This window comes from Paenibacillus xerothermodurans, from assembly GCF_002220865.2.
Classification (GTDB): domain Bacteria; phylum Bacillota; class Bacilli; order Paenibacillales; family NBRC-103111; genus Paenibacillus_S; species Paenibacillus_S xerothermodurans.
Genome location: NZ_NHRJ02000007.1, coordinates 115343 through 173013, shown reverse-complemented (window position 1 = coordinate 173013; position 57671 = coordinate 115343). Strand labels below are relative to the sequence as shown.

Genomic DNA, 57671 nt, shown 5'->3' with positions numbered 1-57671 from the left:
CGATAGGAGATAATACAGTGCTATTCTCCGGCTGTGTGGTTGTCGGCCCGATTAAAATTGGCAACAATGCCGTGGTAGGCGCGAACGCAGTGGTAGTATCGGATGTTCCCAACGATTCTATCGCCTTAGGTATACCTGCGGTCGTAAAAAATAAATAATTGCGCGGGGGTTATTTGACGCATGGGCCTGAGTTTGAGGCGAGGCATCTCATGGACTGTCCTAGGTAATGTGTTGTATTCAATCACTCAATGGATTACCATCGCTGCCATAGCAAGGCTTGGAAGTGCGGGAATGGTTGGGCAGTTTACTCTAGGATTAGCCATCAGTGCGCCGATATTTATATTTAGCAACCTATCATTACGCTTGATACAGGCGACGGACACAGAAAGAAAATATTCTTTCAATGATTTTTTAGGATTACGGCTTGTCTCTACTGCCGTAGCAGTGCTGGCTCTCGTGTGGATAGGCAAAACTGGTGACTTTTCGGCAAGCACATTTGAAATTATATTTTGGGTTTCCATCGGCAAAGCCGTAGAAAGCGTGACCGACGTGTATTACGGTCTCTTCCAACAGCAGGAGCGCATGGACCTGATCTCGAAGTCGCTAATTCAAAAAGGGTTATTTTCTACGCTTGCCCTTATTATCACAATGTGGGTTACTAAATCGTTATTGGTGGGTGTTATTGCTATAGCAATAACAAGGCTGATTCTATTGGCGCTGTATGATGCGAAAAATGGAAGAGTTATATATCAACTGCTAAATAGCTTAGCCACCCGTGTAAAACCTACTTTCCGCTTGAAGACATTGTATCAGCTAGTAATGCTGGCACTGCCCATGGGACTAACTACGTTGCTCATTTCACTGAACGCCAATATTCCCAGGTATTTTTTAGAAGATCATGCAGGCATACAACAGTTGGGCTTTTTCGGGGCAATCTCTTACTACATGATTGTCAATAGCACATTAATTAATGCTTTAGGGCAATCAGCTAGTGCCAGGCTGTCGAAGAGCTACAGAACTGATATTACAGCATACGAAAATTTGCTGATGAAATTATTATTAATCGGCGGAAGTTTAGGTGTATGTGTTCTATTGATGGTTATGTTTTGTGGTCCGGTCATTCTCACTTTGTCTTACGGTGAAGAATACGCGCAATATCAAGACACCTTTCTCCACTTGATGATTGCCTCTGCGATTAGTAATCTGGCCGCCGTTTTCAACTATGGAATTGCCGCGGCTAGATACTTTAAAACACAAGTTCCCATCTATGTTTTAATGGTCTGCCTGACCATACTGCTCAGTCATCAATTAATTCCACAGCGTGGTCTAGACGGCGCTGCTCTAGTGCTGATGTCAGTGTACGGCATTCAGGCTGCATTGACTGGCTTGGTGAACTTATATGCTATTTATCGGAGAAAGATGGAACGATCGAGTGCCGACATTGGTGCGACATAGACCGGCTAAAATTCGAGATATTCACGGAAAGGAATCGCTGCCGGATGCTGCTGAGATACTATTTTGCTTTTATGATACTGGTTCTAATCCTATTGCTACAAGCCGCAACCAATGATGAATTTGTGCATTGGTTTATTATCCCTGTGTTTTTGTGTGGCATGACTGCAGCTATTGACGTTGTAAACTGGCTGAGTGGCAAGTTTCTGCTATTCGATCCGGCTGGATTGCTAGGAATTTTCTCACTGCACTTTTTCTTTCTGGCCCCTATTATGCACGTAAACGCTGGTTATTGGTTACCTTATGTTTTCACCACCGTGGACGATTGGAGACCCTGGGTGGGTGGTATGGCGTTTTTGAATTTTGTCGGTTTAATCATCTATAGAATCTTCCGCAACGGTAATTTTACTCAAAAAAACGCGACACTCTGGGAACTGAACAAAAAACAGTTTTTAATGTTAGCCGGAATTGCTCTTTTCGTTAGCGGCCTATTACAAGCGTATGTGTACTTCATCAGCGGCGGGATTCTCGGCTACATCCGGTTGTACACAGAATCCAGGGAAAGCTTTAACGGTATGGGATGGATTTTTATGCTATCTGAGAGTTTTCCAATACTGGCACTTATGGCGTACGTGATATGGGCACAAGACAAGAAATGGGTCAAGAAATGGGCAGTGATTTTTTTGGTGTTGGTTGTATTCTTTCTGTTAAAACTTCTGTTTGGTGGTTTACGCGGCAGCAGATCCAATACAATATGGGGGTTAATCTGGGCCGTTGGCATTATTCACATCTGGATAAGACCGTTTACCAAAAAAATACTCATCCTGGCCTTAATTCCGCTGGTGTTGTTTATGTACATTTATGGATTTTATAAGGCAGCTGGACTTGACGGGCTTTCTGCTTTCTTACAAGGAGGCACTGCCAGACAGGCCGTGGAGAGCCAGAACAACCGGGGATTGGAAACTACGCTACTGGGAGATCTGGGTAGGACAGACGTACAAGCTTATCTCTTGTATCAAGCGTTTCATAACACTAGTTATGAATATGCCTTAGGGAGGACCTATGTAGGCACTTTGTGTTTATTAATCCCCTCGTTCATCTGGCAGGACCGCCCGCAGACTAAGGTGAAAGAAGGCACTCAGATATTATATGAAATAGAATCTAGCAGTTACACCGGAAGCATCACTTCTAGCCGGATTTATGGCTTAGCGGGTGAAACCCTCTTGAACTATGGCTGGGCGGCGATACCGTTCTCGTTCATACTGCTAGGCATTTACGTACGACGCATCAGGTGTTTATTACTGAAATTGAAGCAGTGTGACGCGAGATTGCTCGTGTACCCGTTTTTAATGACCACCTGTCTACTGTTACTGGGGAGCGATTCAGACAATATGCTTTTTATTTTTATTAAAAATGGCTTTCTGCCCTTCCTAGTTATTTTTTTAAGCTCCAACCGTTATAAAATTTCAAATAGAATGTGACAGGATGTTGGCTTGAAGTCTCCACCATTGGAAAGACGTGGTTCAATCTTACTCACGCAGTGAAAACGCGTGAGTTAAGTGGGCCATTTTTCGCATGGTGGACATAAAAAACTCAAAGAAGAAGGATGAGGCAAACAACAATGGAGAAGCAAATCGGAATTGTAGGCTTAGGTTACGTAGGTTTACCCGTCGCAGTCGCATTTGGAAAAATACGAAAAGTAATTGGCTTTGATATTAATCAGAAGCGTATCGCATCGTTACGGCAAAACATTGATTATACCAATGAAGTCGATGCGGCAGATCTGGCCCAAGCTGACATCGAGTTCACCAGCGACCCAACCCGATTAAGGGAATGTGACTTCATCATCGTAGCAGTACCAACTCCCATTAATGAGAACAAACACCCCGACTTGACGCCTTTAATTAAAGCATCCGAGACGGTAGGCTCCAATCTTACTACCAGCTCAATTGTCGTATATGAATCTACCGTGTATCCAGGATGTACGGAGGAGGTATGTTTGCCGATACTTGAAGAACGGTCAGGCTTGAAATCAGGAGTAGACTTCTTCATTGGCTATTCTCCCGAGCGGATTAATCCTGGGGATAAAGAGCATACTTTTAAATCCATCGTTAAGGTAGTGTCCGGCCAAACTGAGGAAGTATGCGAAACGGTTGCTGGGGTGTATGGTGCAGTAGTAGAGGCCGGGGTGTATCGCGCTAGTTCGATCAAAGTGGCAGAGGCCGCAAAGGTAATTGAAAACACCCAAAGGGATTTGAATATCGCTCTAATTAATGAATTAGCACTGATATTTGACCGACTTCAGATTGATACTGCTGAAGTTTTGAAAGCATCATCCACAAAATGGAATTTTCTCAAATTTACGCCCGGATTAGTTGGCGGACATTGTATCGGCGTGGACCCTTATTACCTGACTTACAAGGCGGAGAGCGTAGGTTACCATCCGCAGGTGATCCTAGCGGGCAGAAGAATCAATGATAACATGGGTTCCTTTATAGCAACTTCTCTCGTAAAGCAGATGATTAACAGAAACATGCCCATCCAAGGTGCTAGAGTGATCATGTTGGGAGTTACTTTCAAGGAAAATGTACCGGACATCCGAAACAGTAGAGTTATTGATATAGTACGCGAATTGGAGGAGTTCGGCGTTGAGGTTCAGGTGACGGACGATTTGGCGAATCCGGATGAAGCGGTGCACGAATTTGGTGTGGAAATAATTCCGTATGATAAATTAAGGCCGGCTGATGCCGTAGTGCTCGCGGTTCCGCATCAAAAATATATTCACGCTGGATGGGCTCAGTTCAATCAACTGTTGAAGCATGGTAGGGGCATTGTTGTAGATATTAAAAGCGCGCTACAACGAGAAGAGGCACCGGAAACAATCACTGTGTGGCGCTTGTAGCCCTCTGCTGCAGTAAAAAATACCGACAGAGTAGGAGAGTAAATAGTGAAGATGCTCTTTGCGCATGACCACAAATTCTTTTACCACCCAAATGGGAACATATATTCACAGGTTGAATTTGGCTACCCTATGTGGGACAGATATTTGCATCACTTCGATACCGTGAAAGTATGTGCCCGAGTGAGCGCAGTGCAAGAAAATCAACACATTCAGAAAATGAATGTGTCTAGTGGCAGGCGAGTCAGCTTTGTGGCAATCCCCGATACCAACAGTCCGTTAAAAAGGCTGATGAACGGAAGGGATGCGGCAGCCAAATTAATGACTGCGATACATGACTCCGACGCCATCGTTGCGCGTTTACCAAGCACGATCGGTTCAATGGCTATAGATTTGGCGATAAAATATGACAAGCCTTGGGCTGTAGAACTAGTGGGAGATCCGTGGCATTCGCTATGGAACTATGGTTCTTGGAAAGTGAAGCTATATGCTCCGGCACTTACATATCGAACCAAAAAACAACTCTCAAAATCTAAATTTTCTCTTTACGTGACACAGCGATACTTGCAAAGCAAGTACCCTTCTCTGGGAGAGACAGTAGCATGTTCGAATGTAAACATTCCGGAGGTGGACGTTCGGTTCCTCACCAGCAGGTTGCAGAGAATTCAGCAGCGGAGGAGCAAAATTATATTCGGCGTGATTGGCTCCCTCTCTGTGAAGTATAAAGGCGTGGACACAATTTTAAGTGCTTTCGAAAAAATTCGGAATGATCTGCCGTCGTTTGAGATTCGGATTTTGGGTAATGGTGATTTGAAGCCTTGGCGACAGTTGGCGGCTGCTAGAGGTTTAGAAAAAGAGGCAATATTCTGTGGAACTCTGCCGGGTGGAGAACCGGTCCAGCGTTGGTTGGATGATATTGACATTTATTTGCAACCAAGTAAAACTGAGGGTTTACCCAGGTCCTTAATCGAAGCGATGAGCAGGGGGTGCCCTGCGATCGCTTCAACGGCCGGCGGAATTCCTGAGCTGCTGGACGAGGAATATCTCATCCAACCAGGCGATGATGATGCTTTGGCCAAGCTCATTCTGCGGTTATGCGATAGTGCCGATGCACAACTACAACAAGCAGAAAGCAATTTCCACAAAGCCACAGAGTACACAAGTAGAATATTGGACGAGAAGCGATATGGCCATTATAGAAGTTTTCTCAGGTATGCAAAAAGCTACGCTGTGAACAAGTCAGGTATACCTGGCGTGCTGTGAAAACTGGCGAGGTGCATAATCACGCTCAACAAATATCTCACGGGATGCCTTTGAGCGACTCGCGCTACGTTGCTTGCTGGTGTGTTGTAGGCCTTCATCTATCTGGTTCACCAACCACACCGATATAGCTCAGCGGTTGAACTAGATCACACGGTTGGCTCGTTGGAATTGTCAACAAACACGGGACGGAGCAAATTCTCACACGGGCAACATTGAAAGGCAAAGGAGCATATTGGAGGAATATACTTGAGCGTTAGAGCACATATCATACATGCTGTGACCACATCGGTTAGCGTAAAACTTATGCGGGGGCAGTTAGCATATCTACGTTCGAAGGGAGTTGATCTCACCGTATTATCCTCCCCTGGTGAGGAGTTGGTAGCGGTTGCAACTCAGGAGGGCGTAAGTTATAAGGAAATTGCCATGCAAAGGGAGATCTCTCCTATACGAGATCTTATCTCTTTATGCAGGTTGATCGTCTTTTTTGCCCAAAAAAAACCGCTTCTGACAAACGTGGGAACTCCCAAAGCAGGATTTCTATGCGGTATAGCCGCGTGGATGACGAGAGTTCCTAACCGTATATATACACTCCGCGGACTTAGATTAGAAACGTCGACTGGACTAAAAAGAGCCATCCTTCTGTTAACCGAAAAAATCGCCTGTGCAGTAGCTCATAAGGTGATTTGTGTCAGTCCAAGCCTGCAGGCAAGGGCAGTTAGCGAAGGTCTAGTGCCACTACAGAAAACCATCGTCTTAGCCGGGGGCAGTAGCAATGGGGTTGATACCAGCCGCTTTGCCACCGCGAACATAGAAAAACATACAGACCTACTTCAACGGCATAACATACCACCAGACGCACAAGTCATAGGTTTCGTTGGCAGACTCACCAAGGACAAGGGAATAGTTGAGTTAGTAGAGGCTTATCAGGCATTAAAAAACGAGTTTCCGCACGTGTACCTGCTGTTGGTCGGTAACTACGAAAACGGCGATCCCATTCCGGACGAAGTAAAAACCGTTATAAAACGTGACACAGGTATTATTCTATCGGGGTTCGTCCGGGATGTTGTTCCATACTATACAATCATGGATGTGTTTGTCATACCGTCTTATCGAGAGGGATTCTGCAATGTTGCTATTGAGGCTGCAGCTGCTGGGAAGCCAGTTATCACCACAAATGCTACCGGCGCGGTGGACACCGTGTTAGACGGTGTGACAGGCTACATTGTTCCAGTTAAATCATCGGAGGAGACGCGCAAAGCCATACGAACACTGCTGTGCAATCCTGAGCTAGGAAAGGAGATGGGGCAAGCGGGCAGAAGGCGGGCCCTAAATGAGTTTGCATCTCCAGTCATATGGGATGCGCTCTACCAGCTATACGGCGAGCTTATCAACCGGAGGTGACACAGAGTGCAAAATGAGGAATGATCAAATGAAGAGGACCTTAGATTTCATTGCGGCGTGCTGTTTAATTATAATTCTGTCGCCGGTGCTGCTATTAACTGCGATTTTGGTACGGGCGAAGCTTGGTTCACCTGTTTTATTTAAGCAGGAGCGTCCCGGCTTACACGCTAAACCGTTCTATATCCTCAAGTTTCGTACTATGACCACCGAAACTGATACCGCTGGAAGCCCTTTGTCGGATGAACAGAGACTTACTAATTTCGGTAAGATAATGCGAAAACTCAGTATCGACGAACTGCCTCAACTGATGAATGTGCTGAAAGGTGAGTTAAGTCTAGTCGGCCCCAGACCTCTACTAATGGATTACCTTCCATTGTATACCGCTGAGCAAAATAGACGGCATCAGGTGAGACCGGGCATTACGGGCTGGGCGCAAGTGAATGGTCGCAACGCTATATCTTGGCAGCAAAAATTTGAGCTAGACGTGTGGTATGTAGATAATCAATCTTTTTGGCTAGATCTAAAAATACTGTGGCTGACTGCGAAAAAGGTCATTAAAACCGAGAACATTAATCAACAGGGGCAGGCTACTGTCGAACCCTTCACAAGGAAGACACTATGAGCAAACTACTAATCATTGGCGCAGGCGGACATGGTAAGGTCGTGGCCGACTGTGCGAAAGAATCTGGTCGCTGGGACACAATTGCATTTTTGGACAACAAACAACCTCGCCCCCAGCGCGTACTTGACTGGGATGTGTTGGATAGACTTGAGAACGCACATTATTATCTGCAAGAGTACCCGGACGTTATCGTCGCGATAGGAGATAATGCGCTGAGATTGAAGTTAATGGAAACATATAAACAAATGGGTTTCTGTTTGGCCACTGTAATTCACCCAAGCGCATGTGTAAGCCGTTACGCGGCGCTTGGGGAAGGAACTGTGATCCTCCCTAAGGCAGCCGTGAACGCGGGTGCCGTTCTCGGCGCAGGATGTATCATAAACACGGGCGCTAGTGTGGACCACGACGGGGTTATCGGAAAAGGTGTACACATCTCTCCAGGAGCACATCTCGCCGGTAACGTAAGAGTTGGCGATTTAACATGGATAGGCATTGGTGCATCTGTTATTCAGCAAGTGCAGATAGGCGCTAATGTTATTGTGGGCGCAGGGACAGTGGTGATACGGAGCGTCACTAGTAACACGACTGTGGTTGGGATACCCGGGAGAGCTATTTCAAGAGATGAAGGGAAGAATGGTTGGATATGACTCACGAACCCAGAATATATTTATCACCTCCGCATATGGGTGGGCGAGAACAAGTGTTTGTTCAGGATGCGTTTGAATCGAACTGGATCGCCCCTGTCGGGCCGAACGTAGACGCATTCGAGAACGAACTGTCAGAGTACGTTGGATCACGAGGAGCGGTAGCCCTGCATTCAGGGACATCCGCCATTCATCTGGCTTTACGTTTACTCGGTGTGTCCGCTGGAGACACCGTTTTTTGTTCCTCATTAACTTTTGTTGCCAGTGCTAATCCCATTCTCTATCTGGGGGCCGCGCCTGTGTTTATTGACTCGGAACCTCATTCATGGAATATGTCGCCTGAGGCTTTGGAAGCAGCTTTTTTGGACTCAATGAAGATGGGGCAGCTACCCAAGGCGGTTGTGGTTGTAAATCTGTACGGGCAGAGCGCGGACTATGATGCGATTTTGCAGATTTGTGACCGGTATGGCGTGCCCGTGATAGAGGACGCGGCGGAATCTTTAGGAGCAAGCTATCGGGGGAAGAAAAGTGGATCAATGGGTAAATTTGGGATATTTTCTTTTAATGGAAACAAAATCATCACCACGTCTGGCGGAGGGATGCTAGTTTCCAACGACTTGGACGCGTTAGACAAAGCGAGATTCTGGTCAACACAAGCGCGTGACCAAGCGCTGCATTATCAGCACAGTGAGATAGGATACAATTATCGCTTGAGCAATCTTCTTGCGGGAGTTGGTAGAGCACAATTACAAGAGTTAGATGCACGCGTAGCCGCTCGTCGTAACATCTTCGAACGCTACTACGCAGAATTGTCGCACATCGCAGGCGTCAGTTTTATGCCGGAACATCAGCTTGGCAAATGTAATAGATGGCTAACCGCACTGACGGTGGATCCGGACGTGTGTGGAATCACTGCGACAGAGATAGTCACCAAGCTCGCAGAGAGAAATATTGAAGCTAGACCAGTTTGGAAACCTCTGCATTTACAGCCGTTGTTCACTGGTAGAAGATATTATGCTCACGGGAGCGGTATATCTGAGACACTTTTTTCGCAAGGTCTTTGTTTACCCTCTGGGTCTAATTTAACCGAATATGATCAAACGAGAGTCATTCAAGCTATTCTCGGCATCATGTCAGCACCCACAGTCTTATACCAGTAGAGGAGGCACAAACGTATGGGCTACACAGACATTTCATTTCCATCAGGAACAACATTTTTAATTAGTGGCGGTGCCGGTTTTATTGGCTCCAATTTGGCTGAGGCGATTCTTGAGATGGGGCACAAAGTTAGGATTATTGACGATCTTTCAAATGGTAAGTATGAGCACATACTTGAGCTTAAAGAAAAATATGATGTTGAGTTCATAGAAAATTCCATTGCAGAATACGACGCTTGCCAAAAAGCGTGCGAAGGGATTGATTACGTACTACATCAGGCAGCCTGGGGTTCGGTTCCCCGTTCCATTAAAATACCCTTAGTTTACGACACAAATAACGTTCACGGCACCCTTAATATGATGCAGGCAGCGGTCGAAGCTGGGGTGAAGAAGTTCGTGTATGCATCTTCGTCCTCTGTCTATGGGGATGAACCCGTCTTGCCAAAAGTGGAAGGGAAAATCGGAAAGCCATTGTCTCCCTACGCTATTACAAAACTAGTTAATGAATTGTATGCACGAAATTTTTACGAATTGTATGGACTTAAAACCGTAGGACTACGCTACTTTAATGTATTTGGCAGACGGCAGGACCCGCTTTCCACTTACGCCGCGGTAATACCAGTTTTTGTTAAGGCTTTATTAAATGATATTTCCCCTACTATCAATGGCGACGGCAGCCAAACCAGGGATTTTACGTACATAGAGAATGTAATTGAAGCTAATCTCAAGGCGTGCGTGGCAGGCGATGAAGCAAATGGCGAGAGCTTTAACATAGCATTCGGTCGTAGCACCTCTCTGAATGATTTATATGAGCAGTTGTGTATGCTGCTCGGGAAAAATATTCCTCCTACTTACGGTCCCGCTCGTGCGGGTGATATACCGCATTCACTCGCGGATATCTCTAAGGCACGGAAATTACTTAATTACAATCCAGACTACGATATTAATGCTGGCCTTGAGAAGACCATAGATTGGTATAAGCAACATCTAAGCGTGGTGTAGAAGTCAGCGCTGCTTACGATGATCCCGCTTACAAGCCACCCTACTCGTTCTACGCGGCGTCTCCGTCACGCCTCACAAGATTTTCCACAATCGTTCAATTATAAACTGCAATACAGGGAGCCAAACCAAAATGAAAAAATACCTACTCGGAGGAGCCATAGCAATGGCTCCTCTTTTAGCTCTTGCCTCACCTACACTCGCGGCAACAGCGAAACAATACATTCTATCCCTGGCCAGTTACAAAATCACCGTCGACGGCAAGGAGTACAAGAACAACGAGCTGCCGGTGTTGAATTACGACGGGAACACGTACGTTCCGCTGAAATCGATCGGCAGCCTGACGGGCACAGATGTGAAATGGAACGTCACAACGAATGTGGTTGAAATTACGAGCAAAAAAGCGGCACCACCTGCAGCACCTGCGACTGCCAAGGAAGCCGCCGCTGACAAATACAACGATTTAGCTGGATTCAACACGGTGTTCAAAGTCGGCGGGCGGCTGTATCAAACGGTACAATCACCTGCGCTGATCCAGAGCAAAGAAGATAACAAACTGTACATGAAGCTGGAGGAAGCTAAAATCAACTACTTGCTAGCCATAGCATCCGGCAACTATACGATCAATCACACGGAGGAGAGGCTGGATGCGCTCAGAGGGCAAGCCTATAGTGAATTTATTAAGAAAAAGCTCGACGTGGACAGAGACTACCATACCATCTACGAAGTGTACAAAAATCCCGCATCCGACCAAGAATCATTTTTCATTGGCTTGACCGACGAAGGCGGGACGAATGTGGTGAAACACAAGAATCAATATTATGTTCCACTTGATGATTTATTTAGCTCCTTGCAATTTAAACAGAAGATCGAAGTAGACACGGATAATAAACTGCTTGTCATCGAGTTCACTCAATAGCAATCAAATAAATCACTATGTTTGTGATTAGGAAGAGGGGAAAATAAACTTGTCTACTACCAGGCGCCTCCGAAAGATCATATGTTCCACGTTATTGCTAGCGTTTCTTTTACCGGCTGTGTCCTCTATGGCTATGCAGCAGTCGAAGCCGATTGATGCGTACTTCGTCCCGCTGCATTATATGGTTAATGAGAAGGAGTTCGCTCCGACGGACGGAGAGGCCGGCTTGATCTATAACGGTACCACGTACGTGCCGCTTAGATTTGTCAGCTACATTTTGAATAAATCTGTGGGATGGGATGGAGCCACGTATAAAGTGACCGTGGGAGAGCCCAAACAGGAAGAATTGGCTGCCGTAGAAGATTATAAGCAGAAGTCCGAGGTCAAGCACGGCAGGCGGGAAAAGATCGATGCCGCATGGTTACAGCCAACGCCCATTGATGTGTATTTTGAGAAAATGATTTATCAGTTCGGTGATGTTGTGAAAGAGCCGGCCGCGGATCAGCAAGGATTCATCTATGATGACAAGCTTTTTGTCTCAATGAGATTTATTGCCGAGTCGCTGGGATTGACAATAGCATGGGATCCGGAGACATACACTGTTTCGATAACGACCGGGCAGCCGCACGAGAGTGAGCAGCCAACATCGGGGCAGCCTGCCGCACCAGCAGGTACCAATACTGAACAAACCACAAACACTAGCGCACCAAACACAGCACCTGTCACAGGCGGCAGCGGCGGTGGTGGTGGAGGCGGCGGAGGCAAATCAAGACCGTCCTACCAATCGCTGAAAAATGATGCCGATGCGCAATTGGAGAGTCTGAGGAACAAATACGCAGCGCAATTCCTCGATCTGGCAGCCAAGTATTTTGCCGCGCCAACTACGGAAGAGCAGGATCGCTTGAAAAACGAAGGACGCAAGCTGCTCGCCGAATCTGACCGTCAATTTGAAGCAACATTAAGCTCTTTTGAATCTCGGTTAAAAGATAATGGTTATGACACAAGCATCGTAGCCCAGTATAGACAGCAGTATGCAGATGAGAAGCAGACGCAAATAGATAATTTGAAGAACAGCCAGTGAATGGAGGGGGATTGGTTATGAACGCAAGTCCCAAAATCAAGGATGTTCTAGCAGGGCAGGAGCACAGGCCGAAGTACGAGCACAGGCGTTGGGGATACTACCGGGTGCTCGATCATACGCAAGCAGATACAGGACAAGAGGTGCTGACGCGGAAAATATGTGTGAAAGCCGGCAGCAGCTTAAGCTACCATATGCATACGAACCGAGCCGAGTATTGCACGATCGTGTCTGGTAAGGGTGAGTTTGTTTTGAATAATGAGTTTTTGTTCGTGCAGGAGGGGGATCTGCTGCAGATTCCCGCCGGGTCGATTCACAGCATGCGGGCAATCACGGATATGGAGTGGATCGAGGTACAAAGGGGAACGGAACTTGGCGAGGACGACACGGTGAGGTTATTTGTCGATTGGGATGATATTGAGAAGTATTGCCGTTCTGCCGTCTAGCCGGTGGACACATTGAGAGGAAAAAGACGGCGCAAGCGCGGCAACGCCTTTTGGACCCATTGGCTGCCGCTCCTTGTTTGGCTGGGCGTGATTTTCTACATGTCATCGCAGCCGTATGAGACGCAGGACCTTAAGCCCTGGCTGAAAAGAAACGTGCCTACGTATGCGCTGGAAAAACATCTTTCCGGAGTACAGTTCACATATGCTGGCAGAGAGATCAGTGTAGACAGCGCGGGAGCCACTGAAGTAATAGAGTTTTTCATGCGCAAAGCCGCCCACTTGTTTGAGTATATGGTACTGGGCCTATTTCTGTTTCGGCTGCTGGCGAGGCTTGCCGCGGTGCCCGTGGCGTTGCAAATCTCATTGGCGCTCACGCTCAGCTGCTCTTATGCTGCTTTGGACGAGTATCATCAGAGCTTTACCGTTAACCGGACGCCGCTTGCTGCGGATGTAATTCTGGATACCTGTGGAGCGGGACTCGGTATCATGACTTTTTATTTGTTGCGGCACCGGACGAGAAAAGGTGGTGACACAGCTTGAACAGAGAATTTAACAGATCACGGCCATGGTTCAAATGGCTTTTGCTCAGCGGATTGTCGGTCGTTGCTTTAGCGGTTGGCGGCTACGCATATTGGCAGATGGAATCTCCACCCGATACCGGTAAAACACAGGAAACTCAGCACCGCGAGCTTGTGGCGGAGCCCGACCGTAAGCAGCCGTCAGATGCAGCAGATGCCTCGGCAGAGAATGGCCCGACCCAGTCCACCCACGGTGCCCCATCGGTACCAGCCCAGCAGGACGTGAACGCACAACAGCCCCATGCTGCGGAGGGCGGCCCAAATGGCGGCGCTGCTCTGCCGCAGAACACGGGAACTGCCCGCAGCATAACCGCGGAGGCGGTTGAGGATAACCGGTCTAGTGCGCAAGCCTCTCGCGGTTCCAAGGAACCTGCGCAGGCATCGACCACAGCACCGGCTGAGGGGGCTGATCCAACATCCTCTCAGAGCTCAGCCGAAGCGACCACTCAGGGTTCCGCAGACGCAGCTGCTCCGAACAGCGGCAAGGAAACTCCACGCACTCCTCCCCACACGACAGCACCTGCTCCTAGCGAGACACCCCCATCCGACCAAACTTCACCGTCCCTCAAAAGCATCGAAAGTAAATATTTCGCCCAAATGCAAGCGTTAAAGGCTCGCTGCCAAGGAGAGGTCAACGCGATTGTCAGCGAAATTGCCGGTGCAACAGGAGGAGGCACGGCGAACGAGGACTTTTTCAAGCAATTGCAGTCCAAATATTTGACAAGAATTGCCGACGCAGAGGCAGGGTGCAGAAGTGAAGCATCCGCCATCATACAGAAAGCCAAAAGCGAGCTGACACAGGCGGGTCTGGATGACTCCGGTCCCGATAGCTGGCGGCAGGAGTACGAGTCAGCCAAGAACGAAGCCCAATCCAGGGCGATCGGTCAATTACAGCAGCAGCTAAACAAAAAATAATCGTAAAAGACAAGGTGAGAGTCGTGATTGGCGAGTACATTCAAAAATTAAGACAGCACAAGCGTTTATCGCTGACAGAATTGGCCAACCGGGCGGGAGTGGCTAAGTCTTATTTGAGTTCCATAGAGCGTAATATGCAAACAAACCCGTCTATCGAATTCTTGAAAAAAATAGCCCCGGTCCTTGACGCGGACATTCACTCCCTTATAGGTCAGGTGGCCGGCTATCCTTCGTTCGTTTTGGACAAGGAATGGATCCAGCTTGCTCGAGAAGTTGAAGACGCGGGCATCAGCGTTGAGGTGGTTAGAAATTACTTAAAACAGCTGCCGCCGCATGTCCGTCAACCTAATCCCGGTACTCAATAGCGCAGCGTAAGAGGGCAGTAGGCGCCGTATGGCTTATTGCACTCAAGAACGTTGTGAGTATTTTCTTTTCCGTTCTGTTATTTGTAATTGGGTATACGCACTCGGCGCATAGTTCTAATTGCATAGGGGATAAATTTTAATAGTTCCTATTGACTAGATACAATATGTAGCATAATATTCTCTTAGTAAAAAGCGGTATCCATCCATTGCCAGCAGGTACCCTGCATTCTGTTGACATGCAGTGGGCATGGAGGAGCGATTTTTACTAAGGGAGTGGACTGTTTGTATGAACATGGAAATGATGGGCCGCTCACCACGGGTAAAGAAAAGAAGCCGACTCCGCTCGAAAACGGCGGCTGGAGTACTTGCCTTGAGTATACTGCTTGGCGCCGGAGCGATATTCGCGGGCACGGATGCCGGGCAGCAGCTGAGAGCTTGGTTTGAGAAGTTGGGCAAAATGTCGGAGGACGAGATCGTTAGAGCGCTAAACGAGCACGTTCGCCAATAAGCCGGCAGTGTCTGGGATGAGATCGCGGGACAAAAAAATGCGGCCACAGTCCAAATTACCGAAGACCGCGTGGACGTGCAGGGCGCAACGATTGCCGATATCGAGGTAGCGAAAGACGCGTACGTAGGACAGATTGATGCACAGAAAGGCGTGTTAGACGGAGAAATTGACCAGCACTTCGATGAGATCGAGGCGCGCGTGAATGCGATGATGGAGGGCTATCTCCAGCAGGCTTACAATGGGGTGGAAGAGCACATCACCGGGGAGTTGAACACGCACGGTGCCGCGCAGCAGGGAGAATTGAAGTCTAATCTGGATGAAGCATCAGCCGAGGCCCAGGAAGAATTGCGTAATCGCATTAAGCAAGCGAAACAGGAATTGGCGGCGCTGCTGGCCGCGAGGGAACAAGCGGCGGTTGACAATGTGAAAGCTCATTTTGACGCGCAGATTGAAGAGAAGAAAGTGCTGCTGCAACAATTGATCGCGCGATTGGTAACTCAACCCGCAGCGGGTGGCGGCCCAGGTGTATCGGTACCATAAGAGGGGCAGCATGGACCGGGCAGCGCGGGTTTTTCGCAGGCATACAAAACAAGCAAGCCGGGGAGCACAATCCCCGGCTATTGATACGACCATAGCACACGCCAATGGTCGTTTTCATCTACTACATACACGTCCTGCACGAGCCGGAAGGTGCCAAAAATACCCGTGAACACCTGTGTAACTTGCATCTTGTAGGCACGGCTAAACATGGCATTATTTTCGGACATTCGCCAGGAAGATACTTTCGTCGGACGATTAATGGTAAAGTCGAAAGATTTAGCCCCTAGATCCTGCATGAATACATGGGGCCGCCTTTGGATATACGTCTCTTTCTTGATCTTGAACTTCATTTCGTCGGCGAATAGCTCCCAGGAGCTGCCAAAATCGCCCGCCTGCTCATACCGATAGAAGCGTTCAACCACATCGCGTATCTGCTCGTCGCGTACATTGGGAATGAGCCACAGGCAAAGCATCAGAGCACATAACAGTCCAACCAGTGCGTAAAGCAGTGTTTTCTTATTTTTTCGTGTCCTGGGTAACCTCAGCATGGGCCAGGCCTCCTTTCATCGTAAATGGATATGTACAACGTCTTTCCTTTATGTTAGGACGATCTATCTCCCCGACAGTCAGGCTGCTCGTGCTAGGAGCCCGCCCCCGCCCCCGCCCCCCGAGTCGCTTACCCGCCGATTTTCGCCAAAAAACTGCCTGAGCCTTCGTCATAAGAATCCGGCATAACAAAAAATAGGACATCTTGACTATACAACGGCATTATCTGTATAATTGATACAATATGTATCATTATTTGCAGCGATCACAGGGGTACGACTTTAGGAGGAGTATTTATGAAGGTATTGATAACCGGGGGTGCCGGCTTCATCGGGTCCCATGCGGCGGATTATGCGTTAAGCCTGGGGATGGAAGTCGTGGTCATAGATAACTTGAGTACGGGTAACGAGGCGTTCGTCGATCCCAGGTGTAAGCTGTACCGCGTGGATGTGGGCGATAAGGAGGTTGCAGACATTTTTCAACTGGAGCAGCCGGACGCCTGTATCCACTTGGCCGAGCAAACGGATCTGGATGAGACCATTGTCGCACGCGGGCTTAATCCTAATCTGCGCAACCTGATCTCTCTGTTGGATGTGTGCAAGGAATATGGCATCAAAAAATTTATATACGGCTCCTCAGCCGACGTGTACGGAGACCACGAGCTGATCCCGGCAGATGAAACATTTCATTGTTCGCCGCTTGCCGCCGGCGGCTTGTCCAAATTAGCACCGGAAGAATATATCAAAGTATACGGCGCACTCTATCAGCTGAACTACACGATTCTAAGGTACACGGATGTTTTTGGTTTAAGGCAAAAAAGGCATGGCGCCGGCGGATTCATCTCGGAGATCATAGAAACTTACATAAACGGCAAGCGCCCGCTCATTCACGGCAAAGGACTTCAGGCAAAAGATTTTATTTATGTCACGGACGCGGCGGCAGCTGCCATTCAGTGTCTGAACCGGGGTAAGCGGGAAATTTACAACATAGGGACCGGCCGGTCGACCCGTATTATTGAGCTGTTTGAGATGATGAATTCCATGCTGAATCAGAAAATCAAACCGCATTTTGTCTCTGCGCGTCCGGAAGATAAGGCACATCAAATCGTTTCCTGTGAGAAAGCCCGGGAGCAGTTGGGCTGGACGGCCAAAATCAATCTGCACGAAGGATTGACTCAGCTTTTGGGGGACTTTATTTACCAACAGTTTATGGAAAAGATGTCGCAGCGGCCGACGAGAAAATCACGCACTGCGCGAACGCCCGATAAGAGAAGAAAGGCAAAAGTGCCATTCACTATTTCCAAAATGAAATCGCTTGGCACCATGGGCGCCAAACGGATTCGCCGTTCGGGGAATCACTCTAACCGTTCGAATTGCATTTGAGCGGCTCAATACGAAATAACCCTTTATTTTTTCAATTTCGACAAAAGTTTTTACCAGCTTTATGATTTTTCCTTCCAGCAAGTGACACCTTTTTTTAGGCGCGGTCATTATAATATTAACTGTCACAGAGAAACACTGTTGGTAAATTTAATTGGTGGAAAGTAGGAAATTCACTATGCAATCGCAAAGAACAACCTTAAACATCTTTGAAATCTTGAGTCAGCTCAACATCCCCGTGGAAAAATTTGCAGCATGGAGCCCGGTGTCAAATGATAATAGCCATATCCACCTTCAATTAGAACATAATAACGAATGCTGCGCCGAATTGGTTAACGGCTGATCAATCGGCAGCAGGCACGCTATCACTCACGCAAATCCAAAAAGTATGTCCCCCTCACCGTACCGCCCATCTCCGAATCCCTGCATATCCAGGACCAAGGATGCATAGTTATGAAGTATTAGTAACTAGGGGAGTTTGGGGGCGGTATTTTGGATGTTGAGAGGACATACAGTTCCGCTGCTGACAAATTGGGGACAAGCTCAACCCCTTTTGGCGGCGATCTGAAGAAAAATCTCGTCAGGATAGATACATATTTCGACCTGAATCCGACTGACCCGTTTTATTACCAGAAACTGATACGTTATTCAAAAGGAAAGTCCCCCGAAGCGCGCTATCGTCTCGCCCTAAGACTGGAACAATCCGGCTGGAAGGACGAAGCGGTGCTCCTGTACCGGCAGACCGCTGCCTCCGCTTCAGCTTCTCTCCGTGGGCGGGCAGCTAACGCGGTACGTCGCCTTCAATCTAACCCAACTGCCGCCGGATTCCTAGCACCTCGTGCGCACAGCAGCAATTCCTCCCACCCCGGCAAAATGGACCGCATCATCAAATCAGTGCTTATATGCCTCTTTTTATTCGGTACATTACTGCTGTTGTTATACTTCTACCAAGATATTCTGAACGCAGCCGTAACGTCGGCCAGAGCGGTCGGGACAGGCCTCGACCTATCAGCAAGCAATCCGCCTCTCGCCGTGCAAGCCATGGCTGCTTATCATGAACCACCCGGCACCGATGATAATCATCAAGAGGCAACCCCGCGCAGCGAACCCTCGGCTCAATTGAACGCACTACTTTTAGCAAACGGCACGATCCACGCAGCATCGCACAATCACAATGGACAAGAGCGGCGCATGCAAAACGCACGGACGCCCGGCATGAATCTGGATGCGGTCGGGCAGGGCGGAAGCGCAGCTTTACCTCTCACTCAGGCGGCGGCTAATTTAGTGCGCACGGCTTTGTGCAATTACATAGAAGAAACGGGGAATCCACCCGCAAATGTAGAGCAGCTAACCGCGGATCATCCGCATAATTATTTAAGTTTTATTACGGTGGAACCGCAGTCGGGAAGCAATCGAGTTGTAAGCCGATTCGACGGCGCTGGGGGGTGGGTATATCAGCCCAATGCGCAGTCGATACGGAGATGTTTGCACCCAACCAGTCATACGGCCGCACTGGCGTAAGAACAGCGGTTGCAAGCACCGCGTATAACGGACAAACCTCGAAGGACAGGCGGTTCGAGCGCAGCGCGTTAGACATACAAGCCGCTAAGGAGCTCCCGTTCCAGCCGATCAATGTGATTGTGTCAAAACACGATCATATGCTCCGCGTAATGAGCGGCTCCTACGTGCTTGCCACCAAAAGGGTGGGCTTAGGCAGAGAAGACCGTACGCCGGAAGGAACGTTCACGGTGCAGCAAAGAGTAATCCATCCGCGCGGCAGCCGTGCCGGGGCGTATGGCGCTGCCGGGCTCGGCATGGGCAGATATGCTGTGCATGGTACTTTCGACGCAGCATCCATCGGCGCCAATCAGTCGTTGGGCTGCATACGGCTCAGCGATTCCGACATGTTGGATATTTTTCCGCTGATCCCGCGCGGAGCCGAGGTTCATATTGCTGCAAATGCAGATCACGTAACAACCCCACACCATGATCTGCCCAGCGCAGGAGTGGCTGATTTCATTCCGACTAACTTACCGCCCGTGAATGAAACCGCAGGGCGCCGTGTTTTTCATTGGCTCGGATAGAGCTGGTGGCACGCTTTTGGAACATTGTCAGGACAACAGAACTGCAGCAGATTTTTTTCTCGCCACACCCATTTTTCCTACGAGTAACAAAAATGGTCGTATGGACAAAGTTTCCTGCAGGGTGATATGATGACAAATGACAATTGAATATCGTTGGAAACAGGTGCGGCATGAGCGTAAGGCTCGTTCCGCTTAATAGGGAAGCCGGTGAGAAACCGGCACGGACCCGCCACTGTAATGAACACCGATAACGTACGTATCGGTACGTCCCGGCTAGATGTAACGCCACTGGAGCTTTGGCCAAAGCTTTGGGAAGGCTGTCGGGATGCTGTTCTAAGTCAGGAGACCTGCCTGTTTTAGCAACACTGTTATCCTACGCGGATTTGGGACGGTGTTAGAGATCAGCTTTACGTTGAAGCCAGGGCATTGTGCTGCTGTTTGCCCGCTTGATCATACGTATTGTCGCTGCTGAGGCATTTCTAACACTTCTTGTTAGAAATGCTTTTTTTGTTGCATGAATGTATGTATTTTTTTCTGAATGGTATTTTGCATGTTCAATCAATCTAGTTCGAGGAGGGACTTACATATGGAATGGCTTTTGTTTCCTATGGCATTTATATTTATGGGTTTTCGTCACGGTTTGGATTCGGATCATGTAGCCGCCATCGCAGATATGGTTGGTGTTGAATCCGGACGGAGGAGGCAGCTGGCGATGGGGATTATGTATGCGTTGGGCCACGGTATGATAGTACTGGTGATCGGAACGATCGCTGTGCTGGTTGGAGCGCACCTGCCGGAGACGATGCTGCAAAGCATGGAGCTGCTGGTCGGCGTCAGCTTGCTGCTGCTAGGGGGCACGATTTTGTTCTCCATCGTAAAACAGCGCAAGGATTACAAATACGTGGGCAGAACTGAGCTCGTGTACCGCTCTGTCAGGGCGTTGTTCCGAAAGGGCGGCGCTGAAAAGGCCAGTGCGATGAAAATCAGTCTTATCGGAGCTGTCATCGTGGGGATCGTGCACGGCATCGGGGCGGAAACGCCCACTCAGGTCGCGCTGATTTCGACCGCTGTAGGCCTGAACAATGTATTGGCGTCTGTACTGCAGATTGTGTTATTTACGCTGGGACTGTTTGCCGCAACTGTAGGTATCACGTTTATAGCGTCTTGGGGCTTTATGAAGGCACGTTTTACCCGTGTGGCTTATATTTTGCTGGGCTGCCTGACCGGTGGCTACAGTGTCGTTCTCGGTTGGACCATTATTCAGGGCGTCTAGACCCTTACTCATGGCAGGCAGATGTGTGGAGCGTCGATTTGTTCGAGCAGTTAGTTAGAGAAGCATTGAATGTGCGTGAAAAAATTGCGAAAGGAGTGTGCGGCACATGACTGGCAAATTGCTCATCGTCGGGTTCGGGCCGGGCAGCTTTGAACATATTACAAAACGGGCACGGGAGGCGATTCAGGAGAGCGACGTGATCATTGGCTACAACACCTATGTCGATCTGATCCGGGGGCTGCTCACCGACCAGGAGATAGTTCGGACGGGCATGACGGAGGAGGTCAGCCGTGCCCAGGAGGCGGTGCGGCAGGCGGAGGCCGGGAAGAAGGTCGCTGTGATCTCCAGCGGTGACGCCGGCGTCTATGGCATGGCAGGCCTCGTGTATGAAGTGCTTATGGAAAAAGGCTGGAGGCGCGAAGCCGGGGTCGAAGTGGAGGTCATCCCCGGCATATCCGCTATCAATTCATCCGCATCTCTGCTGGGAGCGCCGGTCATGCATGATGCTTGCACCATTAGTTTGAGTGACCATTTGACCCCGTGGGAGGTGATAGCTCGTCGTGTGGAAGCGGCGGGGCAAGCTGATTTCGTCATCGCGCTGTACAACCCTCGCAGCGGAAGACGTACGAGGCAGATTGTGGAGACGCAGCGGATTTTGCTGAAATACCGCTCGCCCGACACTCCGGTCGGTATCGTGAAGAGTGCTTATCGCGAACGCGAACATGTGGTGTTGACCACTTTGCGAGACATGCTGGATCACGACATCGGCATGCTCACCACAGTCATCATCGGTAACTCGTCCACTGCCGTGTACGACGGGCTGATGATCACGCCGCGCGGTTACCAGCGCAAATACACGCTGGGCGCCGATGTGCAGCCGCTCCTGCCGCACCAGCGGCTGCGGGAGGAGGCGGAGCCGTGGGCGCTGCCGCAGAGCGAGCCGGCGCAGGAGCGAGGCGGCGCGGGTGGCGCAATCGCGGTGAGCGCGGAGCGAGCGCAGGCGCAGGAGCACGGCGGCGCAGGTGGCGCGGTCGCGGTGAGCGCGGAGCGAGAGCAGGCGCAGGAGCGCGGCGGCGCGGGTGACGCAATCGCGGTGAGCGCGGAGCGAGAGCAGGTGCAGGAGCGCGGCGGCGCGGGTGGCGCAATCGCGGTGAGCGCGGCGCGAGAGCAGGTGCAGGAGCGAAGCGGCGCAGGTGACGCAATCGCGGTGCGCGCGGAGCGAGAGCAGGTGCAGGAGCACGGCGGCGCAGGTGGCGAAATCGCGGTGCGCGCGGAGCGAGAGCAGCTGCAGGAGCGCGCCGGCGCAATCGCGGCCACGCCGCTGCTGCTGGCGCTGGAGGCGCTGCAGCTGGCAGATCGCGCACGCGGCGCAGAGCGTGATAACAGTGCGCTGGCGGAGGCTGCGTTTGACGCCGGGCTATTTCGGAGGCAGGCGATTTTTGAGCTGGCGGTGAGCCCCGGTGTGGCGTCCAAAAAGTTCACAGCTAAACAGATGCTCTTGCTGGCTGAGGTAGTGGGTGAGCAGGGGACGATGGAATACACTCCTCACCATCAGCTAATTTTACGTCTGCCTACGGAGAAGCCAGAGGAAGTGACAGCGAGATTACGCGCAGAGGGCTTCCTGCTGTCGCCCATTGGGGATGTGGCACAGATCAAAGCGTGTGATTTTTGCGAGGGAGAAAAAGGTGAATCCATCCCCTACGCAGACTCGATTCAAGACAAGTTAGGCGGCCTGCGCGTGCCCAAGGAACTGCGGATCGGATTCAATGGCTGCGGGATGGCGTGTTACGGCGCCGTGCATGAGGACATCGGTATTGTCTATCGCAAGGAGAAGTTCGACCTGTTTCTGGGCGGCAAAACCGTCGGACGCAACGCCCATCCCGCTCAACCGGTGGCCGAAGGCGTGGAGCCGGAGCTTTTGGTGGACACCATCGAAAGGATCGTCAAAAGGTATGTGACGGAAGGGCACCCGAATGAGAGGTTCCATAAGTTTTTCAAACGGGTGAAAGAAATCGAGGGGTATCGGCATCAGGATCTGCCGGTTTTTACAATAGAAAATGCAGTTTGCGGCGATTGACGTCAAGCGGCATACGGGAGGAGAATGCGCACGGATGAATGCGGTATTGTTTGTGGGACACGGTAGTAAGGATGCGGAAGGAAATGAGGAAATTCGCGTTTTTGTGCGCGCGGTAGCCGAAGGGCTGGACGGGTTGATGGTGGAAACTTGTTTTCTCGAGTTTGAGTCTCCCTCCATCATGCAGGGTATAGACCAATGCGTCACACGCGGCGCGAGCCATATAGCGGTCGTGCCTATCACGTTGTTTTCGGCGGGGCATGCAAAAATCCATATCCCGGCTGCCATTGATGCTGCCAAGCTGCGGTATCCGGCGGTTGGGTTCAGCTACGGAAGGCCTATCGGAGTCCACCAGCAGGTTCTGGAAATTCTTGGTTCGAGGCTGGAGTCGGTAGGTCGGCCCGCCGGTGTCGAAGTCAGCGCGCAGAACGCTCTGTTGGAGGATACGGCAATCTTGGTGGTCGGCAGGGGAAGCAGCGATGCGGATGCAAATAGCGATCTCTTCAAAATTTCGCGAATGTTCTGGGAAAAGTGGAAGGTCAAATGGGTGGAGACGGCATTTATCGGCGTTACCGCTCCTTTAATGGATGAGGGCATTGAACGATGTCTCAAGCTGGGCGCGCGCAGAGTCATTGTATTGCCGTACTTTTTGTTCACCGGTGTTTTGATCAAAAGGATGGAGCACATGCTGACACAGTTCTCCGAGCGGTATCCGGAGGTGGAATTCGCTCTCGCCGACTACTTCGGCTTCCACCCTAAACTGCGTGAAATTTTGCAGGAGCGCGCGCTGGAGGCTGTGCAGGGTGCGGTTAAAATGAACTGCGATATGTGCCATTACCGGCTTGCTGCGATGGAGCACATTGACCACCATCACCATCACGATCATGATCATGGGCATAGTGATCACCATCACGACCACTCACATGATCATCACCATGATCACGATCACGCGCATGAGCACGATCATCACCATGATCACGATCACGCACATGGGCACGAGCATCACGAACTTAGCCCCCGCGAAACGCGACACGACATTTCAACCAAGGGAGGCCAGTCCACATGATCCTAGTTATGGCGGGTACCAGTGATGCACGCGAGCTGGCGCTGCGTATACATCAGGCAGGCTATCCGCTAGTGACAACGGTTGTCACCGATAGCGCCGCCAAATCAATGGAGGAAGCGGGATTGCCCGTATTGACCGGTCGTTTAACGGCGGACCAGATAGCATCGCTTGTGAAGGAGCAGCAAATCCGCTCTATTGTGGATGCGACGCATCCTTTTGCAGAAGAGGCGTCCAAAAACGCGATCCACGCAGCTCAAACAGCGGGCGTGCCTTACATTCGATATGAACGCGGCCGCCTGTCATTTGAAGGCCATCCGTTAATCGCATATGCCGAAGATTATGCACACGCAGCGGAGCTGGCCGCCGCACGTCGGGGAGTAATTATGCTGACCACGGGCAGCAAGACGCTGCACATTTTTGCTGAACGGCTTCTGGGTTTACCCGACACAACTGTGGTGGCACGGATGCTTCCGCGCAAGGACAATATGGACAAATGCGACGAGCTCGGCATCGAGCAGAAAAACATCGTGGCCATGCAGGGACCTTTTTCGAAGGAGCTGAACAAGGCTCTCTACCAGCATTATAGTGTAACGCTTATGATCACCAAGGAGAGCGGCAAGGTAGGCGCGGTCGATGAAAAACTTGAATCCGCCCTGGAAATGGGCATCGAAACTATAGTGATTGGCCGGCCACAGGTCGAGTATGGCTTGCATTTCAGCGATTACGACAGTGTCTTATCTAAATTAAATGAACTGCTGTAGGAGGCGTAGCCGGTATGGATTTTGGTACGGAGTTTAAGCCGTTGACAGTACAGCCGCAAGAGATTGAAGATGAAAGCTTCCGTATGATCACGGAGGAGTTGGGGGAGCATCCTTTTACCGAGGAGCAGTTTCCGGTCGTGCAGCGGGTTATTCACGCATCGGCGGACTTTGAACTCGGGCGCAGCCTTGTGTTCCACAAGGATGCCATCCAGGCGGGGATCAACGCGGTGCGCGCGGGCAAGCTGATCGTAGCGGATGTGCAAATGGTGCAGGTCGGCATCAGTAAGCCGCGGCTCGCTAGATTCGGAGGCGATGTGAAAGTATACATTTCCGATCCGGACGTAATGCAAGAGGCGAAGCGATTGAACACCACGAGGGCTATCATTTCGATACGCAAAGCCATACAGGAGGCGGATGGCGGCATTTTTGCCATTGGGAACGCACCGACTGCGCTGCTCGAGCTGATCCGTCTGGTCAAGGAAGGCGTGGCGAAGCCGGGACTTGTCATTGGGGTACCGGTGGGCTTTGTGTCCGCTGCAGAATCAAAGCAGGAGCTCGCGAAGCTCGACATTCCGTTCATCACGAACGTTGGGCGCAAGGGGGGCAGCCCTGTAGCGGTCGCCACCGTTAATGCTATTTCGCTGATGGCGGAACGGTTGGGGTAAAATCGCTATGGCAGCGGATAAGGCGAAGCAAAAAGACAACACTGTCGCAGGCTCCGGCCAGGACGCAAAGCCGCTTAGGCATGGATACACCACCGGCTCCTGTGCTGCGGCTGCTGCCAAAGCGGCGTTAACCGCACTGATTCTGCAGGAAGCCCAAACGGCGGCGACGATCCATCTGCCAATCGGGGAGGATGTCACATTCGAGATTGTCCGCTGTGAATTCGGGGCTGAGCGGGCTGAGGCGGAGGTTATAAAAGACGGTGGCGACGACCCAGACGCAACCCACGGAGCGCGTATTATCGCCGAGGTCAGCTGGACGCGGCAGCTTGGTGTAGAAATCGACGGCGGTGTCGGCGTCGGCCGTGTGACGAAGCCCGGGTTGCCTGTGGCTGTAGGGCAAGCGGCCATCAACCCCGTTCCCCGCAAAATGATCCGTGCAGCCGCAGCCTCGGTGCTCAATCAATTTGAGCTGGAGCGGGGGGTTCGGGTGGTCATTTCTGTGCCCGACGGCGAGGAAATCGCCAAAAAAACACTTAACGCCCGGCTGGGCATTCTCGGGGGCATTTCGATACTTGGTACGCGCGGCATTGTTGTGCCTTTTTCCACCGCGGCCTACAAGGCAAGTGTAGCCCAAGCGATAAGTGTGGCAGCGACGTGCGGATGCGAGCATGTGGTGTTATCCACAGGCGGCCGCAGCGAGAAATACGGGATGGAGATGTATCCGGAGCTGCCTGAGGAGGCGTTCGTTGAAATGGGCGATTTTGTTGGCTTCGCGCTCACGCAGTGCCGCAAACGGGGAATACGCAAGGTGACACTGGTGGGAATGATGGGCAAATTTTCGAAGGTGGCCCAAGGCGTGATGATGGTCCACAGCAAAAGCGCGCCGATAGATTTCGGTTTCCTGTCGCAGGTCGCACTCGCAGCGGGCGCGTCGCAAGAGCAGGCGAGTGCCGTTCTCGACGCTAATACCGCCGCACTAGTCGGTGATTGGATGCAGGAATGGGGACATACCGGCTTCTTCAAGCTTTTATGCGCCTATTGCTGCGAGGCAGGTCTACGGGAAGTGGGCGGAGGCATAGAGCTGGAGACGGTGATCATAGCGATGAAGGGCAACCTGTTGGGACACGCCAGTGTGAGCGCTCCGTAGCGCCACAAAGCAGCCGTAGCTATCGGCAGAATGCATAAAAAAGGAGAGATCCAGATGAGTAATCGGCACACGTCAGACAGCAGCAAGCCGAAGATCATCGGCATAGGGGACAACGGCAGGGACAGCCTGCCTTCTACATATATCGAGTGGATCGAGCAAAGCGATGTTCTTGTTGGCGGTGAACGGCAGCTGCAATATTTCCCGGATTATTCCGGGCGCAAGATCGTTATCAAGGGAAGCTTGACAGATATTGTTTCAGAGCTCAAGCAGGAGACCGAGCAAGGCCGTCGCATAGTCATTCTAGCTTCCGGGGATCCACTATTTTTCGGGATCGGCGGATACTTGAGCTCAAAGATACAGGTGGACATCTACCCAGGCTTGAGCTCGGTACAGCTGGCGTTCGCACGCACCGGAGACAGCTGGCAGGACGCTGAAGTGGTCAGTCTGCACGGCCGCAGCATAAAAGGTTTGGCGCAGCGCATTGACGGCGCACGCAAAGTTGCCCTTCTAACCGACGGTAACAATAATCCGCCGGTCATTGCTCGTTATTTGCTGTCTTTCGGCATGACCGAGTACCGGGCGTTTGTAGCGGAAAATTTGGATGGAGAGGGAGAGCGTACCGGCTGGTTTGAGCTGCAGGAGCTTGCGGACATGGCGGTGGACTATTTTTCTTCACTGAATGTGGTCATCTTGAAGCGAAAAGCCGACGCAGCCGTTCCGCAGTACTCCCTTGGCATCAACGATGAGCTGTTTGCCCAGCGGAAGCCTGACAAAGGCCTGATCACCAAAAAAGAAGTGCGCGTGGTCAGCCTGGCCCAGCTTTCATTGCAGCCGAACAGTGTCGTGTGGGATATCGGCACATGCACGGGATCAGTGGCTATCGAGGCGGCCCGCATTGCCCGGCAGGGAGAGGTATACGCGATCGAGAAGAATGAAGCGGATTTGCAAAACTGTCTGGAAAACATGCACCGGTTCCGGGCGGACATTACCGCGGTACAAGGCCGCGCGCCGGAAGGGCTGGCCGCCTTCCCTGACCCGAACGCCATATTCATCGGGGGCAGCGGCGGCGAGATGAAAGAGCTGCTGCACGTATGCTGCACACGGCTGCAGCCGGGCGGGAGAATCGTGCTGAATGCAGCGACGATCGAGAATTTGTATGAGGCGAACCGCACCATCGCTGAGGAAGGCTTTGCGACCAATATAACTCTCGCACAAATTTCCCGCAGCAAGCCCATTTTGGATATGACCCGATTTGAGGGCTTGAACCCTGTTTATATTATCACCGCACACCGCAATGACGTCACCGCGCAGCGCGAACAGCCTGATAAGCAGCGCACGGCAAAAGGAGGACACCCCGCGTGAGTAACTTAGGCACGTTATACGGCTTGGGCGTAGGCCCCGGCGATCCGGAGTTGATCACGGTCAAGGCGTTTCGCATTTTAAAAGAATCACCGGTCATCGCATATCCTCGCAAAAAGATGGGAGCCAAAAGCTACGCTCTCACTATCACAGAATTGTACGTGAACACGCAGGAAAAGACGATGGTCGGGCTCACCTTTCCCATGACCAAAGACCGCGAAGCATTGGAGAAGAAGTGGGACCAAACGGTGGAGTCGGTCTGGGAGCACATCTCGCAGGGCAAGGATGTCGCGTTCGTCACAGAGGGCGATCCGATGATTTACAGTACGTTCATCCATCTGATGCGCTTGATGAAGGAGCGGCATCCGCAGGTGGAGATCCGTTCCATACCCGGTATATCTTCGGTGAACGCTTCCGCCTCGCAGTTAGGGATACCGATGGCGGACGGCGACGAACAAATTGCCATTGTGCCTGCAACGGAGGATTACGCGACGATGCGTCACGCGATTGAGTCTCACGACTGCATCGTATTTATCAAGGTGGCCAAGGTGATTGATCTCATGATCCGGGTGTTGAGCGATCTCGGCCTGGCACAGAAGGCGGCGGTGCTGACCAAAGTCACCTCGTCGGAAGAAGTGATTTGGCGAGACATTACGGAGCTCCAGGGGCGTGAGCTGGAGTATCTTACGCTGATGGTGGTGAGAAAATGACGAAAATCTACATTATCGGAGCGGGGCCTGGCGACCCGGACCTCATTACTGTCAAGGGTCTTCGCATTCTGCAGGAAGCTGATGTTGTGCTGTACACCGATTCTTTGGTGAACGATGAGCTGATTGCGAAGGCTAAGCCGGACGCGGAGATTTTGAAAAGCGCGGGCATGGACCTGGAGGAAATGGTGGCAATCATGGCCGACCGGGCGAAGCTCGGCAAGCTCGTGGCACGGGTGCACACCGGAGATCCCGCAGTGTTCGGGGCGATTATGGAGCAAATCGCGCTGTTAAAAAACGAAGGCATCGGCTATGAGATTATACCTGGCGTCAGCTCCGTCTTCGCTTCCGCTGCGGCTGTTGGGGCTGAGCTCACGATTCCCGAGCTAACCCAAACGGTGATTCTCACCCGGGCGGAGGGCCGCACCCCGGTGCCCGAGCTGGAGAAGCTGAAGGATCTCGCCGCTCATCACTGCACGATAGCGTTGTTTTTGAGCGCTACGCTGACGAAAAAAGTGGTCAAGGAGTTAACCGACGCAGGCTGGAGCGAGCATACGCCTGTTGCGGTCGTGCAGCGGGCGACTTGGCCGGATCAAATTGTCGTCAGGACGACGTTGGCCCAGCTGGATGAGGACATGCGGAAGAACGGCATTCGATCTCATGCGATGATACTGGCGGGCTGGGCGTTGGATCCGGGCATTCACAGCAATGAGTCCTACCGTTCCAAGCTGTACGACAAGGAATTCACGCACCGCTTCCGCAAAGGAGTGAAAGCATGATTGTTCTCGGCGAAGGCAGCATCCCTTCCATTGCGCAGCGCGGGGACTATGCGATTGTAGCGATAACGAAGCATGGTGTGGAGTTGGGCAGAAAGCTGCAGAGCACCTTTTCGCATGCGGATTTGTATTACATGTCCAAGTTTCAGCGCGGTGATGAAGAAAGCCGGGGCATTCAGCTGTTCGAAGGCAGCGTCCGGCTGCTCTTTCCCGCGCTGTTTCCGGCGTACAAGGGGCTGATCATTATTATCTCCCTAGGAGCTGTGATTCGAATGATCGCTCCGCTGCTGGAAGATAAGAAAAAGGACCCCGGCATTGTGGTGATCGACGACAAAGGCGAACACGTGATCAGTGTTCTGTCGGGGCATTTGGGCGGTGCGAACGAGCTAACCCGGGAAGTGGCGGCTGCGCTTGGAGCGAGACCGGTCATCACAACCGCGTCCGATGTGCAGGGCACGATCGCAGTAGATTTATTCGGCCGCCGCTTCGGTTGGGAGTGGGAGTCGGCGGACAAGCTGACCCCGGTCAGCGCATCAGTGGTAAACGAGGAGCAGGTCGCGGTGGTGCAGGAATCGGGTGAGACCGGCTGGTGGCTGTTCGACACACCAATGCCCGCGAACATCCGTGTGTACTCCTCCGCAGCCGAGGCGTTAGCTGCCCGGCCACACGCCGCGCTAATCGTCACACACCGGGTTCTCACTGCCGCTGAGGAGGCTTTGCTCGCCAATGGCGTACTGTATCGGCCCAAGGCAATTGCACTCGGCATCGGCTGCAACCGCGGCACATCCGCCGAAGAGATTGAGGCGGTGATCGACTCAACGCTGGCTGAGCTGAGTTTCTCACTGCGCAGCGTGAAGGCGGCGTGCACGATTGACCTGAAGAAGGACGAGCCCGGATTGCTGGCTGTCGTGGACAAATATGGTTGGGAGTTCGTGACATACTCCCCGGAGCAGCTCAACGAAGTGCCCATGGACGCCCCTTCCGACACGGTGCACCGATTTACCGGCGCCTATGGGGTTAGCGAACCGGCCGCCAAGCTGTATTCCGGGGCCTCGAAGCTGGCGCTGGTGAAGAAGAAATCCGGAAACGTCACCATCTCGGTCGGCGTGATCGAGTTTAACTGAGGCGCATGGCTCGTAGCTCGGGCTGGTGAGAGCATGTAGAGTAACGCCACGATCTCGGCTGCGCGTTATTGAGTTTAGCTGAGCCTGCAGCAGCGGGTATCATACTTCAAAGGAGAACATTGTGATGACCGCTAAGCAAGTCAAGCAACTGGTGATTGCCGGAACAGGCAGCGGCGTGGGCAAGACGACAATAACCATCGGAATTATGGCGGCACTGCGCAAGCTGAATTACCGGGTGCAGGGCTTCAAGTGCGGCCCCGACTATATTGACCCAACCTATCACACCGCCGTGACCGGCCGGCCTTCACGCAATCTCGACAGTTACATGCTGTCTCATGATACGGTCAAAGAAATCTACCAGCGGGCCAGCCAAGATGCGGATATTTCCATTATCGAGGGGGTAATGGGCTTCTACGATGGGAAAAACCCGAAAACCAACGAAGGCAGCACGGCCGAAATCAGCATCCTGCTTGAGGCGCCGGTCCTGCTCGTGCTGAACTGTCAGAGCATGGCGCGCAGCGCGGCCGCCATCGTTAAGGGGTTCCAGGCGCTGGAACCCCGGGCCAACATCATTGGCGTCATAGCCAACCGCTGCGGCAGTGAAGGCCACTACCGCATCGTGCGCGACGCCATCGAGCAGGAGTGCGCCGTACCAGTGCTCGGCTTTTTGCTGCGCGACGAACAGCTCCGGATGCCCGAACGGCATCTCGGGCTCGTTCCGTCGATCGAGCGCGGCGAGCTCGAGCCCTTCTTTGACGGGCTCGCTGAGCGAATCATGACGGCGGTAGATATGCGCCGTCTGGTAGAGCTTGCCGAATCTCCGCCGGTGATACTTGAGGGCCGGCCGTCGGAATGCCGGCTGTTTCGGCCGAGGACCGCCGGGCCGCCCAGCGTACGCATTGCCATCGCGAAAGACGCGGCCTTTAACTTTTACTACCGGGAGAACATTGAACTGCTCGAAGCATACGGCGCGGAGTGCGTGTACTTTTCGCCGCTCGCAGGTGAGCCGATGCCCCCTGATGTGCACGGATTGTATCTGGGAGGCGGCTTCCCTGAAGAGTTCGCCGACAGGCTGGCTGCCGATGAGGCCGTGAAGAAGTCGATCCGCGGAGCGATCACCCGCGGTATGCCGACATTAGCGGAGTGTGGGGGCTTCATGTATTTGACCGAAGCGATCGAGGATACTCGAGGACATTCCTATCCGATGCTAGGCCTGATATCCGGTACGGTACGGATGCAGTCCAAACTCGCAGCGCTCGGATATCGGGATGTCACGGGCACCGAAGGCAACTTTCTTATGGGACCATCCGACCGGGCCAAGGGTCACGAATTCCATTATTCGACCTTCCAGCCCAATCCAGATGCCGAAATTGCATACGCCTACGAGACAAAGGGCTTGCGCGGTGTCAAGCAGGACGGCTACCGTAACGAGCGGGGCAGCTTGGTCGCAGGCTATACACATCTGCACTTTGCATCGGAGCCCGCTATCGCTGAGCGCTGGGTCACCAAGTGCTTGGCCTACAAACAACTATCTGAGACCGGAGAGGAGTAATTATGTCTGTTATGGAACTGCTGCAGCGCCGACGCGCAGTGAGGAATCTGACGAGCGCCGAAGTGGAAGACGAAAAAATTCATGCGCTGCTTGAGGCGGCGGTACAGGCTCCGAACGACCGGCTTCGTGAACCTTGGCACTTCTATATTTTACGCGGCGAAGCGAAACAACGTTATCAGGCCTTGGCGCTGCAATATTTGGAGGAACGGTTTCCCACCAAGCCGCATTTGGTGCAAGAATCGCTGAAGGTGGTGACGGCCACGCCGCTGGTTATTGTTGTGACGGCCGACATCGTACCGGGGGACGCGGCTGCCTCCAGAGATAACGAGTATGCGACTGCTTGCGCCATCCATTCGATGTGGCTTGCTGCAGATGAACTAGGTTTGGGGCTTGTCTGGAGAACGCGCGGGATTGGTCTTGTGCACGATGAACGGATGCACCGGTTTATCGGTTCGCCGGCTAATAGGAGGGTAGTGGGCACGCTTTTTGTCGGGTATCCGGCGGAACAACCGGCGCCCACACCGCGCACGCCTCACGAAGAAAAAATGACGTTTTTGTAGAAGCACGCGCTTCTTTAACATCCCAACCACGGAGCAAACGTACTTGACACGCGTCATAGTGCTGACGAAAAGTGCCTGATTCTCAGGCACTTTTTTTATACAACTATTTTTCGACAAAATGATACAACATATTACAATATTTGTTATAATGGGTGGGGAGTTAAAGAATAGGTGGGTGCGTATGAACTTACTAAAACACATTCCGTTCAAAACATCTCTGTTGTTTATCGTGATGCTCATAGTGCTGGACACATCGTACTATTTTCATTTTAAGGAACAGCTGATAATAAACCAGAAAGAAAAAATCATCTTGCTTTTCAACAGCATCAAAACCAATATCGGACAAACGTCTCAGGGGGAGAAGTTCGTCGATGATTTAATCGGACAAAATTTGCGCACGGCGGCTGTCACCGCCAGACTCAGGCTGGATCCCGATTACAATAAAGTGACCAACGAAGAGCTGGCGGAACTGGCGAAGCACACCGGAGTGGACCACATCACCTTGTTCGCCCGGTCCGGGGATGATATCATCGCAGTCCGCTCCTCCGATCCGAAAGACATCAACATCAGCGCAAAGGGATGGGATACGATATCTGTTGCGTTCAACCAACTGTTGAATCTTCAAGAGGTCAATGTGGGTATGGGGCAGACGCTGCCGAATTACTGGAGCGGACCGTTCGATACCGCCACGTCGGACCCCGAGGAAGTGAATAAATGGGGCTATTATTACGATGGCGGTACCAATTATATAATCGATCCTTATGTATATGGAGAAAGCTTTCGGAAGTACCAGGAAATGACGGGCGTAGAAGATGCGATAGCTCTGTTGATGAGGGACAACCAGCACACGGCGCTGGAAATTTCCGTACTGAATTCGGACAAACTGCTCGGACGGGACATTCCTGAGCTGAATCCGACCCCAAGCCATTGGTTCTCGGAGAGAGAGGTTCTGTTCGGCAGCTACGAGTACCGCGACCCGGAAGAGCAGAAATATGCCGCCATGGCGCTTGCTTCTAATGGCACCGTTTTTTACGTGACGGAATCCAAAGGGAAATCGGTGCTGAAAAGCTTCACGCCAATCAACGCCGCTCATCTGAAATACCATGCGAGCGGTTCCTTGCCTCTGATCGAAATCGCATCGGATTACGGCGAGATTGAGGAGGCATTGAATCAAGAGTTGAGGAGCACCCTGATGTTCATGGGCATCTGCACCTTGTTAGCACTTGTGATTATGGCCGGCATTCTGTGGCTTTTTAAAAGGAATAAGAAACTCGCCATCCAAGACGTGAAGGAAGCATACGTAGGCAACATCGAAACATTATTTCAATCCGTCCGGGAACAGCGCCATGATTTTATCAACCACATTCAAACCATACACGCCTTTGTCACCCTGCAGCGCTATGATCAATTGAAGAAATACACGAATACTCTCGTAGGCGAAATTCAGATTATCCATGAATTGATCAATATCAACGATCCGGCGCTGAGTGCTCTGATGCAAGCCAAAATCGCGCAGGCCGAGTCTCTCCACATTGTGTGCGAGTATGATTTTAAGCATATGGACCGGCTGGAGTTGAGCCCGATCAAGGCGACGGATGTGGTGAAAATGTTCAGTAATTTGATCGATAATGCCTTTGATGCAACCGCCGAGCTGGATAAACAGCACCGCAGAGTGAAAATTACCGGCGATGTGGTTAACAATCAACTGTTGTTCAAGGTAGGGAATGCGGGCCCGGAAATTCCGGCGGAACTGAAGGGTAAAATTTTCGAATCCGGTTTTTCGTCCAAAACAGGCGGGGAAAATAGCGGGTTAGGTCTCCACATCGTCAAGCAATTAGTTACACGCTATAAAGGGACCATTCAAGTGACCAGTGCGAACGGATATACCGAATTTTCAATTATCATTCCGCTGACATAATCAAGGCCGGTGTTACATACGATTGCTTGCGTGGAAAGTTTAGATACAGCTAAAATTGGTTTTGCGCTATACGATATTTTATCGGATAATGTACACAGGTGGGCAGGATGGGCGATTCACTTGTCCGCGCTCACCGCAAATCGGCGGCCCCCTCGCGCTGCCAGTACCTACGGTTGGGACTCCACGCAGCTAGCCGTTCGCAGCGACTTCTTTTTAACGTTTACTTACATCGGCGAACTAACAATACACTCGGAGCATCGACGCTGCGGTGAGAAGTTGCAGGTTCGCGTGGGTAAACGGGGACAAGCTGAATGTTTGTAAAAAAAGAAGGGTGGAGAGATGGATGGAAACAAAATCGCCCGGTGTGGCGGTGCTGCTGCGAAACCGATACGTGCGTGCAATCCTGTTGTCGGGACTGCTGCTGCAAATCGGAATCTGGGTGCGCAATTTTGCAATACTCCTGTTTGTGATGGATATGACTCAAGGCAATAATCCGACCGCCGTGTCGATGATTATGGTGGCGGAATTTGCGCCGATTCTTATTTTCTCATTTATCGGCGGTACCTTTGCCGACCGATGGAAGCCCAAGCGGACCATGGTCTGGTGTGATCTGTTGAGTGCGGTCTCCATACTTGCTGTACTGCTGACGTTAGCTTTGGGCACGTGGAAAGCTGTGTTCTTCGCCACTCTGGTGTCAGCTATTTTATCCCAGTTTTCCCAACCGTCCGGCATGCGGTTATTCAAGATGCATGTGCCGGAGGAACTGATACCGCTGGGCATGTCGCTCTATCAGACGATGTTTGCTGTCTTTATGATCTTAGGGCCGGCTCTCGGTACGTCCGTGTACGAACACTACGGCATCGAGATTGCTATCGCAGTGATGGGCGTTGCGTTCATCCTGTCGGCCGTCGTACTTGCAATGCTGCCTCCGGATCGCGAAATAGAGGATGATAAACCGCGTACTACACTGCGTGAGGAAATGGCCGCAGGCTTCCGTTACGTTCGATCCAAGAAAGTGTTGACGACGCTTGGAGGCTGCTTTTTGACGGCCGGATTGGCGGTAGGGCTGATTCAGCCGCTTGGCGTCTTTCTGGTGACAGATCGCCTTGGCCTGCCGAAGGAGGATCTGAAATGGCTTATGATGGCTAGCGGCTTGGCAATGATTGTCGGCGGCGGGGTGACGATGGCATTATCCAAAAAATACTCCCCGCAGGTGCTGCTTGCCATAGGCTTCGGAGTCAGTGCGATCAGTATGGTGGCCACCGGCTTGTCCACGGTGCTATGGCTGACGCTCATAGTGCAATTTATCGGGGGGCTCGTCATGCCTGCCATCCAGATTGGAATCAATACGATGATTCTGCAAAACACGGAGGAATCATTCGTAGGCCGGGTCAACGGCATACTAAGCCCTATGTTTATGGGTGCCATGGTCCTTACCATCAGTGTCTCGGGCTGGTTGATGGAGCGCTTCAACATTGTCGTGATGTACCAAGCGGCGGCGATGTTATTTTTGATTGGTGTGATCGTAATGCTTCCTTTGTTCCGGGTAACCGGCTTGCAAGCTAGGACGGAGCAGAGTGATTCTTAGTATTTAGATCCGGGAGGGGAACATCATCGACACAATCACACATACCTTATTCGGACTAACGCTGTATGCGGCGGTCCCCAAACCGGATTGGAACCGCAAGCAGAAGGCAGCATTGTTCGTCACTGCCGTAGGCGGATCACAAATCCCAGACATCGATGTCATATCTGCATGGTGGGATACTGCGGGCCGTTACCAAATGTGGCATCGTGGTTTGACACACTCCGTGTTTCTGGTGCCCCTCTGGGCGGCACTGCTGTCTGCCATAAGCTGGCTGTTCTGGAGGGTGAAAAGCTGGCGGCTGTACGGGATGGGCGCGCTCGCTGTCTTTATCCATGACACCAGCGATCTATTCAATGCTTGGGGCACGGGCTATTTCGAGCCATTCTCACAAAACAGAATTACGTTCGGGACGATTCCCATCGTCGACCTGACCTTTTGGGCGATTATGCTCGGGGGACTGTTGTACAGCAAGCTGCGGCGGGTCCAACAGCCCTACCGGGTTTACCGGTGGGTGTGGGTGCTGATGCTGGTGCATATCACGGTGCAGTCCGCACAAGGGTACGCGCTGTATCATCAATACGCCGGAAAATATGATCAATTCGCGCTGGCGGCAGAGTTTGTCCCAACTCAGTTTCAGATGATCGGCAAAAAGGACGGCATCGTAGAAATAAGTAAAGCTAGTGTACTGTCACAGCCGACATTGCTCACGACACTGACATCACAGGACGACGCTGATTTGGATAAGCTGTTTGCCAGTAACCCGAGAGCCAAAACGCTGTATGAATGGTCTCCATTCGTAGTTGTCGTAGATGACCAGCAGCAGCTTGGAATTTATGATCCTCGGTTCTATCGGGACGGGCAATCGTTCTTATTCGAATCAATCGAGAAGGAGCTGCCGGCGGCCAGCTGAGCTCGCACTATGCGCGATTCCACCTATTCATATTTGGACCAACCTTCACTATTCGGTTGGTCCTTTGCTATGTCTATGCGTCATGACAAGGAGGGAAAGGATCGATGGCCAGACAGCTGCGATGGTTCACACGCCGTACGATGTTCAGCAATATTTTGTTATCCTACCTGCTCATGCTTGTGATTCCTTTATCGATCGTTGCGTTCACGTATTGGCAGTATTCCAGCTTGATCATGAAAGAGACGGAATTTTACAACACTTCGCTGTTAGAGCAGTCCCAACGGGTGTTGGACGACCGCCTGCGAAGCATTGAAGAGCTCACGATGAATCTTTCTCTCGACGCGGAAGTCCAGCGGTTTGTCAACGTCCCCCAACACATGAACACATCGGACAAATATCATTTGAGCAGATTGATTGGCAATGTGAACCGTTACAAACAAACGAACAGCTTCATCGAAGGCATCTATATTTATTTTCCGAAGTCGGCCGTCGTTGTCACGGAAAGCGCCAAGGCTGCCGTCGACGACTTTTCCAGCTATGTGTACCGCTATGCGGACTGGGAATTCGAACATTGGAAATACACCATTCAGCAGAACCACAGTCTTGCCTATCGGCCGGCAGAAATCAAGTACACGGACGCATCCGCACCAAAGAAGGTGTTATGTTTGCTGCAATCGGTATATCAAGGAACGAACAAGCGGCCGGCTGCAACGATTGTGGTCAGCATTGACATGGCTAAGGTGGAAGCACTTTTGTCGGATGGGGAGTTGAAGCTTGGGCATCTCTATGTGTCTGACGGATCCGGTCAGCGTCTGCTGAGTATCGGCCATCCAACGGTATATACACTGCCGGAAAAAGAACAGTCGGCCAACGATGGCGGCTTTTTCATTCATATGAACAACCGGGAATACTTCGTTTCCACTCTTATTTCTCCTCACCGTGACCGTCATTACATTTTGATGACCTCTGTAGACTTCATAAGGCAGGATTTAAAAAGGATTACGAACTTAGTGTGGTGCGTGACCACAATGCTCATCTTAGCGGGAATTGTGCTGGCAGTTGTCCTTGCTAAAGGAAAATATAAGCCTATTAAAAAGATCGCCGATGGCTTTTCAGCAAAAATGAAAACGGTTCCAAAAGAGCCGTCAGATGAGCTTAAGCTGATCGAATGGGCGGCTGACACCGCGTTGAAAGAGAAAGAACAGTTTTTATCTGCGATGCAGCGGCAGCTGCCGGTGCTGCGCTCCAATGTGCTTCTGCGGCTGATACAAGGAAGTATTCCGGCCGAACAGAATGCGCTGCAATCCATCGGTGTGGAATTTCACCAAAGGTATTTCTGTGTGATTCTCGTGCACGTCGATCAATACAGCGGGGGTACGATGAAGGACCGCAACTTCTCGAAGTTTGTCATCGGTAACGTGTTGGAGCATCTGGGCAGGGAACTCGGACAATCGTACGTAGTGGACCTGGATCCGGATCGCGTTGCACTGTTGATTAACATAGATCAAGCTAATGATGCTGCAGACATGCAGCTGCAGGAATTAGCGGCGAAAGCTCTCGAATTCATCGGGCTCAAATATCACAGCACGATAACGATTAGCATTGGCGGCGTGCATGAGAAGCTGGAGGGGGTTCATGCTTCTTATCAGGAGGCTGTCCGTGCAATGGAATACCAGATCCTCAAAGGCTACAGCAGTGTAATCAACTTCGGCGACATCAAAACCCTGCATAATCCGCAAACCACCTATGATTATCCGATCCAGACGGAAGAACTGCTCATCCACAGCATCAAACACGGGGACATCGCAAAAGTGCGCGCAATTATGAGCGCTGTGTACCAGATGAATTTCGTCACACGTCATCTGCCTTTGCAGATGGCACGCTGTCTCTTTTTCGACTTGATGGGCACGTCCATTAAGGTCTTGAATTCTTCCGTAATGGATTTTGAGAATATTTTCGCAGACGGCCCGCAGCCATACGAGCGCCTGATTTCCAGCCGTACCATACAAGAAATGCAGCACACGCTGTTGTGGATCTATGAGAAAATTTGCGCACACATTCAGGCACAGAAAAACCAGCACAGCACGCAATTAAAGGATCGCATTACGGCGTACATCGGGGAAACGTTCACAGACCCCAATCTCAGCCTGACTAAGGTGGCCGGCGTGTTCAACTTGAATCCGAGCTATTTATCAGGATTGTTCAAAGATCAAGTCGGCGAGAACTTCTTGAATTACGTAAATAAGCTGCGAGTCGAGGCGGCGAAAAAATATTTGGTGGAGCAATCCGTATCGCTGCAGGAGATCGCGGCCAGAGTAGGCTATTCAAACAATGTGGTGCTTATTCGCAATTTTAAAAAGCACGTGGGCATGACGCCCAGCGAATACCGCGAGAAGCGGAGATAACGGGACAGAAAAAATGATAGTGAAATTTATATAGCGCCGGATCTCAATTTTGAGCAGCGGATTTGAAGTATTGCCGCTTTACTGAAAGCGCCGTCTTATCTATGATCAACCTCGAACCAATAATAAGGGAATGAGGGATGCACATATGGCTTTGACCCACCGGGAGATCAGCGCGAGCCGCATTAAGCAGCATAGGAGACTCCGGCAAGGGCTTCAAGTTCTTTTCAAGGATCTCATCAGAAACAAATATGTGTACTTAATGATGCTGCCCGGGATTCTGTACTACATTATTTTTCAGTATGTACCGATGTATGGCGCAACTATCGCATTCAAGCAATTTACTCCTGCCGCCGGCATCTGGGGCAGCGAATGGGTCGGCTTTAAACATTTCGAGGCTTTTTTCCAAAGCTATTATTTTATCCGGATTATCAAGAACACATTATTAATCAATTTCTATTCCTTGCTGTTCGGCTTCCCGGCTCCGATTATACTGGCGTTATTGTTAAATGAATTGCGCAAGCAGTGGTTTAAGCGTACCGTGCAAACGTTGACGTACCTGCCGCATTTTGTCTCCGTAATGGTCATTTGCGGATTGATCGTCGATTTTACTGCCAAGAACGGATTGATTAACGACATCATCGTCTGGTTTGGCGGAAGCAGGGATAATTTGCTCTTAAATGGGGAGCTGTTTCGCACGATTTTCGTCAGCTCGGGCATCTGGCAGGAAATCGGGTGGAGCTCGATTATCTACTTGGCCGCGTTATCGGGGATTGATCAAGAATTGTACGATGCCGCCAAGATAGACGGTGCCGGGCGATGGAAGCAAGCGCTGAACGTGACGCTGCCCGGAATCATGCCGACAATCATCATCCTGCTGATATTGAGAATCGGTCACATGATGGACGTGGGCTTTGAAAAGGTGATCCTGCTGTATAACCCTTCCACGTATGAAACAGCGGATGTAATCTCGTCCTTTGTGTACCGAAAAGGTTTGGTGGATGCCAGCTACAGCTACAGTGCCGCTATCGGTTTGTTTAACTCGCTCATTAATTTCATCCTGCTGATAGGGGCCAACAAACTCAGCCGTAAATTTTCTGACTCCAGCTTATGGTAGGGAGGAGCCTATGCAAAACAACTTGGGAGAAAAGCTGTTCGATGTGTTCAACGTCACCCTGCTCACTGTACTCACCATTGCCACCGTATACCCGTTTTTATATGTCGCTTTCGCATCCGTGAGCTCTCCGGCAGAGCTCGCGTCATACAGCGGCTTGCTTCTGTTTCCGCTCGGCGCTCAATGGGATGCTTACAAGCTGGTGCTGAGCAATCCGCTTATATTGTCCGGTTACAAGAATACGTTGATTTACGTTGTCGTCGGCACCACGCTGAATGTTATTGTAACCGCTTTACTGGCGTATGGGCTTTCACGTAAAGGGGTACTTCTTAGAAACCACATTATGCTGTTCATTGTTTTTACGATGTTTTTCAGCGGGGGCTTGATTCCGACGTATTTGTTGATGAAGAGTATGGGCCTGCTGAATACGATCGGCGCCATCGTGCTGCCCGGTCTCATCAGTACGATGAACCTCATCATTATGCGGACCTATTTCCAATCCATCCCGGAGAGCTTGGAAGAATCCGCGAGGCTGGACGGCGCCGGCGATTGGACTATTCTTTTCAGAATCATTATCCCGCTAGCGATGCCTGTGATTTCGGTTATGATTTTGTATTACGGCGTGGGGCACTGGAATGCGTGGTTCAACGCATCCATTTATTTGAACGAGTCTGAGATGTATCCTTTGCAGCTGGTGCTGAGGAACATATTGATCAATAACAAAACGGACGACATGATGGTCACGCTCGGTGTGGACGAAAAGGGCCAGGATATGAGCGAGGTCATCAAATACGCGACCATTATGGTCGCCACCGTTCCTGTGTTGTTTGCCTATCCTTTTCTGCAGAAGTATTTTGCCAAAGGGGTTATGATCGGCGCGATCAAGGGTTAGCCGCGGTAGGGTATGATCCTGATCGGCGGATGGCGGTTAGAACTAATCATAGAATGTTGGGGGATGTATGCCATGTTAAAAAAGAGAGTCTCGCGTTCACTGCTCGCTTATGTGTTGCTTGGCGGTACTTTGGCGGGCTGCTCGGGCGGCGGCACAGAGGCTGAGCCCGCGTTGGATACGACGGAGTCTGCCGGCACTGAGTCGCTGTCATTGCCGATCGTGGAAAAGCCGATCACAATCAAATGGTATCAACGCAATTATGTCGAAACCGAACTGAAAAGCATGGGGGAAATGGAAGCGTTCAAGGAGCTGGAAAAGCGCACAGGAATTCATATTGAATTCGTACATCCTCCGAATAGCGGTAATAATGAAGCGTTGAATGTGATGCTGGCGACCGGGGATTATCCGGATGTTATTTTCTGGGACTGGGCCGGCGTACCTCGCGGGCTCACGGGATTGATCAACGATGGCGTCGCGATCAAGCTTAATGACTATTTGGATAAGTATGCGCCGAATTACAAGAAAGCACTTGAAAAATATCCCGAGGTTAAAAAATACGTCACGTTGGACGATGGAACGTATCCTTCCTTTTTCCAGCTGGATCCCGACCCGATGAGAACGAGTTACAACGGACTGATTATACGTAAGGATTGGCTCGATAAGCTGGGCTTGCAGCCGCCGACTACCATTGATGAATGGCACAATGTGCTCAGAGCTTTCAAAGAAAAAGATCCGAACGGCAACGGTAAGGCGGACGAGATTCCTTACAGCATCGCGAAAGCCCCCAGCGGTACTGCGCTTGGCGGTATCGGCAGCGGTATGTCGGAATTTACGGCCGCTTGGGGCATCCTCGATGGATTTTATAAGGATCCGGCCAGCGGGAAATTACTCTACGGTCCGCTGCAGCCGCAGTACAAAGACTATTTGACGACCATGGCCAACTGGTATGAAGAAGGTCTGATCGATTCCGAATTCGCTTCCACCGATTCCAAAGGATTAACAACGAAGCTGCAAAATGAGCTGGTAGGAACGACATATGGCTCTCTCGGCTCTCTCATCGGCAACACGACAACGGTGGCAAGAACGAAAAATCCGAATTTTTCTCTCATTGGAGTAAAACCGCCGATTGGCCCCGCGGGCAAACCGTACAATTATGCCGCATCCACGATTCAGAAGGTTGGCCTCTCTGCGATCATCAGTACCAGCTCCAAGTACCCCAAAGAGATTGTCAGGCTGATCGACTACATGTACTCAGATGAGGGTCAGGCACTGCTGAACTGGGGGATCGAGGGCAAAAGCTACACCGTTAAAGACGGCAATAAGACGTACACGGATGATATCATGCGGAACAAGGACGGCAAAGCGCCTCAGCAGGCAATCTATCATTATGCGACGCCGGTGTTTGGCCACACGAAAGTGATGGAATACGATGCCTGGAGCCAGATTTCTCTGCCATTCCCGGAGCAAAAGGAATCCATCAAAACCTTCGCCAGTGCGGATACTTCCCTCAACACGCCGACGACACTCAGCTTCACCGCCGAGGAAAGCTCTACACTCGGATCGATTATGAGCGATATCAACACATACAAACAGGAAACAGTGCTTAGGATTTTAATGGGCACCGATCCCGTGAGTAAGATCGATGAGTTGCAGGAGAGGCTGAAAAGCATGGGAATCGAGGAGGCTGGGCAGATCTATCAGGCAGCCTATGACCGCTTCAACGCTCGGAAGTAAAGCTGCGCGGCCCTTTGGCCGCGCTTCAGACTGTCAGAGCAGCATATGACTACGCAACCGACCAAAGTGGTAACCTGATGGTAGAACCCTTTGTATTGGAGTGTTGCGTTTGAATACGGCTTTGGTTGAGCCTGCTTTATCGTACAAAGACCAGTATCTTGACATGCTGCACGAATGGAATGCCACGGGGGAGATACTGGTGCCATTCACCTTGGGGCTGGATCCGAGCGACTTTCCGGCAATGCTGAAGCTGCTGGAGGGATACCGCACAGGAAACCAAATACCGGACGGTTACGTCCCACATTCTACGTTCTGGTTGGTAAATGCGGATCGAAGAGTGCTGGGTGCGGTCAATATCCGGCATCGGTTGAATGACAATCTTAGACAAATCGGCGGTCACATCGGTTATGGTATCAGGCCCAGCGAGCGAAGAAAGGGGCACGCCACAGAATTGCTTCGGCTGGCCTTAATAGAGGCGCGGAACATTGGAATAGAGCGGGCTCTCGTACACTGCAGAAAAACGAATGTCGGCTCCGCACGCGTGATTCAAAAAAATGGCGGAGTCCTCGAATCTGAGGAGACGGACACAGCAGGACAAGTTGTGCAAAGATACTGGATTGAGATGGTACCACGATAGCAGATGCCTGTAGCTACAAGGTGTATCATTTCTATATATTACATTAATTGCCATAACCAAAACCGCCGGATTCTGCTTAAAATCGCAACATAACAGGTCATTCCGCTATTGGGATGGCCCTTTTTGTCGATCACTTTTTACCAATATGATGCGATTTGTATACACGGTACAGAAATGGATGATTTTAGAAGGAAAACCTTGCGCGCTGTAGAATAGAAAAATTTAGAAAAAGTCACTCTTACTGAAAAATAATCCTGGGGGTGGAAAGATGGAGATCCATGGACTGCACTATTCCGTATCACTTGTTATCCTGACCATAGTTATTGCGATTGTGTCTTCCTATGCCTCTCTCAATTTGTCCCACCGCGCATGCTGCGCCAAGATTGCAAAGAGCAGGCTGATTTATTCGGCATTCAGCTCTCTCACCATGGGGCTGGGCATTTGGACTTTGCATTTTGTGGGCATGCCCCATTTATCTATGGGCCTTCATCTTCCGCTCGCCTTAACTTCTGCCGTCATACCTGTGATTGTGTCATTCGTTGCGCCAAGCCCCAGAGTGAGAGCCAAGATCATGAATGCATTGCTGCTGGGTGCCGCCACGGCTGGCATGCATTATATAGCCATACTGTCCACGCAGTTTACGTCCCAGTCTCACAGCTCCATCGCACCCATTTACCGGTCATTGTATGCCGTGGGGGCGGAGCAGCTGTCATACTGGATTAGCGCAACCCTTGCTTTGCTGACTGGATTTGTTTTTTTCGGCATGTATGTGGATAAAAGAATGGCGCAGGACACTGCGAGTATGCATGCGATCCGTCTGCAGTCACTGTTTGACCAAAACCCCGAGTGGGTGAGCTCCGTAGATTTGGACGGCAGGATCATTTCCGTGAACGCGGCAGGACTTCAGGCTATGGGCTATGAGCAGCATGAACTGGCAAACCGGCTCAGCCGATCTTTGTTGGTGGAAGGGGAGCAGGAGAAGTTTAATCAGCTGTTCGAGCAAGTCACGCGCGGCGTCCCCCAAAATGCGGACATTCTCGCGAGACACAAGCTGGGGCATACGATTGAATTCAATGTAACGATGATTCCGATCATCCATAGAAAAAAAATCATCGGTGCGTTTACGATCGCCAAAAATTGCACGGAACAAAAACGCAACGAAGAGATTTTACGCAAAACCGACAAGCTGGTCATGGCCGGACAATTGGCCGCCGGTATAGCGCATGAAATAAGAAACCCGCTAACGACAGTGAAGGGCATGACTCAGTTGATTAAACGCGGCACGGTAAAAGACGATTATTACGATATCATGCTGCATGATCTGGATCAGATTGAAACCATCATCTCGGAATTTTTGCTGCTGGCCAGCCCGGGCCCGAGCGATTATCAAGAGTGCAATTTGTATGAGATGCTGCAAACTATCGTGACACTGATGAACGCTCAAGCAGCGCTGCGTGCTATCCGCTTGCTGGTCAAATTCGACTGCACCGATCCGTGGGTACGCTGTGATAAGAGCAAGCTCAAGAATGTCTTCATACACTTGCTGAAAAATGCGATGGAGTCTATGGATCAAGGCGGAGACATCACAGTGCAAGTCGGATATGCGGAGCACGACAAGGTAGTCATCCGCATACATGATCAAGGTTTGGGAATTTCGGAAGGCTGGAGAGCGAGACTGGGAGAGCCGTTTTACAGTACCAAGGAGAAAGGCACAGGCCTCGGTCTGATGGTCAGCTACAAAATAATTCAAGAGCATGACGGGCACATCGATATTTTCAGCGCCGGCGCCGTCGGTACCATTGTCGAAGTGAAACTGCCAAGAACGCCGGTACCCGCTCCGAATAACAAAGCCAGCTGCCAGGCTTCGTGAAGAGAAGCGGCCATGCTCACTTTTCTGCCATACCGTCCCCGGTGGAAAATAGTGGATTCATCATGCAACATTTCATGAAAGCGCCTCGTCAGTAGGGTTGAAACAGCAAGAAAGACGCAGCATAAAAATACAATACTCAAGGAAAGAAGGGAAAACGATGAAAAAGATGGCAGCCCTTGTCGCCTCAGCAGTGTTGTTAGGTACTGTGTCATCGGGTCCGGTGCTTGCATTCACGGATTTGGAGCCAACGGAGAAGGAGCCGATCATGCAGTTGAAGGAAAGGGGCCTCGTCTCCGGTGTGGACGGTGAGCATTTTGCACCACGCGGCAAAATCAACTTTGCTCAAGGGATTAGCTTGATTGTGAAAGGTTTGAAACTCTCGTTGGACGAGACGCAATTCGTCAAAAAGCCGGAAGCATCCGACTATTTCACTAATGTGCCGAATGATGCCTGGTATGCCGAAGCTTTCGTGATTGCCAAAATCAACGGATTGAACATTCCGCAAAACGTAGACCCGAACGCTTCCATCACACGTGAACAGTATGCTGATTTGCTAATTAAAGCGATGGACACGAAGGGTAGCTTCCCTGTTGTCAGAATGATGCTCATTTTCGAGGATGACGAGCAGGTAGGTGAAGCCTATAGAGAGAATATGCAGCGGATTTATCTGCATAAGATCGCGCAGCTTGGAGAGGACCGTATGGCTTATCCCAAGCGTGAGATCACACGCGGCGAAGCCGCGTTATGGCTGCACAATACGATAAAGTATGTGGAATCCAGGGAGATGCCTCCAAAGCCTGACACGCCTCAGCAAGGAGAAGTGAACGTGGTTGTGGAGAAGGTGAATGAGGAAGTCAACAAAGTTACCTTGTCCCGCGGTGACATGCCTAACCCGGGGTATGGCATCACGATCAACGGCATACGATTTGAAGCCGATGATACTGCAGTGATCAGCTACACCCTGGTGAACCCGAAGCCGGATCATATGCATCCGCAAGTCATCACACCAGTAAAAGCACACACCTATGTACCGTCGAAATACACGCCGGTCGCTGAGAACTCGGCTGCAACCGTGTCTGACCCGGCCACCGCAGTGATTCAGCGTGCGGCACCGGCGCCGGCCGCGGATCCGGCAGTGACGCCTCCCGCCGCTGAGTCGGTGACTGTACCTGCGGAAGCCGCGGCTCCGTCAACGGCACCTCCTGCCGCTGCGCCGCTCACTGCACCTGCGGCAGCGGCGATCGCACCCATGCCGCAATAAGCTTAGCGCCGGACACGTGGTGCCTGAGCGCACGAGCGCCGCGCAAGCTGAGCATGCCAGCACCGCGGAACGCCTAGCAGGCCACGCCGCAGTGCGCTGAGCACGCCTACACTGCAGCGCCAAAATGCCCCGAAGTCCAGAGAAATAGTGGACTATCGGGGCATTTTGATGCTGATGTAAGCAGCTGCATCGCGCCACAACTAATTCGGCGGTGCCGGGCTCTAGTTCCCATACACCTGCCGCATTACCGTGCTAAACAGCTCAGCGGGTTCTCTGCCGCCGCCATTCGATAGATAATGTTCGCGGTCCGTTTGATCAAACCCAACGTGGATGGCGGTGACAAAATCACTGGTGTATCCGACGAACCACGCATCTTTGTTAGCTTCGGTGCCAAGGGTTGGAACCTGAGTGGTTCCGGTTTTTCCTGCCGCCGGCTTGCCAAAGTAGGCGTTACGGCCTGTCCCAAACGGCTCCGTAATAACTCCCTGCAGCATCTCCGAAATCGTGTCGGCCGTTTCGGGCTCCATGATTTGCTTTTGTACGGCTTCCGTCTTGTAGATGGTTTTTCCATTCCGATCTTGAATCTCCACAATAGCATGCGCGTTCGGCACTTTGCCGTGGTTAGCGAACGCAGAATAAGCTTGTGCCAGCTGCAGAGGGCTCGCCCCTCTAGTCATGCCCCCCAGTGCCAGAGACAGTCCTTTGTCTTTGGGATCAAGCTCGATACCTGCCGCTTGCACAATGCGTGCACCCGCCTCAATTCCGACATCATGAAGCAAATACACGGCGGGGACGTTCAAAGAGCGTGACAATGCCTCATAGAGCGTGACGTTCCCAAAATACCGCTCGCCGTAATTTTTGGGTGTGTAGCCGTCAAATGTCGTTGGAGCATCGGTGATCCGGTCATACGGCTTCCAGCCTTTAGTTTCGATGGCCGGGGCATAAGCGGCTAACGGTTTAAGAACAGATCCCGGCTGAAAGTATGCCGTCGCACGATTGAATCCCCGCGCCTGATATGTTCTCCCTCCATACACCGCAACGATCGAACCGGTGCGAGGCTTCAGGACGGCCATCCCGACCTCAACGCCTCGGCCCGCTCGGTCGTCTGAGAACTTGTGCGAGGACACCGATTCATTCACAACCCTTTGCACAGCCGAGTTAAAGCTGGTGTAAATGCGGTAGCCCCCGCTTCGTACAGATGCCTCATCAACCTGTAACAGCTGGCTCGCCTCTTTTACTACATAATCCATGTAAGCTCGGTGCTCATTGTTGGCGGGACGGCGCCCCGGAGCGAGTTTTATTTGCTCCCGTTCGGCTTTAAGGGCCTGCTCCGCTGATATCACCCCATGCTCACGCATTAAGTTTAATACGACATTGCGGCGCTCTTCCGCTTTCGTCATGTCACGCCGAGGTGAGTAGGCGGAAGGCGCTTTTGGTAAACCGGCAAGCATTGCGGCCTCCGAAATTGAGACATCCTTCACGTCTTTGCCGAAGTACTGCTGGGCTGCGGTTTTCACACCGTAAACGCCTTCTCCGAAGTAAATCAGGTTCACGTACATCTCCAATATTTGCTCCTTGGTGTAATCCTGCTCCAATTCGATGGCGATAGCCATTTCGCTCAGCTTCCTGCCGATTGTTTTTTCTTGGGTGAGGAAGGCATTTTTGGCCACCTGCTGGGTGATGGTGCTGGCTCCTTCACGCAGGCTTTGCGAGGTCACATCTCTATAGAGTGCCCGGAAGATGCCTTTGGCGTCCACTCCTGAATGCTCATAGAAACGTTGGTCTTCGGTCACGACGAAAGCCTTCACCAGGTAATCGGGAATGCCGGCTAACGGTACATATTCGCGATTCTCTTTATCAAACAGCTTGCTTACTTCATTGCCCTTGCCGTCAAATATTGTGGAATTAACCGGAATGCTTACCTGTGTCACATCAGCACCGTTTATGGCCGGAATTTGGCTGGAGCATCCGGAAACTATCAATGCTATGGAGATAATTAATATAATTGCAGCAGCGTGTTTTTTCATGGTGCGTCCTTTCGCGGGAAATATCATTACCCAATAATATAACATTACCGCCGGCTCTGTGTTCAACATTTCCAGAAAGTAACACATGTTCCGGAATTTTAGTATAAAGTCGACGCGTGTGCGTTATCGTATAAGTAAGATTCGACCGCTCCTAAATGAGACCTTGAGTCTAGTGGACAGATACATTTTTTTACGATATAGCTGTTTGTGGGTAAGTAACAATGAGGAGTTAAGATCACCATGATGAAGGGGATGAAGATGGATGGAGACCAAATTCGTTAGGCATAATGGAGCGCGGCTCGCCTACAAAGCGCACGGCGAGGGCCAAGCTGTCGTCCTGCTTCACGGCTTTTGCGGCAGCTCGGCTTACTGGGAGCAAGTACTGCCGCTGCTGCCGGACAATTATCGTTTCATAGCGCCTGATCTTCGCGGCCACGGGGAGTCGGCGTCCCCCGAAGGGGAATACACGATGGAAGCGTTTGCCGGTGACTTGGCGGAGCTGCTTCAGCAGCTCCGGATCGAGCGCGCCATTGTGTTAGGGCACTCTCTGGGCGGTTATGCGACGCTGGCATTCGCTGAACGTCATCCCGAACTGCTGGCGGCCTTCGGCTTGATTCACTCCACTGCGTTTCCGGACAGTGATGAGGCTAAGGAAGGGCGTCTGAAAGGTATGGACACAATCCGCGAAAAAGGTATCTCAGCTTTCGTTGAAGGGCTGGCTCCGAAGCTGTTTGCGCCCGTTCATCTGCAAACGATGGCGCAGGCCGTGCGGGAAACTGTGGCGATAGGGCGGGGGACTCATCCGGAGGGAGCGATACGCACATTGGACGGGATGAGGCGACGCCCCGACCGTAACCACGTGCTTGCGGAGGCGAAAATGCCTGTCCTGATTGTCGCCGGGGATCACGATCAGGTGATTCCGGCGGAAAGGGCGTTCTCCGTCACCGGCGGCCAGATCGCCCAGCGGCAAATCGCCGGCGCGGGGCATATGAGCATGATGGAAGCCCCGCACAAGCTTGCACAGGTAATCGTCGAGTTCATAACAACGGTGTAAGAAACGGATGAAACGCAGCGCGGCCGGTGGCAGCATTGAGGAATGAACTATGCAGAAACCACGCTATAAACTACGGTATCCACCTGAGCCAGAAACGAGCACAGACTATAAGACAGGCTTGACGTACCGCATTAACCAAGGTATGCAGCACGGTTTGAAGCACAGCATCACGCACGACATTACCCAAGGTAGCTGCACGGCATGAAGCACGGTAGCACCCGCACGGCCCGCGCGCCAAACTTTTAACCAAAATATACGCTAAGGATGTTTAGCCTCACAGTACGTTTTTTCAACTGCCTCTAAGCAATGACCGCTAAACATTATTAGCGGTCATCAATTCTGCCTTTTACATCCGCTAAGGTCATCAGGAACGGGCGAATAGGTGTCCGCTAATGCTTAGTGTATAACCGTCAAATTGTTGCCGCTACCCTGGTAACTTATAATCCAGATCAGATTCATAATGTTTAATTAGCCAAGAATCATTTTGTTTAACTAATATTAATGTATCAGTATCTTTGTGTTTTTCGTTATTTCTAAGACTTGTCACGGATACTTTTACTTTCTTTTCCGATTCAGATATTGCTTTAGTTTCCCTTATTTTAAAGTCTTGAACATCCCCATACCAGTGCCTTACGTTTATGACCATTTGTGGGTTATTGTCTAAAAATACTGGGGCAATGGTTCCATAATCCTCTGTTTTAAATGCCTGATAGAATTTTTCAATAATGACCCGTTGTGGCTTTTTAGCCCCCTAGGAGACTTGGACAGTGCACCCCTTATTCCAATACAATAAGAATAAGGCGGAGGGGAACGTAATGACGAACAAGCAGTACGATCTAAAATTTAAGAAGATGGTTGTAGCGAAAGGGAAAGAAATTGGCAACATGACTGCTGTAGCAAGGCAACATGAGCTCGATCCTAAGATGGTGCTCCGGTGGGCTAGAGAACTGAACCGAAAGGATCTTGATCAACTGGATGGGACAAGTATCAAGCAAGCCAAGTTTGTTCCAACAGCAGAAGATTATGCACAGTTGGAAAAAGAGAATGAGAAGCTGAAGAAGCTCTTTGCAGAGCAAGCCTTAGAGAGGGATATTCTCAAAGACCTACTAAAAAAAACGAACCCGAACTTGCGGATAAAATAGAGATTGCCCAGAAATATATTGTGCAAGGGCGTAGCATCAGCTTTGTGCTGCGTGTATTGGAGGTAGAGCGATCCACGTACTATGCACATGTGAATAAAGCGCAGCCCTTTCTAGATACAATCCACAGGGTCGGTCGCCCCGCACCTGGTTTATCTTATACACAAGATGGCAAGCCAGTTAGTGACGAGCAGATTTGTGAATGGATCATGGAATTCTTAACAGGAGAAGGCGCAGCGTATGGCTATCGCACACTCACTGTACTCCTTAAAAGACGCCATCAACTGAAGATTAACGAGAAGAAAGTCTACCGTCTATACAAGCAAATGGATGTGCTTCGTCCACAGCGGAAACTTAAGATGAAGCATCCCAAGCGGCTTGCTAACAATCGCGTTATAACCGGCTCAAATCAGTGTGGGAAACGGCTTAAGTATGGATGGGTCTATGGCGAGCAGCGCTTCTTCTTCGTTATGAGCATCATAGACGTGTTTGATCGCGCCGTAGTAGCCTATTATATCGGATTGTCCTGTGAAGCCAAGCATCTCGTCCAGATCACGCAGGAAGCGCTTATGAAGCGTCAGCTTTTTGACAAAGCAGATAAACCCATCATGTTCAGACAACGGTCCACAGTTTGTTAGCAACCTGTTTGAAGAGGCCTGCAACGAGTTTGACTTGATTCATGAGCGCATTCCGCCCAAAACGCCGAATAAAAACGCTTACATTGAATCCTATCCATTCCATCATAGAACTTGAATGTTATCAGCGCCATGAATTTGAGTCCTATCCGCAGGCGTATGAGATTGTAAGTCAGTTATTCAGGATTATAACGGTATTCGCATTCACGGCAGCATCTATGACTTATCTCCCTATGAATATAGGGATGCCATCACAAGAGGGATTGTGAAGCCGAAGCAAATTAAGGTTTGAACGATCACTCGATGTTCATTTTGGAGACAATGATGGAGTTGCATGTGAAAAGTAATAACTCTAGTGGCCCTGAGCATTATATTGAATCACTGTTAACATCGAATATTGAATGCAACCACTTATACTTCACAAATTTGGAATGCATCCTATTCCAAGATGGTTTTTTCCAAGAGATTATTGGTCTATTTTCTCTTTAACCAGAAACCATACATCCATTAAAGAGGCAGAACCTGGTCATTTAACCCATGGTTCTGCCTGTGTGATCTCACTTAATCGAAAAAATTGTTTCTATCAATTAAACGTAGCAGGAAAAGGTGCTGACACACTACTAGAAAGTTTTATAGGCATTATTAGTGCATCGCCATCGAATGTATACGCAGTAGCCATAGCTCGACCACGGTAAGTCCCTGAGCCATATGGCGTTAGGTCTGCTTCTAATTGACCATATGCTTCGTTATAGGGAGAATTTAAATAAAGAGTTTGATTTTTTGTAGTTTTAGTTTGCCAACCGAGCCAAGATACACTTTTTTCGAAGTCAATAGTTACATCAATCCTGTAAATCAAATCGTCGTCAAATACTGACCACCAATCACACCACATAAGCATGTTTTGCCCATCGCAGTAAATATCAAAAGTTCCCTCAGAGGCAGCCGTCATAGACTGATCGGATATTTGGTTTGATGGACTAGTTCCTGCAGCTGAAGCCGCTGCTGAGAAAGGAAGTGACAGTAGCATAATTACAAACGACAATGACAGAAGCAAATTTTTAATAGTTTTAATTTTTACCCTCTCCTAACCCTTATATTTATGAACGCTAGCCAGCGAATTCATACAAAATAATATGATTATTGAATAATACATAGTATAATTTGAAGGGAAGGATATATTATGAAGAATGGATCGTATAATTTCAAACATCAGTGTCTATACTATCAAATTACGAAAAAAGAAAATGATTATGTGCTAGTATTCCCTTTAGCTAAGAAGTATTTTAATATTCAAGATATATTTGAAAATTGTACTATTTACAAGCTAGACTCTGGAAAGGACCTCCGAATGTTCGATCATACTGAGAAGATTAATCAAGGAGTTGAATTTGCAACCGTTGGCTTTTTTTTGAAAAAAGAAGCGGTAGATGAGATCAGTAAATTATTAGAATAGCTAGTATTTAGCGAATGTCTGCCAATTACTAAAAGATACTTTGCTGGACTATACATCCCAAAATTCAAGTGAATGAAATGCGGAATCGAGGAGCAGGGTCTGTAAGCCCCCGAGCTCTCACACCACAATACGTACCGTTAGGTATACGGCGGTTCAATATCGTGACGGTTGAAATCCCTTTAGGCGCAATGGTCGGCGTCGCAGGCATGTCAGGCAGAGGTAAAAGTTTTCTTATTTCCGGAATATTGGTCACGTTGCTGCAATATTTGTGTCTGAGGACAAAGAAAAGACAGATACGTCAGAAGAAGAGACAGTTCCCGTCGTACGGACAACTCAAGAACTCGGTACTCTTGAGCGATGGGAGAACATTAAACAATGCGTCGTCGTGACCCAAGCACCGATCGGCCGAAATCGGATATCTACGCCAATCACCTATGTCGATATCTGGGATAAGCTGCATTCTTTGTTTGCAGAGCAACCTTAAGCCGTCATGCGAGGCTATACACCCGCTCATTTCTCGTTTAATACAGAAAGCGGCGCTTGCCCCAACTGTAAAGGGGAGGGAACGATAACCCTCGATATGGTACATATTGGTAAATGAGGAATGTAATGTATGACACTACTAAATTAAACTAAAAAAAATGCAGCAGCAGCCAAAGTATTGCGTGCGGCTTTTCGATGGAGGGAGGAATTTTAGTTCACAAAGCAGCGGTCCTAATCGCGGAAATCGGTGTGGATATGGATCAATTCCCCACGGCAGACCATTTGTCCTCATGGGCAGGGGTTGCCCTGCCCCGGTGAATCACGAAAGTGCTGGTAAAAAAAAGTACAAAGAGCGTAAAAGGCAATACTCACGCAAAAGTGGCATTATGCGAAGCGGCATGGGCAATCGCTCGCTCTAGAAACACGGAAGTCTCGACAAAGTCTGGAAAATTGCTTCTCGGCGAGGCAAGAAGAAAGCATGTATTGCCATAGCAAGAAAAACTCCTTGTTATTAGTTACCACATTGTAAAAACCAGGCAACCTTACATAGAAGGTGGTCCTAAGGCAGCTAATCAAGCGAGCTAACTCATAAGGTTACCCTGATAGAAAGACTTTTATACACGGTCCTATAAATAAGGTGGCCCGAGCATCCTATTGCCATTTTTTCGTAAACCTTCAACTTTTTACAGACGAAACTCGATTAAGCGAGCGTTTTGATTTCCAAGAAAAAAGCCGCCCGTTTCCCGACAGGGAAACTGAGCGGCAACCAAGAGTAATAGAATACAATTGGACGACAGGAAGTACCTGATCGAACGGCAGCGCCGGTTCTTTCGGGTGCTTCGTTTTGTCTCATCCCAGTTAACTAGCTAGAAATTAGTATTAGACTGACACCATAAATCAAAACAGCGACAATCTTGGAATAAAGTCCTAGACTTGTCGCTGTATTTATGACTACCGATCTTTGATAAAGGTGGTACACCCATAGCGGGTTATACTTGTTATGAACAATTATGAACTCACACACATGCGGAGAGTTCTGGCCGAAACCCTGTATCTTCACAAAAATAAATTGTCATATAACGTACATATTTGTAATATCTCATTGCATCATACACCCCTGGAGATAACTATATCTACATTGCCTTAGAAGGCATATACTGGTCTCCAACCCAGATAGAAAACGCAAAAACCATTATTAGGTATCTGACGACTCTTGATCTGAAAGAGAATGGCTCTACCCATGCCCTTCACGGATATTCGGTATCTACGACTTTGCCTGATCCTAAATTTGATCTTGAAGACGACCAATCCGATCAATCCTCAACTACCCCAGGGTATGGAAGAAACGAAGAAATCGAAGTAGTTAGTCGTGATAAAAACTCTTGGACAGGCTGGACGAGATATAATTTTACTGGAAACTTTAGGATTATGGACTCTTCCAAGAACCCATATCTTATCGCTTATTCTGCTCAAAGTATTCCGCCTGTTTACGAGGGTGGGGATTATAATAATGTTCCATTTACCAATACAGAGGATTCTTTGGAGGGTGAGTCGTGGAATAATTTTAAATACTCTAATGTATCTGCGGCGAAGCCAGATAGATCGGTTAGCATCTTGTCAACGAAGAAAGATACTGGCGCTCCCGAAGCATCTGTTGGCACTACAAGCGAACTGAGTAAGGTTAACGAAGAATACGATAACAATAAGACTAAAGATGATTTAACCGCTGATAAAAACAAAGTACACGAGAAGCTAAATAAAAAAGTAAAAGCAAACGGAGCTGAAAAAGCAAGGTTTACAGCAACATTCGCCAAGCCAGTTCCCGCTGAGAAAATTAATGAAGTCCTTGCAATTAAAAACCTGAAAGCGAAAGTAGTTTACGCACGTGGCATTAATCGCGAGGGACTTCGTGTAACAATTGCTACCTCCGACCTTAGCCAAGAATCCTTGAACCAAATCATTAACGATAAGAAGTACACCTTCAAAGGGTTCACTGAAATTGAAGGTGAAGGAAACGTCGCTGACCTTATCAACGTCCAAAATGACTCCGATGTTTTTGCAGTGGAGTAAGCGTTAACGTTCCGACAACAATTTGTTCGTTATTATGATCGTAAAGTCTACAAGCACGTTAGTTGGGTTATAACCACAAAACCATCCAATGGTCATAGGCAATAGATTATTTTCGTCATTTCCTTAACCAACTCTACCATCTTCCCAAGATACAGGATAGTTTTAGATCCAAGTTGCGAACCGGTTGTTAAATTCTCCGGTGCAATTTGCGCCATAGACGTTACTTTTTTAAATATTCATTCCAGTGCCATCAGTTTCAAGTCTGTTATCCAGCTAGGCACACGCATGTTCAAGCGTGTGCAACCGCGCCATCACAGACGCCACACGAAAAAGAGGAAGGCCGCGGTCCCGGCTTTCCTCTTCTGCGCCTTTTTTCACATGAAACTCAAGAAAACTTGACGCTCACTCTGCAATCGCGTAAAACAAAATCGCGAACAGGACAATAATCATCAGAACATAATACACTCCCAGCCGGCCCCAGTTTCCCAGAGGTTTCCGGTCATAATTGGGATCCCCTACTTTGTTGTGGCGCGAAAACCCAACGAGAAGCGTACCCACGAGTCCCGCCAGCGCAGTGAGTATAATCAATGTCATGTAGATCTGCATGCTTCTGATGTTCCTTTCAACTGGTAGTCTAACTCTAATTATAGCGCCTAAAAAAATTTTGGATACCGTTTACATCAGACGTCTATGACAAATTTGTTTCAGACTTTAAAAACCGGACCTGGGTCCATAAAAACGCCACGAACACAGCAAGCACAATCGCTCCTCCGATGACAGATCCGTCAACGGACACTCCCGTTTTGGTGACCTGCGTATAAATGCCAACGCCGGACAGCATCAGCACATTTTCGAACATGTTCTGCACGGCAATGGTTTTACCGGCTCCGACCATCTTGTGGCCTTCATCCTGCAGCGCGGCGTTCATCGGCACGATGAACACACCTCCGGCGAAGCCGATCATGAGAAGAAGCACAATCGTGACGGGCACCGAGTACATCAGTGGAAACAGCAGCATCACCGCAACCATCATCGCTCCGAACCGGTAAGCCTTATAGTATCTGGCCGCCGGAATCAGCTTCGGCGTAGCGAGCGCCCCGATCATGATACCGATGCCGGTGATAGCCGTGAGCATGGAAATCTGATCCAGCGACTCGATCGCGAGATGCATCGGTACCCATGCGATGAGGGCCAGCCGGAACACCGCCGATATCATCCAGAATGAGCCGGTGCCGATCAGGGCGAAGCGGGTTTTCCGTACTGAGAACAGTTTCCCGGTGTCCTTGAAAAAGGCCAGCATTTCACGGCCGTAGCGGATCTCAGTATTGCCGGGGCCTTTCGGTATAGCGAGGGTCATCACTAGAGAAAGCAGATACAGGGCCAAGCATACCGCCAGTGCAGACGTGATCGAGACGCCCGCCAGCGTGCCTCCCGCGAGTGAACCGGTTAAGATCGCTAAAATGGTGAAGCCCTCCATCTTCGCGTTGGCCGAAAGCAGCTGCGTCTCGGTGGACGTGAGCTCGGTCAAAATGCCATATTTGGCAGGCGAGTACACAGCTGCTCCAATGCCCACTATGGCGTAGCTCACCGCCGGGTCCAGGCCGGCAAACAGACACACGATGCCT

General features: G+C 50.4%; 54 protein-coding genes, 1 pseudogene and 1 riboswitch (2 of these 56 running past the window's edge). Of the genes and pseudogenes, 49 read left to right on the top strand and 6 right to left on the bottom strand.

Annotated features, from left to right (window positions below; genetic code table 11):
- The 18 genes from CBW46_RS13675 to CBW46_RS13590 all read left to right on the top strand — a co-directional run.
- On the top strand, nucleotides 1-158 hold the end of the coding sequence (locus CBW46_RS13675) for a serine O-acetyltransferase (protein ID WP_133253988.1). Its footprint begins 178 nt before the window's first position; 158 of the gene's 336 nt are visible here — the last part of the coding sequence; the start codon falls outside the window, past its left edge; the stop codon is at nucleotides 156-158.
- 22 nt (nucleotides 159-180) lie between these two features.
- On the top strand, nucleotides 181-1455 hold the full coding sequence (locus tag CBW46_RS13670; RefSeq protein ID WP_089200554.1) for an oligosaccharide flippase family protein: 1275 nt from the start codon (nucleotides 181-183) through the stop codon (nucleotides 1453-1455).
- Nucleotides 1456-1499: 44 nt separating this feature from the next.
- On the top strand, nucleotides 1500-2933 hold the full coding sequence (locus CBW46_RS13665; RefSeq protein WP_089200553.1) for a hypothetical protein: 1434 nt from the start codon (nucleotides 1500-1502) through the stop codon (nucleotides 2931-2933).
- Between the two features lie 140 nt (nucleotides 2934-3073).
- Nucleotides 3074-4354: a nucleotide sugar dehydrogenase gene (locus CBW46_RS13660; RefSeq protein WP_089200552.1), complete on the top strand. Its 1281-nt coding sequence runs from the start codon at nucleotides 3074-3076 to the stop codon at nucleotides 4352-4354.
- A 249-nt stretch (nucleotides 4355-4603) separates the two neighbouring features.
- Nucleotides 4604-5614 (top strand): glycosyltransferase, encoded by a 1011-nt coding sequence (locus CBW46_RS13655; protein ID WP_165842308.1) that lies wholly within the window; start codon nucleotides 4604-4606, stop codon nucleotides 5612-5614.
- 246 nt (nucleotides 5615-5860) lie between these two features.
- Nucleotides 5861-7015 carry a glycosyltransferase family 4 protein gene (locus tag CBW46_RS13650; protein WP_089200550.1) on the top strand — a complete coding sequence of 385 codons (1155 nt, stop codon included), beginning with the start codon at nucleotides 5861-5863 and terminating at the stop codon, nucleotides 7013-7015.
- A gap of 28 nt (nucleotides 7016-7043) precedes the next feature.
- Nucleotides 7044-7637 carry a sugar transferase gene (locus CBW46_RS13645; protein ID WP_089200577.1) on the top strand — a complete coding sequence of 198 codons (594 nt, stop codon included), beginning with the start codon at nucleotides 7044-7046 and terminating at the stop codon, nucleotides 7635-7637.
- Nucleotides 7634-8284 carry an acetyltransferase gene (locus CBW46_RS13640; RefSeq protein WP_089200549.1) on the top strand — a complete coding sequence of 217 codons (651 nt, stop codon included), beginning with the start codon at nucleotides 7634-7636 and terminating at the stop codon, nucleotides 8282-8284. The genes CBW46_RS13645 and CBW46_RS13640 overlap by 4 nt, the downstream gene beginning before the upstream one ends.
- The gene (locus tag CBW46_RS13635) at nucleotides 8281-9441 is read left to right on the top strand and encodes a DegT/DnrJ/EryC1/StrS family aminotransferase (protein ID WP_089200548.1); all 1161 of its coding nucleotides are present in this window, start codon (nucleotides 8281-8283) and stop codon (nucleotides 9439-9441) included. The genes CBW46_RS13640 and CBW46_RS13635 overlap by 4 nt, the downstream gene beginning before the upstream one ends.
- Nucleotides 9442-9456: 15 nt before the next feature.
- A complete protein-coding gene (locus CBW46_RS13630) occupies nucleotides 9457-10440 on the top strand; it encodes an SDR family oxidoreductase (protein ID WP_089200547.1) in 984 nt (327 codons plus the stop codon).
- Nucleotides 10441-10570: 130 nt separating this feature from the next.
- Nucleotides 10571-11356: a stalk domain-containing protein gene (locus CBW46_RS13625; RefSeq protein ID WP_089200546.1), complete on the top strand. Its 786-nt coding sequence runs from the start codon at nucleotides 10571-10573 to the stop codon at nucleotides 11354-11356.
- A gap of 49 nt (nucleotides 11357-11405) precedes the next feature.
- Complete coding sequence (locus tag CBW46_RS13620) at nucleotides 11406-12437, top strand: copper amine oxidase N-terminal domain-containing protein (RefSeq protein WP_165842306.1); 1032 nt, start codon at nucleotides 11406-11408, stop codon at nucleotides 12435-12437.
- Between the two features lie 17 nt (nucleotides 12438-12454).
- Complete coding sequence (locus tag CBW46_RS13615; RefSeq protein ID WP_089200544.1) at nucleotides 12455-12880, top strand: phosphomannose isomerase type II C-terminal cupin domain; 426 nt, start codon at nucleotides 12455-12457, stop codon at nucleotides 12878-12880.
- A 12-nt stretch (nucleotides 12881-12892) separates the two neighbouring features.
- On the top strand, nucleotides 12893-13420 hold the full coding sequence (locus CBW46_RS13610) for a VanZ family protein (RefSeq protein ID WP_089200543.1): 528 nt from the start codon (nucleotides 12893-12895) through the stop codon (nucleotides 13418-13420).
- Nucleotides 13417-14373, top strand: coding sequence for a hypothetical protein (locus CBW46_RS13605; protein ID WP_089200542.1), 957 nt, complete (start codon nucleotides 13417-13419; stop codon nucleotides 14371-14373). Before CBW46_RS13610 ends, CBW46_RS13605 begins: the two co-directional genes overlap by 4 nt.
- A gap of 23 nt (nucleotides 14374-14396) precedes the next feature.
- Entirely contained in the window at nucleotides 14397-14738 is a 342-nt protein-coding gene (locus CBW46_RS13600) for a helix-turn-helix domain-containing protein (protein WP_089200541.1), read from the top strand.
- Nucleotides 14739-15024: 286 nt separating this feature from the next.
- Nucleotides 15025-15246: a hypothetical protein gene (locus CBW46_RS13595; RefSeq protein WP_089200540.1), complete on the top strand. Its 222-nt coding sequence runs from the start codon at nucleotides 15025-15027 to the stop codon at nucleotides 15244-15246.
- Between the two features lie 75 nt (nucleotides 15247-15321).
- Nucleotides 15322-15786, top strand: coding sequence for a hypothetical protein (locus tag CBW46_RS13590; RefSeq protein WP_089200539.1), 465 nt, complete (start codon nucleotides 15322-15324; stop codon nucleotides 15784-15786).
- Between the two features lie 77 nt (nucleotides 15787-15863).
- Here CBW46_RS13590 and CBW46_RS13585 read toward each other — a convergent pair whose 3' ends face one another.
- On the bottom strand, nucleotides 15864-16334 hold the full coding sequence (locus CBW46_RS13585) for a hypothetical protein (protein ID WP_243633307.1): 471 nt from the start codon (nucleotides 16332-16334) through the stop codon (nucleotides 15864-15866).
- 294 nt (nucleotides 16335-16628) lie between these two features.
- Between CBW46_RS13585 and CBW46_RS13580 the strand changes: the two genes are divergently transcribed.
- From CBW46_RS13580 to CBW46_RS13460, 25 genes are all read left to right on the top strand, one after another.
- Nucleotides 16629-17714: an NAD-dependent epimerase/dehydratase family protein gene (locus tag CBW46_RS13580; RefSeq protein WP_089200538.1), complete on the top strand. Its 1086-nt coding sequence runs from the start codon at nucleotides 16629-16631 to the stop codon at nucleotides 17712-17714.
- A 489-nt stretch (nucleotides 17715-18203) separates the two neighbouring features.
- A complete protein-coding gene (locus tag CBW46_RS13575) occupies nucleotides 18204-19232 on the top strand; it encodes a hypothetical protein (RefSeq protein ID WP_089200537.1) in 1029 nt (342 codons plus the stop codon).
- Complete coding sequence (locus tag CBW46_RS13570; RefSeq protein WP_089200536.1) at nucleotides 19193-19795, top strand: L,D-transpeptidase; 603 nt, start codon at nucleotides 19193-19195, stop codon at nucleotides 19793-19795. The genes CBW46_RS13575 and CBW46_RS13570 overlap by 40 nt, the downstream gene beginning before the upstream one ends.
- 144 nt (nucleotides 19796-19939) lie before the next feature.
- A riboswitch (cobalamin riboswitch) is annotated at nucleotides 19940-20164 on the top strand.
- Nucleotides 20165-20381: 217 nt separating this feature from the next.
- On the top strand, nucleotides 20382-21068 hold the full coding sequence (locus tag CBW46_RS13565; protein ID WP_089200535.1) for a hypothetical protein: 687 nt from the start codon (nucleotides 20382-20384) through the stop codon (nucleotides 21066-21068).
- 106 nt (nucleotides 21069-21174) lie between these two features.
- Nucleotides 21175-23145: a precorrin-3B C(17)-methyltransferase gene (gene cobJ / locus CBW46_RS13560; RefSeq protein WP_089200534.1), complete on the top strand. Its 1971-nt coding sequence runs from the start codon at nucleotides 21175-21177 to the stop codon at nucleotides 23143-23145.
- Nucleotides 23146-23179: 34 nt separating this feature from the next.
- A complete protein-coding gene (locus CBW46_RS13555) occupies nucleotides 23180-24208 on the top strand; it encodes a sirohydrochlorin chelatase (RefSeq protein ID WP_089200533.1) in 1029 nt (342 codons plus the stop codon).
- Complete coding sequence (gene cobK / locus CBW46_RS13550; protein WP_089200532.1) at nucleotides 24205-24969, top strand: precorrin-6A reductase; 765 nt, start codon at nucleotides 24205-24207, stop codon at nucleotides 24967-24969. Before CBW46_RS13555 ends, cobK begins: the two co-directional genes overlap by 4 nt.
- A 14-nt stretch (nucleotides 24970-24983) precedes the next feature.
- Nucleotides 24984-25634: a precorrin-8X methylmutase gene (locus CBW46_RS13545; protein WP_089200531.1), complete on the top strand. Its 651-nt coding sequence runs from the start codon at nucleotides 24984-24986 to the stop codon at nucleotides 25632-25634.
- Nucleotides 25635-25641: 7 nt separating this feature from the next.
- Nucleotides 25642-26781 carry a cobalt-precorrin-5B (C(1))-methyltransferase gene (locus CBW46_RS13540; RefSeq protein WP_089200530.1) on the top strand — a complete coding sequence of 380 codons (1140 nt, stop codon included), beginning with the start codon at nucleotides 25642-25644 and terminating at the stop codon, nucleotides 26779-26781.
- A gap of 54 nt (nucleotides 26782-26835) precedes the next feature.
- Nucleotides 26836-28143 (top strand): precorrin-6y C5,15-methyltransferase (decarboxylating) subunit CbiE, encoded by a 1308-nt coding sequence (gene cbiE / locus CBW46_RS13535; protein ID WP_089200529.1) that lies wholly within the window; start codon nucleotides 26836-26838, stop codon nucleotides 28141-28143.
- Entirely contained in the window at nucleotides 28140-28850 is a 711-nt protein-coding gene (gene cobI, locus CBW46_RS13530) for a precorrin-2 C(20)-methyltransferase (protein WP_089200528.1), read from the top strand. Before cbiE ends, cobI begins: the two co-directional genes overlap by 4 nt.
- Nucleotides 28847-29626 (top strand): precorrin-4 C(11)-methyltransferase, encoded by a 780-nt coding sequence (gene cobM / locus CBW46_RS13525; protein ID WP_089200527.1) that lies wholly within the window; start codon nucleotides 28847-28849, stop codon nucleotides 29624-29626. The genes cobI and cobM overlap by 4 nt, the downstream gene beginning before the upstream one ends.
- On the top strand, nucleotides 29623-30747 hold the full coding sequence (locus CBW46_RS13520; RefSeq protein WP_089200526.1) for a cobalt-precorrin 5A hydrolase: 1125 nt from the start codon (nucleotides 29623-29625) through the stop codon (nucleotides 30745-30747). The genes cobM and CBW46_RS13520 overlap by 4 nt, the downstream gene beginning before the upstream one ends.
- Before the next feature lie 124 nt (nucleotides 30748-30871).
- Nucleotides 30872-32299, top strand: a complete 1428-nt coding sequence (locus CBW46_RS13515) for a cobyrinic acid a,c-diamide synthase CobB (protein WP_089200525.1) — start codon at nucleotides 30872-30874, stop codon at nucleotides 32297-32299.
- 2 nt (nucleotides 32300-32301) lie between these two features.
- Nucleotides 32302-32859 (top strand): nitroreductase family protein, encoded by a 558-nt coding sequence (locus CBW46_RS13510; protein ID WP_089200524.1) that lies wholly within the window; start codon nucleotides 32302-32304, stop codon nucleotides 32857-32859.
- A 181-nt stretch (nucleotides 32860-33040) separates the two neighbouring features.
- Nucleotides 33041-34777 carry a sensor histidine kinase gene (locus CBW46_RS13505; RefSeq protein ID WP_165842305.1) on the top strand — a complete coding sequence of 579 codons (1737 nt, stop codon included), beginning with the start codon at nucleotides 33041-33043 and terminating at the stop codon, nucleotides 34775-34777.
- Between the two features lie 343 nt (nucleotides 34778-35120).
- Nucleotides 35121-36365: an MFS transporter gene (locus CBW46_RS13500; protein WP_089200522.1), complete on the top strand. Its 1245-nt coding sequence runs from the start codon at nucleotides 35121-35123 to the stop codon at nucleotides 36363-36365.
- 25 nt (nucleotides 36366-36390) lie between these two features.
- On the top strand, nucleotides 36391-37275 hold the full coding sequence (locus CBW46_RS13495) for a metal-dependent hydrolase (RefSeq protein ID WP_089200521.1): 885 nt from the start codon (nucleotides 36391-36393) through the stop codon (nucleotides 37273-37275).
- A gap of 731 nt (nucleotides 37276-38006) precedes the next feature.
- Nucleotides 38007-39680 carry a helix-turn-helix domain-containing protein gene (locus CBW46_RS13490; RefSeq protein ID WP_424446433.1) on the top strand — a complete coding sequence of 558 codons (1674 nt, stop codon included), beginning with the start codon at nucleotides 38007-38009 and terminating at the stop codon, nucleotides 39678-39680.
- A 259-nt stretch (nucleotides 39681-39939) separates the two neighbouring features.
- Nucleotides 39940-40794, top strand: coding sequence for an ABC transporter permease (locus tag CBW46_RS13485; RefSeq protein WP_243633312.1), 855 nt, complete (start codon nucleotides 39940-39942; stop codon nucleotides 40792-40794).
- A 10-nt stretch (nucleotides 40795-40804) separates the two neighbouring features.
- On the top strand, nucleotides 40805-41683 hold the full coding sequence (locus tag CBW46_RS13480; protein WP_089200518.1) for a carbohydrate ABC transporter permease: 879 nt from the start codon (nucleotides 40805-40807) through the stop codon (nucleotides 41681-41683).
- A gap of 72 nt (nucleotides 41684-41755) precedes the next feature.
- Nucleotides 41756-43417: an extracellular solute-binding protein gene (locus CBW46_RS13475; protein WP_165842304.1), complete on the top strand. Its 1662-nt coding sequence runs from the start codon at nucleotides 41756-41758 to the stop codon at nucleotides 43415-43417.
- Between the two features lie 109 nt (nucleotides 43418-43526).
- On the top strand, nucleotides 43527-44054 hold the full coding sequence (locus tag CBW46_RS13470) for a GNAT family N-acetyltransferase (protein WP_243633306.1): 528 nt from the start codon (nucleotides 43527-43529) through the stop codon (nucleotides 44052-44054).
- Between the two features lie 268 nt (nucleotides 44055-44322).
- Nucleotides 44323-45924 carry an ATP-binding protein gene (locus CBW46_RS13465; RefSeq protein ID WP_089200516.1) on the top strand — a complete coding sequence of 534 codons (1602 nt, stop codon included), beginning with the start codon at nucleotides 44323-44325 and terminating at the stop codon, nucleotides 45922-45924.
- A gap of 157 nt (nucleotides 45925-46081) precedes the next feature.
- A complete protein-coding gene (locus tag CBW46_RS13460; RefSeq protein WP_089200515.1) occupies nucleotides 46082-47185 on the top strand; it encodes an S-layer homology domain-containing protein in 1104 nt (367 codons plus the stop codon).
- Nucleotides 47186-47406: 221 nt separating this feature from the next.
- Here CBW46_RS13460 and CBW46_RS13455 read toward each other — a convergent pair whose 3' ends face one another.
- Nucleotides 47407-49212 (bottom strand): transglycosylase domain-containing protein, encoded by a 1806-nt coding sequence (locus tag CBW46_RS13455; protein ID WP_165842303.1) that lies wholly within the window; start codon nucleotides 49210-49212, stop codon nucleotides 47407-47409.
- A gap of 262 nt (nucleotides 49213-49474) precedes the next feature.
- On the opposite strand from CBW46_RS13455, the gene CBW46_RS13450 reads away from it, so the two are divergent.
- The 3 genes and pseudogenes from CBW46_RS13450 to CBW46_RS22320 all read left to right on the top strand — a co-directional run.
- The gene (locus CBW46_RS13450; RefSeq protein WP_089200513.1) at nucleotides 49475-50266 is read left to right on the top strand and encodes an alpha/beta fold hydrolase; all 792 of its coding nucleotides are present in this window, start codon (nucleotides 49475-49477) and stop codon (nucleotides 50264-50266) included.
- An 815-nt stretch (nucleotides 50267-51081) separates the two neighbouring features.
- Nucleotides 51082-51408: a transposase gene (locus tag CBW46_RS13445; protein WP_133253986.1), complete on the top strand. Its 327-nt coding sequence runs from the start codon at nucleotides 51082-51084 to the stop codon at nucleotides 51406-51408.
- A 20-nt stretch (nucleotides 51409-51428) separates the two neighbouring features.
- A pseudogene (locus tag CBW46_RS22320) lies at nucleotides 51429-51746 on the top strand (IS3 family transposase); the annotation flags it as partial.
- A 63-nt stretch (nucleotides 51747-51809) separates the two neighbouring features.
- Here the strand turns inward: CBW46_RS22320 and CBW46_RS21850 are convergent.
- Together CBW46_RS21850 and CBW46_RS21030 are read right to left on the bottom strand one after the other, a co-directional pair.
- Nucleotides 51810-52025 (bottom strand): hypothetical protein, encoded by a 216-nt coding sequence (locus CBW46_RS21850; RefSeq protein ID WP_243633305.1) that lies wholly within the window; start codon nucleotides 52023-52025, stop codon nucleotides 51810-51812.
- Nucleotides 52026-52623: 598 nt separating this feature from the next.
- On the bottom strand, nucleotides 52624-53067 hold the full coding sequence (locus tag CBW46_RS21030) for a hypothetical protein (protein WP_133253985.1): 444 nt from the start codon (nucleotides 53065-53067) through the stop codon (nucleotides 52624-52626).
- Nucleotides 53068-53220: 153 nt separating this feature from the next.
- Here CBW46_RS21030 and CBW46_RS13430 point away from each other — a divergent pair, with 153 nt between their 5' ends.
- The 3 genes from CBW46_RS13430 to CBW46_RS13420 all read left to right on the top strand — a co-directional run bounded on the left by CBW46_RS13430 (nucleotide 53221) and on the right by CBW46_RS13420 (nucleotide 56046).
- Nucleotides 53221-53493, top strand: coding sequence for a hypothetical protein (locus CBW46_RS13430; RefSeq protein WP_089200510.1), 273 nt, complete (start codon nucleotides 53221-53223; stop codon nucleotides 53491-53493).
- 678 nt (nucleotides 53494-54171) lie between these two features.
- Nucleotides 54172-54294, top strand: a complete 123-nt coding sequence (locus CBW46_RS22315; protein WP_089200509.1) for a transposase — start codon at nucleotides 54172-54174, stop codon at nucleotides 54292-54294.
- A 954-nt stretch (nucleotides 54295-55248) separates the two neighbouring features.
- Nucleotides 55249-56046, top strand: a complete 798-nt coding sequence (locus CBW46_RS13420; RefSeq protein WP_133253983.1) for a hypothetical protein — start codon at nucleotides 55249-55251, stop codon at nucleotides 56044-56046.
- A 402-nt stretch (nucleotides 56047-56448) separates the two neighbouring features.
- On the opposite strand, the gene CBW46_RS13415 is transcribed toward CBW46_RS13420, so the two are convergent.
- Nucleotides 56449-56652, bottom strand: a complete 204-nt coding sequence (locus CBW46_RS13415; RefSeq protein ID WP_089200507.1) for a hypothetical protein — start codon at nucleotides 56650-56652, stop codon at nucleotides 56449-56451.
- 82 nt (nucleotides 56653-56734) lie between these two features.
- Nucleotides 56735-57671: the 3' portion of a lysophospholipid transporter LplT gene (lplT, locus tag CBW46_RS13410; protein ID WP_089200506.1), read on the bottom strand. It continues 323 nt past the right edge of the window; 937 of the gene's 1260 nt are visible here — the last part of the coding sequence; the start codon falls outside the window, past its right edge; it ends in the stop codon at nucleotides 56735-56737.

Coding starts and splice junctions, on each gene's coding strand:
- CBW46_RS13665 (WP_089200553.1), top strand. CDS start 1,500: ATGCTGCTGAGATACTATTTTGCTTTTATGATACTGGTTCTAATCCTA.
- CBW46_RS22315 (WP_089200509.1), top strand. CDS start 54,172: ATGGAGGGAGGAATTTTAGTTCACAAAGCAGCGGTCCTAATCGCGGAA.
- CBW46_RS13635 (WP_089200548.1), top strand. CDS start 8,281: ATGACTCACGAACCCAGAATATATTTATCACCTCCGCATATGGGTGGG.
- CBW46_RS13615 (WP_089200544.1), top strand. CDS start 12,455: ATGAACGCAAGTCCCAAAATCAAGGATGTTCTAGCAGGGCAGGAGCAC.
- CBW46_RS13645 (WP_089200577.1), top strand. CDS start 7,044: ATGAAGAGGACCTTAGATTTCATTGCGGCGTGCTGTTTAATTATAATT.
- cobK (WP_089200532.1), top strand. CDS start 24,205: ATGATCCTAGTTATGGCGGGTACCAGTGATGCACGCGAGCTGGCGCTG.
- CBW46_RS13580 (WP_089200538.1), top strand. CDS start 16,629: ATGAAGGTATTGATAACCGGGGGTGCCGGCTTCATCGGGTCCCATGCG.
- CBW46_RS21030 (WP_133253985.1), bottom strand. CDS start 53,067: ATGCTACTGTCACTTCCTTTCTCAGCAGCGGCTTCAGCTGCAGGAACT.
- CBW46_RS13505 (WP_165842305.1), top strand. CDS start 33,041: ATGAACTTACTAAAACACATTCCGTTCAAAACATCTCTGTTGTTTATC.
- CBW46_RS13625 (WP_089200546.1), top strand. CDS start 10,571: ATGAAAAAATACCTACTCGGAGGAGCCATAGCAATGGCTCCTCTTTTA.
- CBW46_RS13520 (WP_089200526.1), top strand. CDS start 29,623: ATGATTGTTCTCGGCGAAGGCAGCATCCCTTCCATTGCGCAGCGCGGG.
- CBW46_RS13450 (WP_089200513.1), top strand. CDS start 49,475: ATGGAGACCAAATTCGTTAGGCATAATGGAGCGCGGCTCGCCTACAAA.
- CBW46_RS13490 (WP_424446433.1), top strand. CDS start 38,007: ATGGCTAAGGTGGAAGCACTTTTGTCGGATGGGGAGTTGAAGCTTGGG.
- CBW46_RS13570 (WP_089200536.1), top strand. CDS start 19,193: ATGTTTGCACCCAACCAGTCATACGGCCGCACTGGCGTAAGAACAGCG.
- CBW46_RS13445 (WP_133253986.1), top strand. CDS start 51,082: ATGACGAACAAGCAGTACGATCTAAAATTTAAGAAGATGGTTGTAGCG.
- CBW46_RS13640 (WP_089200549.1), top strand. CDS start 7,634: ATGAGCAAACTACTAATCATTGGCGCAGGCGGACATGGTAAGGTCGTG.
- CBW46_RS13515 (WP_089200525.1), top strand. CDS start 30,872: ATGACCGCTAAGCAAGTCAAGCAACTGGTGATTGCCGGAACAGGCAGC.
- CBW46_RS13630 (WP_089200547.1), top strand. CDS start 9,457: ATGGGCTACACAGACATTTCATTTCCATCAGGAACAACATTTTTAATT.
- CBW46_RS13455 (WP_165842303.1), bottom strand. CDS start 49,212: ATGAAAAAACACGCTGCTGCAATTATATTAATTATCTCCATAGCATTG.
- CBW46_RS13545 (WP_089200531.1), top strand. CDS start 24,984: ATGGATTTTGGTACGGAGTTTAAGCCGTTGACAGTACAGCCGCAAGAG.
- CBW46_RS13475 (WP_165842304.1), top strand. CDS start 41,756: ATGTTAAAAAAGAGAGTCTCGCGTTCACTGCTCGCTTATGTGTTGCTT.
- CBW46_RS13430 (WP_089200510.1), top strand. CDS start 53,221: ATGAAGAATGGATCGTATAATTTCAAACATCAGTGTCTATACTATCAA.
- CBW46_RS13480 (WP_089200518.1), top strand. CDS start 40,805: ATGCAAAACAACTTGGGAGAAAAGCTGTTCGATGTGTTCAACGTCACC.
- CBW46_RS13415 (WP_089200507.1), bottom strand. CDS start 56,652: ATGCAGATCTACATGACATTGATTATACTCACTGCGCTGGCGGGACTC.
- CBW46_RS13670 (WP_089200554.1), top strand. CDS start 181: ATGGGCCTGAGTTTGAGGCGAGGCATCTCATGGACTGTCCTAGGTAAT.
- CBW46_RS13660 (WP_089200552.1), top strand. CDS start 3,074: ATGGAGAAGCAAATCGGAATTGTAGGCTTAGGTTACGTAGGTTTACCC.
- CBW46_RS13555 (WP_089200533.1), top strand. CDS start 23,180: ATGAATGCGGTATTGTTTGTGGGACACGGTAGTAAGGATGCGGAAGGA.
- CBW46_RS13500 (WP_089200522.1), top strand. CDS start 35,121: ATGGAAACAAAATCGCCCGGTGTGGCGGTGCTGCTGCGAAACCGATAC.
- CBW46_RS13460 (WP_089200515.1), top strand. CDS start 46,082: ATGAAAAAGATGGCAGCCCTTGTCGCCTCAGCAGTGTTGTTAGGTACT.
- cobJ (WP_089200534.1), top strand. CDS start 21,175: ATGACTGGCAAATTGCTCATCGTCGGGTTCGGGCCGGGCAGCTTTGAA.
- CBW46_RS13510 (WP_089200524.1), top strand. CDS start 32,302: ATGTCTGTTATGGAACTGCTGCAGCGCCGACGCGCAGTGAGGAATCTG.
- CBW46_RS13585 (WP_243633307.1), bottom strand. CDS start 16,334: ATGCTGAGGTTACCCAGGACACGAAAAAATAAGAAAACACTGCTTTAC.
- CBW46_RS13465 (WP_089200516.1), top strand. CDS start 44,323: ATGGAGATCCATGGACTGCACTATTCCGTATCACTTGTTATCCTGACC.
- cobM (WP_089200527.1), top strand. CDS start 28,847: ATGACGAAAATCTACATTATCGGAGCGGGGCCTGGCGACCCGGACCTC.
- CBW46_RS13485 (WP_243633312.1), top strand. CDS start 39,940: ATGATGCTGCCCGGGATTCTGTACTACATTATTTTTCAGTATGTACCG.
- CBW46_RS13540 (WP_089200530.1), top strand. CDS start 25,642: ATGGCAGCGGATAAGGCGAAGCAAAAAGACAACACTGTCGCAGGCTCC.
- cbiE (WP_089200529.1), top strand. CDS start 26,836: ATGAGTAATCGGCACACGTCAGACAGCAGCAAGCCGAAGATCATCGGC.
- CBW46_RS13565 (WP_089200535.1), top strand. CDS start 20,382: ATGGAATGGCTTTTGTTTCCTATGGCATTTATATTTATGGGTTTTCGT.
- CBW46_RS13595 (WP_089200540.1), top strand. CDS start 15,025: ATGAACATGGAAATGATGGGCCGCTCACCACGGGTAAAGAAAAGAAGC.